At 68.1% G+C, this 56,136-nt stretch carries 52 protein-coding genes (1 of these 52 only partly in view); 32 read left to right on the forward strand and 20 right to left on the reverse strand.

All coding sequences use genetic code 11. The annotated features are described in order from the left end of the window. The 5 genes from H5407_RS14655 to H5407_RS14675 form a co-directional block, all read left to right on the forward strand. The coding region (locus H5407_RS14655; RefSeq protein ID WP_183105207.1) for a helicase HerA-like domain-containing protein at positions 1 to 245 on the forward strand (245 nt) is incomplete at its 5' end. A 128-nt stretch (positions 246 to 373) separates the two neighbouring features. Further along, complete coding sequence (locus H5407_RS14660; RefSeq protein ID WP_183105208.1) at positions 374 to 880, forward strand: DUF6622 family protein; 507 nt, start codon at positions 374 to 376, stop codon at positions 878 to 880. 24 nt (positions 881 to 904) lie between these two features. After that, entirely contained in the window at positions 905 to 2,041 is a 1,137-nt protein-coding gene (locus tag H5407_RS14665; protein WP_183105209.1) for a sensor histidine kinase, read from the forward strand. Next, positions 2,038 to 2,829: a LytTR family DNA-binding domain-containing protein gene (locus H5407_RS14670; RefSeq protein WP_183105210.1), complete on the forward strand. Its 792-nt coding sequence runs from the start codon at positions 2,038 to 2,040 to the stop codon at positions 2,827 to 2,829. Before H5407_RS14665 ends, H5407_RS14670 begins: the two co-directional genes overlap by 4 nt. A gap of 89 nt (positions 2,830 to 2,918) precedes the next feature. Further along, positions 2,919 to 4,724 (forward strand): glutamine--tRNA ligase/YqeY domain fusion protein, encoded by a 1,806-nt coding sequence (locus H5407_RS14675; protein WP_183105211.1) that lies wholly within the window; start codon positions 2,919 to 2,921, stop codon positions 4,722 to 4,724. 142 nt (positions 4,725 to 4,866) lie between these two features. On the opposite strand, the gene H5407_RS14680 is transcribed toward H5407_RS14675, so the two are convergent. The 7 genes from H5407_RS14680 to H5407_RS14710 form a co-directional block, all read right to left on the reverse strand. Beyond that, positions 4,867 to 5,097: a hypothetical protein gene (locus H5407_RS14680; protein WP_183105212.1), complete on the reverse strand. Its 231-nt coding sequence runs from the start codon at positions 5,095 to 5,097 to the stop codon at positions 4,867 to 4,869. A gap of 188 nt (positions 5,098 to 5,285) precedes the next feature. After that, positions 5,286 to 7,562 (reverse strand): alpha/beta fold hydrolase, encoded by a 2,277-nt coding sequence (locus H5407_RS14685; protein ID WP_183105213.1) that lies wholly within the window; start codon positions 7,560 to 7,562, stop codon positions 5,286 to 5,288. A 104-nt stretch (positions 7,563 to 7,666) separates the two neighbouring features. Further along, complete coding sequence (locus H5407_RS14690; RefSeq protein ID WP_255501255.1) at positions 7,667 to 8,617, reverse strand: tRNA-dihydrouridine synthase; 951 nt, start codon at positions 8,615 to 8,617, stop codon at positions 7,667 to 7,669. After that, positions 8,614 to 9,129, reverse strand: coding sequence for a YgjP-like metallopeptidase domain-containing protein (locus H5407_RS14695; protein WP_220800626.1), 516 nt, complete (start codon positions 9,127 to 9,129; stop codon positions 8,614 to 8,616). The genes H5407_RS14690 and H5407_RS14695 overlap by 4 nt, the downstream gene beginning before the upstream one ends. A 129-nt stretch (positions 9,130 to 9,258) precedes the next feature. Continuing rightward, on the reverse strand, positions 9,259 to 10,353 hold the full coding sequence (locus tag H5407_RS14700) for a hypothetical protein (protein ID WP_183105214.1): 1,095 nt from the start codon (positions 10,351 to 10,353) through the stop codon (positions 9,259 to 9,261). Positions 10,354 to 10,414: 61 nt separating this feature from the next. After that, positions 10,415 to 11,341: a response regulator gene (locus H5407_RS14705; protein ID WP_183105215.1), complete on the reverse strand. Its 927-nt coding sequence runs from the start codon at positions 11,339 to 11,341 to the stop codon at positions 10,415 to 10,417. Beyond that, entirely contained in the window at positions 11,334 to 11,861 is a 528-nt protein-coding gene (locus H5407_RS14710; RefSeq protein ID WP_183105216.1) for a hypothetical protein, read from the reverse strand. The genes H5407_RS14705 and H5407_RS14710 overlap by 8 nt, the downstream gene beginning before the upstream one ends. 104 nt (positions 11,862 to 11,965) lie before the next feature. Here H5407_RS14710 and H5407_RS14715 point away from each other — a divergent pair, with 104 nt between their 5' ends. Next, on the forward strand, positions 11,966 to 12,271 hold the full coding sequence (locus tag H5407_RS14715; protein ID WP_183105217.1) for a 2Fe-2S iron-sulfur cluster-binding protein: 306 nt from the start codon (positions 11,966 to 11,968) through the stop codon (positions 12,269 to 12,271). A 160-nt stretch (positions 12,272 to 12,431) separates the two neighbouring features. Then, on the forward strand, positions 12,432 to 13,022 hold the full coding sequence (locus tag H5407_RS14720) for a lysophospholipid acyltransferase family protein (protein WP_183105218.1): 591 nt from the start codon (positions 12,432 to 12,434) through the stop codon (positions 13,020 to 13,022). Positions 13,023 to 13,094: 72 nt separating this feature from the next. On the opposite strand, the gene minE is transcribed toward H5407_RS14720, so the two are convergent. Genes minE through minC form a run of 3 tightly spaced genes read right to left on the reverse strand, consistent with a single transcriptional unit; the run spans position 13,095 to position 15,019 of the window. Beyond that, entirely contained in the window at positions 13,095 to 13,355 is a 261-nt protein-coding gene (gene minE, locus H5407_RS14725) for a cell division topological specificity factor MinE (protein WP_183105219.1), read from the reverse strand. 13 nt (positions 13,356 to 13,368) lie between these two features. After that, positions 13,369 to 14,184 (reverse strand): septum site-determining protein MinD, encoded by an 816-nt coding sequence (gene minD / locus H5407_RS14730; protein WP_183105220.1) that lies wholly within the window; start codon positions 14,182 to 14,184, stop codon positions 13,369 to 13,371. A 55-nt stretch (positions 14,185 to 14,239) separates the two neighbouring features. Further along, positions 14,240 to 15,019, reverse strand: coding sequence for a septum site-determining protein MinC (gene minC / locus H5407_RS14735; RefSeq protein WP_310737653.1), 780 nt, complete (start codon positions 15,017 to 15,019; stop codon positions 14,240 to 14,242). Positions 15,020 to 16,198: 1,179 nt separating this feature from the next. Here minC and H5407_RS14740 point away from each other — a divergent pair. The 5 genes from H5407_RS14740 to H5407_RS14760 all read left to right on the forward strand — a co-directional run bounded on the left by H5407_RS14740 (position 16,199) and on the right by H5407_RS14760 (position 21,619). Further along, entirely contained in the window at positions 16,199 to 16,387 is a 189-nt protein-coding gene (locus H5407_RS14740; protein WP_183105222.1) for a hypothetical protein, read from the forward strand. Positions 16,388 to 16,472: 85 nt separating this feature from the next. Beyond that, positions 16,473 to 18,518, forward strand: a complete 2,046-nt coding sequence (gene metG, locus H5407_RS14745; RefSeq protein ID WP_183105223.1) for a methionine--tRNA ligase — start codon at positions 16,473 to 16,475, stop codon at positions 18,516 to 18,518. 213 nt (positions 18,519 to 18,731) lie between these two features. After that, a complete protein-coding gene (locus H5407_RS14750) occupies positions 18,732 to 20,441 on the forward strand; it encodes a SulP family inorganic anion transporter (protein WP_183105224.1) in 1,710 nt (569 codons plus the stop codon). Positions 20,442 to 20,514: 73 nt separating this feature from the next. Further along, the gene (locus H5407_RS14755; protein ID WP_183105225.1) at positions 20,515 to 20,718 is read left to right on the forward strand and encodes a DUF3460 family protein; all 204 of its coding nucleotides are present in this window, start codon (positions 20,515 to 20,517) and stop codon (positions 20,716 to 20,718) included. A 67-nt stretch (positions 20,719 to 20,785) separates the two neighbouring features. Then, entirely contained in the window at positions 20,786 to 21,619 is an 834-nt protein-coding gene (locus tag H5407_RS14760) for a ScpA family protein (protein WP_183105306.1), read from the forward strand. Positions 21,620 to 21,682: 63 nt separating this feature from the next. Here the strand turns inward: H5407_RS14760 and H5407_RS14765 are convergent, their stop codons facing one another. Next, positions 21,683 to 22,423, reverse strand: a complete 741-nt coding sequence (locus H5407_RS14765) for a response regulator transcription factor (RefSeq protein WP_183105226.1) — start codon at positions 22,421 to 22,423, stop codon at positions 21,683 to 21,685. 147 nt (positions 22,424 to 22,570) lie between these two features. Then, a complete protein-coding gene (locus H5407_RS14770; protein ID WP_183105227.1) occupies positions 22,571 to 23,212 on the reverse strand; it encodes a ParA family protein in 642 nt (213 codons plus the stop codon). A 105-nt stretch (positions 23,213 to 23,317) separates the two neighbouring features. Between H5407_RS14770 and H5407_RS14775 the strand changes: the two genes are divergently transcribed. The 3 genes from H5407_RS14775 to H5407_RS14785 are packed head-to-tail and all read left to right on the forward strand — an operon-like array spanning position 23,318 to position 26,245. Further along, positions 23,318 to 23,929: an NAD(P)H-dependent oxidoreductase gene (locus H5407_RS14775; protein WP_183105228.1), complete on the forward strand. Its 612-nt coding sequence runs from the start codon at positions 23,318 to 23,320 to the stop codon at positions 23,927 to 23,929. After that, entirely contained in the window at positions 23,926 to 25,770 is a 1,845-nt protein-coding gene (kefC, locus tag H5407_RS14780) for a glutathione-regulated potassium-efflux system protein KefC (protein ID WP_183105229.1), read from the forward strand. Before H5407_RS14775 ends, kefC begins: the two co-directional genes overlap by 4 nt. A gap of 43 nt (positions 25,771 to 25,813) precedes the next feature. Beyond that, positions 25,814 to 26,245: a DUF1841 family protein gene (locus tag H5407_RS14785; protein ID WP_183105230.1), complete on the forward strand. Its 432-nt coding sequence runs from the start codon at positions 25,814 to 25,816 to the stop codon at positions 26,243 to 26,245. A gap of 65 nt (positions 26,246 to 26,310) precedes the next feature. Here H5407_RS14785 and H5407_RS14790 read toward each other — a convergent pair whose 3' ends face one another. The 3 genes from H5407_RS14790 to flgA form a co-directional block, all read right to left on the reverse strand. Further along, positions 26,311 to 26,712 carry a hypothetical protein gene (locus H5407_RS14790; RefSeq protein ID WP_183105231.1) on the reverse strand — a complete coding sequence of 134 codons (402 nt, stop codon included), beginning with the start codon at positions 26,710 to 26,712 and terminating at the stop codon, positions 26,311 to 26,313. Between the two features lie 61 nt (positions 26,713 to 26,773). Then, positions 26,774 to 27,106 carry a flagellar biosynthesis anti-sigma factor FlgM gene (gene flgM / locus H5407_RS14795; RefSeq protein WP_183105232.1) on the reverse strand — a complete coding sequence of 111 codons (333 nt, stop codon included), beginning with the start codon at positions 27,104 to 27,106 and terminating at the stop codon, positions 26,774 to 26,776. Between the two features lie 145 nt (positions 27,107 to 27,251). Then, positions 27,252 to 27,944 carry a flagellar basal body P-ring formation chaperone FlgA gene (flgA, locus tag H5407_RS14800; protein WP_310737654.1) on the reverse strand — a complete coding sequence of 231 codons (693 nt, stop codon included), beginning with the start codon at positions 27,942 to 27,944 and terminating at the stop codon, positions 27,252 to 27,254. Positions 27,945 to 28,193: 249 nt separating this feature from the next. Here flgA and flgB point away from each other — a divergent pair, with 249 nt between their 5' ends. From flgB to H5407_RS14870, 14 genes are all read left to right on the forward strand, one after another. Further along, entirely contained in the window at positions 28,194 to 28,607 is a 414-nt protein-coding gene (gene flgB, locus H5407_RS14805; protein WP_183105234.1) for a flagellar basal body rod protein FlgB, read from the forward strand. Positions 28,608 to 28,642: 35 nt separating this feature from the next. Continuing rightward, positions 28,643 to 29,059, forward strand: coding sequence for a flagellar basal body rod protein FlgC (gene flgC / locus H5407_RS14810; protein ID WP_183105235.1), 417 nt, complete (start codon positions 28,643 to 28,645; stop codon positions 29,057 to 29,059). 17 nt (positions 29,060 to 29,076) lie between these two features. Next, positions 29,077 to 29,742 (forward strand): flagellar hook assembly protein FlgD, encoded by a 666-nt coding sequence (locus H5407_RS14815; RefSeq protein WP_183105236.1) that lies wholly within the window; start codon positions 29,077 to 29,079, stop codon positions 29,740 to 29,742. 32 nt (positions 29,743 to 29,774) lie between these two features. Beyond that, a complete protein-coding gene (flgE, locus tag H5407_RS14820) occupies positions 29,775 to 31,106 on the forward strand; it encodes a flagellar hook protein FlgE (RefSeq protein ID WP_183105237.1) in 1,332 nt (443 codons plus the stop codon). A gap of 28 nt (positions 31,107 to 31,134) precedes the next feature. Then, a complete protein-coding gene (gene flgF / locus H5407_RS14825; RefSeq protein ID WP_183105238.1) occupies positions 31,135 to 31,869 on the forward strand; it encodes a flagellar basal-body rod protein FlgF in 735 nt (244 codons plus the stop codon). A 33-nt stretch (positions 31,870 to 31,902) separates the two neighbouring features. Beyond that, a complete protein-coding gene (gene flgG / locus H5407_RS14830; RefSeq protein WP_183105239.1) occupies positions 31,903 to 32,685 on the forward strand; it encodes a flagellar basal-body rod protein FlgG in 783 nt (260 codons plus the stop codon). 42 nt (positions 32,686 to 32,727) lie between these two features. Next, a complete protein-coding gene (locus tag H5407_RS14835) occupies positions 32,728 to 33,408 on the forward strand; it encodes a flagellar basal body L-ring protein FlgH (RefSeq protein WP_183105240.1) in 681 nt (226 codons plus the stop codon). A 42-nt stretch (positions 33,409 to 33,450) separates the two neighbouring features. Beyond that, positions 33,451 to 34,557 carry a flagellar basal body P-ring protein FlgI gene (locus H5407_RS14840; RefSeq protein ID WP_183105241.1) on the forward strand — a complete coding sequence of 369 codons (1,107 nt, stop codon included), beginning with the start codon at positions 33,451 to 33,453 and terminating at the stop codon, positions 34,555 to 34,557. Between the two features lies 1 nt (position 34,558). Next, positions 34,559 to 35,419, forward strand: coding sequence for a flagellar assembly peptidoglycan hydrolase FlgJ (flgJ, locus tag H5407_RS14845; protein WP_183105242.1), 861 nt, complete (start codon positions 34,559 to 34,561; stop codon positions 35,417 to 35,419). A 42-nt stretch (positions 35,420 to 35,461) separates the two neighbouring features. Further along, positions 35,462 to 37,462, forward strand: a complete 2,001-nt coding sequence (gene flgK / locus H5407_RS14850; RefSeq protein WP_183105243.1) for a flagellar hook-associated protein FlgK — start codon at positions 35,462 to 35,464, stop codon at positions 37,460 to 37,462. A 36-nt stretch (positions 37,463 to 37,498) separates the two neighbouring features. Continuing rightward, positions 37,499 to 38,710 (forward strand): flagellar hook-associated protein FlgL, encoded by a 1,212-nt coding sequence (gene flgL, locus H5407_RS14855; RefSeq protein ID WP_183105244.1) that lies wholly within the window; start codon positions 37,499 to 37,501, stop codon positions 38,708 to 38,710. A gap of 19 nt (positions 38,711 to 38,729) precedes the next feature. Continuing rightward, positions 38,730 to 39,917 carry an EAL and HDOD domain-containing protein gene (locus H5407_RS14860; RefSeq protein WP_183105245.1) on the forward strand — a complete coding sequence of 396 codons (1,188 nt, stop codon included), beginning with the start codon at positions 38,730 to 38,732 and terminating at the stop codon, positions 39,915 to 39,917. A gap of 111 nt (positions 39,918 to 40,028) precedes the next feature. Continuing rightward, complete coding sequence (locus tag H5407_RS14865) at positions 40,029 to 43,733, forward strand: PAS domain S-box protein (protein ID WP_183105246.1); 3,705 nt, start codon at positions 40,029 to 40,031, stop codon at positions 43,731 to 43,733. Between the two features lie 225 nt (positions 43,734 to 43,958). Continuing rightward, entirely contained in the window at positions 43,959 to 44,588 is a 630-nt protein-coding gene (locus H5407_RS14870) for a response regulator (RefSeq protein ID WP_183105247.1), read from the forward strand. 27 nt (positions 44,589 to 44,615) lie between these two features. Here the strand turns inward: H5407_RS14870 and H5407_RS14875 are convergent, their stop codons facing one another. Continuing rightward, positions 44,616 to 45,950 carry an ATP-binding protein gene (locus tag H5407_RS14875; RefSeq protein WP_220800630.1) on the reverse strand — a complete coding sequence of 445 codons (1,335 nt, stop codon included), beginning with the start codon at positions 45,948 to 45,950 and terminating at the stop codon, positions 44,616 to 44,618. Between the two features lie 245 nt (positions 45,951 to 46,195). Here H5407_RS14875 and H5407_RS14880 point away from each other — a divergent pair, with 245 nt between their 5' ends. The 3 genes from H5407_RS14880 to H5407_RS14890 are packed head-to-tail and all read left to right on the forward strand — an operon-like array spanning position 46,196 to position 52,770. Next, positions 46,196 to 48,637, forward strand: a complete 2,442-nt coding sequence (locus H5407_RS14880; RefSeq protein WP_183105248.1) for a PAS domain-containing hybrid sensor histidine kinase/response regulator — start codon at positions 46,196 to 46,198, stop codon at positions 48,635 to 48,637. After that, positions 48,634 to 50,883: a bifunctional diguanylate cyclase/phosphodiesterase gene (locus tag H5407_RS14885; protein ID WP_183105249.1), complete on the forward strand. Its 2,250-nt coding sequence runs from the start codon at positions 48,634 to 48,636 to the stop codon at positions 50,881 to 50,883. Before H5407_RS14880 ends, H5407_RS14885 begins: the two co-directional genes overlap by 4 nt. A 15-nt stretch (positions 50,884 to 50,898) precedes the next feature. Further along, on the forward strand, positions 50,899 to 52,770 hold the full coding sequence (locus H5407_RS14890) for a diguanylate cyclase (protein WP_183105250.1): 1,872 nt from the start codon (positions 50,899 to 50,901) through the stop codon (positions 52,768 to 52,770). Between the two features lie 30 nt (positions 52,771 to 52,800). Here the strand turns inward: H5407_RS14890 and H5407_RS14895 are convergent, their stop codons facing one another. The 4 genes in view from H5407_RS14895 to flhF are tightly spaced (at most 44 nt apart) and all read right to left on the reverse strand, a layout consistent with a single transcriptional unit that may run on beyond the window. Further along, entirely contained in the window at positions 52,801 to 54,159 is a 1,359-nt protein-coding gene (locus H5407_RS14895; RefSeq protein WP_183105251.1) for a methyl-accepting chemotaxis protein, read from the reverse strand. 44 nt (positions 54,160 to 54,203) lie between these two features. After that, the gene (locus tag H5407_RS14900) at positions 54,204 to 54,917 is read right to left on the reverse strand and encodes an RNA polymerase sigma factor FliA (protein ID WP_183105252.1); all 714 of its coding nucleotides are present in this window, start codon (positions 54,915 to 54,917) and stop codon (positions 54,204 to 54,206) included. A gap of 17 nt (positions 54,918 to 54,934) precedes the next feature. Then, complete coding sequence (locus H5407_RS14905) at positions 54,935 to 55,744, reverse strand: flagellar biosynthesis protein (RefSeq protein WP_183105253.1); 810 nt, start codon at positions 55,742 to 55,744, stop codon at positions 54,935 to 54,937. Between the two features lie 37 nt (positions 55,745 to 55,781). After that, positions 55,782 to 56,136, reverse strand: the final stretch of a protein-coding gene (gene flhF, locus H5407_RS14910) for a flagellar biosynthesis protein FlhF (RefSeq protein ID WP_183105254.1). The gene runs 1,283 nt beyond the window's last position; only the last 355 of its 1,638 coding nucleotides appear in the window; its start codon lies beyond the right edge, outside the window — the gene reads right to left on this strand; it ends in the stop codon at positions 55,782 to 55,784.

The following is a 56,136-nucleotide window of genomic DNA, read 5'->3' on the forward strand; positions in this document are numbered from 1 at the left end:
AGGCCCAGCAACGCGGCCCGGCCACGCCGCCCCCCGCGCCCACGGCAGATGCGGGAGGCGGCCTGATGGACGGGCTCAAGGACGTGCTTTTCGGCAGCACCGGCCCGCGCGGGGGTCGCCACGAGGGCCTGGCCGAGGCGGCGGCCAAGTCCGCCCTGCGCAGCATGGGCAGCTCCCTGGGCCGCGAGATCGTGCGCGGCGTGCTGGGCAGCATCCTGGGCGGCGGTGGCAGCCGCAGGCGCTGAGCCCCCACGCATTTCACGACTGCTGACCGCATTTCGCGACGCCGCCCGGCGCCCCGTCGCGTCGCCGGGGACGCCGCCCGGCACCGCCGGCACAGTGCAGCCATCGACAACCCGCATTGGAGCCCCCGATGAGCAGCACCACCCTCCCCCTGATCCTCGGCCAGGTCCCGCTCTGGGTCTGGGGCCTGCTGCTCGCACTTGTCGCCCTGGGGCTGAGCCAGGCCCGCGATCGCTGGGTCAGCGCCGCAAGGCTGCGCCGCATGCCCCTGGCCTTCCTCGCCTTCTCGGCCTGGGGCACGGTGGGCGCCCTCGGCTGGCAGGCCTTCACCGTGCTGGGCTTCCTGGCCGGCCTGTGGGCCACACGCGAGTTGGTCCATGCCAGCGGCTGGCCCGGCGCAGCCCGTCATGACGCGGCGCGCAATGCCTTCCTCGTCCCCGGCAGCTGGACACCCCTGGCCGTGATGATGGGCATCTTCGCCATCAAGTTCCTGCTGGGCACGGCCCTGGCCATGAGCCCGCAGCTGGCGCAGCAGGCTGGCGTGGTGCTGGGCGTGAGCGCGCTCAATGGCGCCCTGGGCTCCTTGTTCCTGGCGCGGTCCCGCAACCTGATGGCCCGCAGCGCCCCGGCCGCCTGAGGCCCTGCTGCACAATCGCCCGCCATGACTCCGGCCTCCCGCCCTTTTCGCTCACTCTGGCCCCGTCGGCATGGGCTGCGCCAATGGCTGCATGGCGCCTTCGCGGCCTTTCTGTGGTGCCTGCTGATCGGCCTGGTGCTGGCAGGGGTGAGCGGCTGGCGCGACCTCTGGCACAACATGCTGTACTCCCTGTGCATAGGCATGAGCTGCTGGGCCCTCATCGACGCCAGCTTCCGCGGCCTGGCCTATGCAATGCGCAGGGGCCGCCCCTGCCCGCAGGACGGCGAACAGGAATGGCCCGGCCTGCCGTGGATCGCCCTGGCCGTCATCCTCGGCTCGGTGGGCGGGTTCACCATCGGTCAGCAACTGGGCGACCTGATCTCCGGCATGCGCACCCGCAGCCTGTGGTCCGCCCAGTGGAGCCACGCCGCCGCCATGCTCACGGTGACGGGCGTGGCCTCCCTGGTCGCCACGGCCTTCTTCTATACCCGCAACCGCATGGCCGCCGCCCAGGTGGAGGCCGAGCAGGCGCGCCGTGTGGCCGCAGAAACACAGCTCCTGCTGCTGCAGGCCCAGCTGGAGCCGCACATGCTGTTCAACACCCTGGCCAACCTGCGCGTGCTGATCGGCCTGGATGCCGCCCGCGCCCAGGCCATGCTGGACCAGCTCATCGCCTTCCTGCGCGCCACGCTGGAGGCTTCGCGGGTCGGCAGCCACGCGCTGCGCCATGAATTCGCGAGGCTGCAGGACTACCTCAGCCTCATGCGGGTGCGCATGGGCGATCGCCTGCAAGCCAGCTTCGAGCTGCCGGAAGAACTCGCCTCGCTGCAGCTGCCGGCCCTGCTGCTGCAGCCCCTGGTCGAGAACGCCATCAAGCATGGCCTGGAACCCAAGATCGAGGGCGGTACGCTCAGCGTCCAGGCCCGCATGCAAGGCGAAGACTGCCTGCTGGTCGTGGCCGACAGCGGCCGGGGCCAGTTCTCCTCGGCCGACACCGCGGGTACCGGCTTCGGCCTGCAGCAGGTCCGCGACCGCTTGCAGGCGCGCTATGGCGAAGCAGCCGGGCTCAGCCTGAGCTACCCGCTGGAAGGCGGCTGCCGCATCGAGATCCACATTCCCCGCCGCCTGATGACGGCCCCCTCACCTGCCGCCACCCCATGAGCCTCACCGCCCTGATCGCCGAAGACGAAGCCCTGCTCGCCGAGCACCTCAGGTCCGAGTTGCAGCTGCTGTGGCCGGAGCTGGAATTGCTGCCCATCGCGCCACACGGCCAGGCGGCGGTGGACCTGGCCCTGGCGCGCCGCCCCAGCCTGTGTTTTCTGGACATCCGAATGCCTGGCCTCAGCGGCCTCGAGGCCGCCGCGGCCCTGGCAGAGGACTGGCCCGAGGGCGAGCCCTTCCCCCTGCTGGTCTTCGTGACCGCCTATGACCAGTACGCCCTGCAGGCCTTCGAGCTTGCGGCCGTGGACTATGTGCTCAAGCCCGTGCAGCGCGAGCGCCTGGCCCAGACCGTGGGCCGCCTGCAGCAAGCCCTGTCCCCGCGCCAGGCCCCGCCCGCCCTGGACACCACGCTGGACCAGCTGCGCCAGCTGCTGGCTCCCGCCGCCTCGGCACCGGTCGCGCCCCGCCTGCGCCTGCTGCAGGTCAGCCAGGGGTCCAGCATCCAGATGGTGCCCATCGAGGAGGTGCTCTTCTTCGAGGCCGCAGACAAGTACGTGCGCGTGGTCACCGCCCGCAAGGAGCACCTGATGCGACTCTCGTTGCGCGAGTTGCTGCCGCAGCTGGACACCGAGCTCTTCTGGCAGGTGCACCGCGGCACCGTGGTACGGTCCACGGCCATTGACCGCGCCGTGCGCGATGAGCAGGGCAAGCTGACCCTGCATCTGCGCGATCACGCCGAGAAGCTGGGGGTCAGCCGGCTCTATGCGCACCTTTTCCGAGGGCTGTAAGCGCCGGATGCCCTCGCGGCACCGATAAAATCCGCCCCTTCCCATTCCAACGATGGGGCCGCGGCGTGCCGTGAGCTCCTGCAACGCCGATGTCCGAGCCCAAGAACGCCCCTGACGCCGAGGCCCTCAAGCCCAACAATTTCCTGCGAGCCATCATCGAGCGCGACCTGGAGCAGGGCTATGGCGCCGAGCGACACTTCGGCGTCGGCCCGGGTGATGCGCCCCACCACGCCGCCGGCCCCCTTGACCCGGCCCGCGTCCGCACACGCTTCCCTCCCGAGCCCAACGGCTACCTGCACATCGGCCATGCCAAGAGCATCTGCCTGAACTTCGGCCTGGCGCGCGACTACGGCGGCGAATGCCACCTACGCTTCGACGACACCAACCCCGAGAAGGAGGAGCAGGAGTACGTCGATGCCATCAAGGAAATGGTGGCCTGGCTGGGTTGGTCCTGGCAGGCCCCGGCCTCGCATGGCGAGCGCAGCAACCTCTACTACGCCAGCAACTACTTCGACTTCATGTACCGCGCTGCCGAGTACCTGGTCGAGCAGGGGCTGGCCTATGTGGACGAGCAGACACCCGAGGAGATGCGCGCCAACCGCGGCGACTTCGGCACGCCCGGCACCAACAGCCCCTTCCGCGACCGCACGCCGGCCGAGAACCTGGCCCGCCTGCGCGAGATGCGCGACGGCGTGCACCCGGACGGCGCCATGGTGCTGCGCGCCAAGATCGACATGGCCTCGCCCAACATCAATATGCGCGACCCGGCCCTGTACCGCATCCGCCGCGCCACCCACCACAACACGGGCGACAAGTGGTGCATCTACCCGATGTACACCTTCGCCCACCCCATCGAGGACGCGCTGGAGCGCATCACCCACTCCATCTGCACGCTGGAGTTTGAGGACCAGCGCCCCTTCTACGACTGGCTGCTGGAGCAACTGGCGCAAGGCGGCCTGCTGGCCCGTCCCCTGCCCCACCAGTACGAGTTCGGCCGCCTCAACCTCAGCTACGTGGTCACCAGCAAGCGCAAGCTGCGCCAGCTGGTCGAGGAAGGCCACGTGACGGGCTGGGACGACCCCCGCATGCCGACGCTGGTGGGCATGCGCCGCCGCGGCTACACGCCCGAGAGCATCCGCAGCATGGTCGAGTCCACCGGCGTGACCAAGCAGAACGCCTGGATCGACTACAGCGTGCTGGACGGCTGCCTGCGCGCCGACCTCGAAGGCAAGGCCGCCCGCGCCATGGCCGTGATCGACCCGGTTCGGCTCAAGCTCACCAACTTCGCCGAGATCTTCGGCAGCCTCGAGCACCGCGAGCCCTGCAGCGCTCCGGCCCACCCGCATCTGCCCGAACTGGGCCAGCGCGCCTTCAGCCTCGGTCCCGAGCTGTGGATCGAGCGCGAGGACTTCATGGAGGTGCCCAGCAAGGGCTACCACCGCCTCTATCCCGGCAACAAGGCGCGTCTCAAGGCTGGCTATGTGATCGAATGCACGGGCTGCGAGAAGAACGAAGCCGGTGAGATCACCGCCGTGCTCGCCACTCTGGTGCCCGACACCAAGAGCGGCACCCCGGGCGCCGACGCCGTCAAGGTCAAGGGCGTGATCACCTGGGTGGCCGTGCACGAGGCCGTGCAGGCCGAGCTGAGGCTCTACGACCGCCTCTTCACCGAGGCACAGCCCGATGCCGGCGGCCGTGACTTCCTGGAGGTCATCAACCCGGGCAGCAAGCGCGTGGTGACGGGCTATCTCGAGCCCTCGCTCGCTGCGGCCCTGGCCGATACCAAGGTGCAGTTCGAGCGCCACGGCTACTTCGTGGCCGACCGCATCGACCATCGCGCCGACAAGCCGGTGTTCAACAAGATCACCGGCCTGCGCGACGGCTGGGGCAAGTGAGGCCGCTGAGCGCCGCGGGATCAGCCCCCAAAGACAAGACCGCCCGAGGGCGGTCTTTTTCATGGCGCCTACGTGGGCACATGGCGCCCTGCGAGCCGGTGCTCAGGAACACCGACCCTCGGGCGGGGCTGCGGCGCCCGCCTCAACCCCGGCTCGTGACCACCGGTGCGGCATATTCATGCCCCACCACGGCCCGGGCGAAGAGGTAGTTCTCACGCGCCCGCTCGCTCAGCGCGTCAAGGCTCACCTCGCCCCGTGCATCGCAGGGAAAGGCCAGGGCCTTGCCTGCATGGAACAGGGATTGGAACCTCAGTTCAAACCGGCTCTCGAACGGCCCCGCAACGCGCGGGGCGGTGCTATCCAGGATGTTCATGATCTTCTCCAACGACGCCCTCATCTTTGCTTTGGGCTTGATCCAAGACTAGGCCCCAAACGCGGGGGCCACCATGTGCAAACGTCTCGATTCAACGTCGGATCCTCGAGATGGGTGGACTAGGAAATGCGCTGACATGACTAATTCACGACAGGCAATCCACATGCCCAAGCATCCCGGTCTCCGACTCAGGGACGCAGCTGCCGCTGGAAGAAGTCCAGCTGCGTGCGCGCCAGGTGATACCGGGCCTTGCGGCCGGCCACGCCGTGGGCATGGCCCGGGTAGATGACGGTCTCGAAGAGCTTGCCCTCGTTCTGCAGCGCCTGGATCATGCGCAGCGAGTTGTCGAAGAGCACGTTGTCGTCCGCAGTGCCGTGGATGATCATCAGCGGCCTAGCCAGCAGCCCCGCGCGCGCGACCAGTTGGGCCTGCTGGTAAGCCGGCGCCTTGCCGCCCTCGGGCAGGCCGAGGTAGCGCTCGGTGTAGGCCGTGTCGTAGAGCGTCCAGTCGGTGGGCGAGGCGCCGGCGATGGCGGCTGCAAAGGGTGTGTCGGCGTCCAGCAGGGCACGCAGGGCCAGGAACCCGCCATAGGACCAGCCCATGAAGCCGATGCGACGGGCGTCCACCGCAGGGTATTGCTGCGCCAGTTGGCGCACCGCGCCGAAGAGGTCGGCCACCTCCGTCTTGCCGAAGGCGTGGTCGTGGGCGCGGGTGAAGTCGCGGTCGCGGAAGGCCATGCCGCGGGTGTCCAGCATCAGCACGCCGAAGCCCTGCTGCTGGTAGAGCGCCAGGGTCGGCAGGTCGCCCTGCCAGCGCCAGTTCACCGTGGCCGTCCCCGGGCCTCCATAGGCTCGCACAACGACGGGGTAGTGGCCGCCCAGGCTGGGCCGCGTGGGCGGCAGGAAGATGGCATTGAGGGGCGTCTTGCCGTCGGCGGCCAGCAGCGCGGGGAATTGAGGCTGGAGCCTGGCGGCGAGATCCAACACCATCGGATCGGGCCGGGCCTGCTCGATGAGGCGGGGCACGGTCTTGCCATCCAGCAAAAGCAGCTCGGTGCGCGGGGCCTGCTGCCAGGAGGACTGCGTGATCAGCAGGCGGGTGCAGGCGGCGTCGCCGCGCGCATCACGCCAGCGGCGGGCCTCGCCAGGCTGGAGCAGGTGGACCCGGCCCTTGAAGTCGGCCTGGAAGAGTTCGCGGCCGCGGCCACGCTCTGTGGCGCCTGCAAAGACCAGATGCTGCTCACCCAGGCACACCAGTTGGGCCACGGGCTCAGGCTGCTGCGTAAGCGCCTGGACGGCACCGCTGGCACGATCGACCAGGTACAGCTGGCGGCGCCCGCTGCGCTCGCTGCTCCACAGCAGCGCGGGCTTGCCCGAACGCTTGAGGCCGGGCACCTCGCGCAGGTCATCGTGGACCTCGACCCAGGCCGCATCGCGCTCGTCCAGCACCACATGGGGCTCGGCCTTGCCGTTGAACTCCAGAAGCTGCAGGTGCTTCTGATCGCGCGTCAGCCACTGCAGCCAGGGGCTGCCGTCGGCGAACCAGCCGGCGCGGGCGATGTACTCCGCCTCGGCCGGCAGGCTCAGGCGCTGGGGTTCGGTCTTGCCAGACAGGTCCAGCACCAGGGCCTGGACCTTGGCATTGGGGCTGCCGGCGGCAGGGTAGCGCTGCTCCACCAGGCGCGTGCCGTCGCCGCCGATCTGGGCCCGGCGGCGCACCGGCACGCCGGACTCGTCCACCTCAAGGGCCAGCAGCCGTGTGCCATCCGGCGCCCACCAGAAGCCGCGATGGCGGTGCAGCTCCTCTTCGGCGATGAACTCGGCCAGACCGGTGGAGCGCGTCTCGCTGCCGGTACGCGTGAGACGGCGCGCGGAGCTGCCGTCCAGGCCCTGGATCCAGAGATCGTTCTGCTTGACGTAGGCCAGTTGCCGGCCCGCAGCATCGCATTGCGGATCGCGCTCAGGCTCCTGCTCGTCATGGGTTAGGCGGCGGACCTTGGGCGCGCCCTCGCCGAGCTCCACGCTGTAGAGGTCGCCTGCCAGCGGCAGGATCAACTGGCGGTCGTCCTTGCCGCACCACTGGTAGCCGGTAATGCCGGCACCGCGCTGGCGGCGGCGCTCCAGGGCCATGCGCTCGGCCTCGGTCAGCACGGCCTCGCGCTGGCCGATGAGGTCGCTCGCAGAAACGAGGCGGCGCGCATCGCCGCCTGCTACAGGGGTGCCCCACAGTTCGTTGACATCGGGGTTTGCCTCGGAAGGCCGCAGATAGGTCAGCCACTGCCCGCCCGGCGAGAGCACGCCGCCCAGTCCGGCGCGGCCCATCAGGGGCGGATCGCCGTGTATGCGTTCCAGGGTCAGCGCGGGATCCAGGGCTTCAGGCGCAGCCGCAGCCTGCGCTTGAGGCCAGGCTGCCAACAGCGGCAGCAGGGGCAGCAGGGAAAGGAGAAGGCGGTTTTTTTGATGCATGCGGGATGCTACGCGCTGCCTTCTGGCCACGGGCTCCGGGCTTGCACCGGGGGGAGCGGCTTGCGTGACAGGCCGCGTGCGAGCCGCGCCCACTTCAAGCCGAATCAGGCAGCCTGCGCAAAGTACGCCCGCTCCAGCTCGGCCGGCGCATTGATCGTGCGCACGCGCTGGTAGGCCTCACCCGCTTCAGGGTAGTGGCGGCGCAGGTAGTGCAGCCATTGCTTGAGCCGGCCCGCCTGGTGCTTGGGCTGCACATGCGCCTGCACCTCGCGCCAGAACTGCAGCATCAGCGGCTGCAGCGCGGGCCAGTCCAGGCCTTGCGCGCCGCCGCCCGTCAGGCCGCGAACAGCCAGCGCCAAGCCGGGATTGGCCACCATGCCGCGGCCCAGCATCAGCGCATCGCAGCCGGATTCCTGCAGGCAGCGCCGTGCGTCCTCGACGGTCCAGACCTCGCCATTGGCCACCACGCCCACCGAAGGGCCCAGCGCCTCGCGCACATGGGCGATGCGGTCCCAGTAGGCGGGCGGCTTGTAGCCATCGGCCTTGGTGCGGGCATGTATCACCAGCTCCTCAGCCCCCGACCCGGCCATGGCCAGCGCGCACTCCAGGGTACGCGACTGGTCCATGAAGCCCAGGCGCATCTTGGCCGACAGCGGCATGTCCGCCGGAATGGCACGCCGCACGGCGCCAACGATCTCAGCGATCAGCTCGGGCTCATCCAGCAGCACCGCGCCGCCGCGGTGGCGGTTGACGCACTTGGCGGGGCAGCCGAAGTTGAGGTCGATGCCGGCAGGATTCAGCTCGGCCAGCCTCGCGGCGTTCTCGGCCATGCAGATCGGGTCCGAGCCCAGCAGCTGCGCGCGCACCGGCACACCGGCCGGCGTGCGCCCGCCCTGCAGCAGCTCGGGCACGATGCGGGTGAACACGCGCCGGGGCAGCAGCATGTCGGTGATGCGGATGAACTCGCTGACGCAGCGGTCGATGCCGCCCACGCGGGTCAGCACGTCGCGCAGCATGTGGTCGAGCAGGCCCTCCATGGGTGCGAGCAGGATCATGGCGCCCCCTCGGCCAGGGCTGGCGCGGCCGGCAGCTCGCGCCAGGTCAGGTACAGGCGCAGGTCCAGCTCCAGCTGCCCGTAGCGCGGCTCCATGTGCTGGCACAGCTGGTAGAAGGCCTTGTTGTGCTCCAGCTCCTTGAGGTGGGCCAGCTCGTGCACCACGATCATCTTCAGGAAATCGGCGGGGGCCTCGCGAAAGAGGCTGGCGATGCGAATCTCGCGCCGGCTCTTGAGCTGGCTGCCCTGCACCCGCGTGCTGCGGGTGTGCGTCCCCAGGGCGTGCTGGATCACCTTGAGCTTGCTGTCGTAGCAGACCTTGTCCAGCGGTGCGGCATTGCGCAGGTGGCGCTGCTTGAGCGCCTGTGTGTACTCGAACAGGGCACGGTCGCTCTGCACCGTGTGCGGCTCGGCGTAGCGGGCGCTCAGGTAGTCGCCCAGGCGGCCGGCGTCGATCATCTGCCGGACCTGGTCCTGCAGGGTTGCCGGATAGCCGGCCAGGTACTTGAGCATGGTCAGGAACAGCGACGGGAGGCGCCCGGGCCGGACCCGGTAGCAGGAAGCAGATAGCAGGGAAACCCGCGATTGTCCCTCAGCCGCCGAGGCAAGAACTGACCCCGCGGCAAGGCCGGCGGAACGCGCTCAGCGCCCGCCCGCCGTCTTGCCCACAAACTCCATGGCGGCGGCGGCGGCCTCGGCCTCCAGGCGCGCCTCGTCGTTCTTCTGGGCTTCCTTGAGGTAGTGCTCCTCGATGAACTCCTTCTCGACCTGGTTGCGCTTGAGCGCGTCCTGCAGGTCGTCGATCTTGCCGCGCAACTGCTCCACCTCACGCTCCAGGCGTTCACGGATCTCGTCCACAGCCTGCGGATCGGCATGCTCGGGCGGATTGGCGGCCAACGCGGCCAGCTCTGCGCGCAGCTTCTGGATGGTGCGCTCGGCTTCCGCCAGTTGCTCGCGCAGCATTAGAGCCTCGCGCTCCAGCAGCTTCATCATCTCGGAGCCGTGGTTGTTCTGGGCGGCGCCCTTGGGTGCCAGCGCCAACTCCTCCAGCTCCTTCTGCAGCTTGGTGGTCATGCGCTCGGCCTTCTCGGCCCGGGTCTCGGCCAGGTACTGGCGGTCCTGAGCCTGCTGCAGCTGGGAGCGCACGGCGTCCAGCTGCTGGCGCAGAACCTGCAACTCCGGTCCGCCACCCGAGGCGCCCCCGCCGCCCCGGTGCCTTGTCGCGCTCAGCTGCTTGAGGGCATCGTCCAGACGCTCGCGGGTCAGACCCAGCTCCACCTGCATGCGACGGCGCTGGGCCACCAGCCGGTCCACCTCGTTGCGATGGCTGCGCCGCAGCTGCTCCATCAGCTCACTGCTCATCTCATGGGCGCTCTCGGGCCAGCGGACCTCGGGTTCGTCGCCCTCCTCTGCGTCATCCTGTCCGCCGTAGGCGTCGAGCAGACCTCGCACCAGCTTCATCAACTCGTCCAACTGGCTGAGCTCGGACGCGCCCAGCCCCCCACCGCCGCCGCCCACGCCTCCTCGCTCGGCGATGCGGATGAGCTCGTGCGCCGCGATCTTCATCTCGCGCCCCGCATCACGCGCCTCGCGCAGGGCATTGACGATGTGGATGTGGTTGCTCTGCTCGTAGCGCGTCATGCGCCAGTAGGTGCCGATGGTGATGACCATCACCGCGGCATTGGCCACGAAGACGGCCACCACCGCCAGGCTGTCGAGCGAAAACTCCAGCGCCATGATCAGAGGGACCTGTTCCTGTTGCGGCGCGAAGCAGCGCCCAAGACTCTTATCGGCAGCATCAGCAGCGAATGAATACCAATCTTCCCTCGCCGTAGCCCGGGACGGCGATGCGGTAGTCGCTGCGACCGCGGTTGCGCAGCAGCAGGCCCTGCAGCTTGTCGAAGGGCTTGGGCATGAGGTTGACGATGCGCAGCGTCGGCGCCCGTCCGCCCTCGGCCGGCGTCAGGATGGCCGCGGCCGAGCGCAGGAAGTGGTCGGCGAACTGCATCATCTCCGACGTGGGCTTGCCCACCTGCATGGCCTGGCGCACCAGCGGTGGCTGCATGCGCGCGCCGCCCCCGCCCAGGATGCAGCAGGCGTTGACGTCCAGGAGGCCCAGTGCGAAAGGTGTCTTCTCCCCGTCCAGCGCGTACATGGCCAGGTCATGCGGCAGCTTCAGGTCCTCCAGCGATTGATTCGGCGCCGGGACCAGGCGGAAGGGAATCTGCCCCAGTTGCTGCTTGATCAGCGCGTTCAATGCGCCTTCGGACGCCAGGGCCGGCGGCGGGGCGGGCGGGGGCGGCGGCGGGGGCGGCGCGCGCAGCTGCTCGACGCGCGCGGCCAGCGCCTTCTGCACCTCCTGCAACAGCTGCTCGTCCTTGAAGGGCTTGTTGATCACGAAGACCGCGCCGTTGCTGCGGGCCTGGTCGAGGTGGCGTTCAGCCGTCTCGGTGGTCACGAAGCCCACCTTGACCATGCCGCCACCCAGTTGGCGCAGGGTCTGCAGCATCTCGATGCCGCTGACCACGGGCATGTGCCAGTCCGAGATCACGAGGTCCGGTGGCTGGGCGGTGACCATGCGCAGGGCCTGCTCGCCATTGCTGGCGGTCTCGACCACCATGGGGCCCAGGCCGGCGTTCTGCAGCACGCGGGCGATGATGGCCTGGATGGCCCGGCTGTCATCCACGATCAGCACGCGCAGCGGTGTGGGATTGAGCTCAACCATGGCGCTGATCCTTGGCAGTCGGAAGCGCGGGCGATGTGCCGTCGGCATCACCGGCACTGTCGAAGTAGACCACGACGATATGCCGGACCCCCAGCGTGGCGGCCAGCGTCAGGCGCGGCACGCCGCGCCTGCACCGCGCCTCGAAGTCCCAGAGGCCGGCACGCCGGGGCAGGCCCAGCTCCAGTTGGAGGCGGTCATCGAGCGCCTTCACCAGACAGCTACCGAAGATGTTGCAGAGCTCGGCATGGGCATCGTCCAGTTCCTCCTGGCCCAGCTCATCCTGCGGCAGGCCGAACATGGAGGCGCCCAGTTGCTGAGCGTCCTCGTCGCTCAGGGCCAGCAGCACGCGACCAGCCTCCAGCCCGTCGGCCCCCAGCACCGGCAGCTGGAAGCAGGCGGCTTCCGGGTCGAGCTCGGGCATGCCATCCAGGCTCCGGAAGGCACAAGCCCCCCCCGCCAGCGAGAACCAGGCGCTGGCCAGGATCGACTCCAGTTCAGAATGGGAGCGCGCTGCGTCCATGTGAACTCCAGTGTGTGCCGCCCGCCCCGCGGACGCCAGCTGACGAGGCCTGTAGCCTGTCTCGCATTTCACGAAAGCTGCGGGCTCGCTGGCATCATGTGCCGATGTCACCACAGTGCTACCACATCCGCTTCCAACCGGGCACACCCGAGGACGGCTTCGCCTGCCCTGCCGACCTCACCGTGCTGCGCGCCAGCCTGCGCGAGGATGGCGGCCTGCTGAGCTCCTGCCGTGCCGGCACCTGCCGGGCCTGCATGAGGCGCCTGCTCTCGGGACAGGTCGAGTACCTCGTCGAATGGCCCGGGCTCAGCGCCGAGGAAAAGGCCGAGGGCTGGTTTCTGCCCTGCGTGGCCCGCCCCTGCTCCGATCTGTTGATCGAGGCCCTGCCCGAGGACGCCGCTCCCGGCTGAGCCGTCCACAGCGCCTGTGGACAAGTCCGTGCACGGCCTCTGCAGCAGTGCGGCAAGTGCTTGTTTCTTCACGGACTTTGTTTCCTTGCTCTAAAAACAGGCAGGAATGGGGGAGTGGCGCACGGGATAATTGACGGTTTGTCAGCCCAGGCCTGTCCGCATGCACCGCACGATCTTCACCACGCCCGTCGTCAACACTTTGCTGCGGGCCTTCTCGGTGGGTTTCCTGCGTCTGACGGGCTGGAAGCTGGACGGCGCCCTGCCGGCGGGCCAGGACAAATGCGTGCTGATCGCCGCCCCGCACACCAGCAACTGGGATCTGCCCTACACACTGATGGTGGCCTTCGCGCTGCGCCTGAACATTTACTGGATGGGCAAGGCCCAGATCTTCCGCTTCCCCTTCGGGCCAGTAATGCGCTGGCTGGGTGGCATTGCCGTGCAGCGCGAGAAGAGCAACAACCTGGTCGCGGCGTCCGCCGAGGCCATCAAGGCCGCCGATGGCCCGCTGCAGCTGGTGGTGCCGCCCGAGGGCACGCGCAGCAAGACGCGCTATTGGAAGACCGGCTTCTACTGGATCGCCGTCACCGCCGAGGTGCCCATCGTGATGGCCTACATGGACTACCCCCGCAAGCTCAGCGGCCTGGGGCCGGTCTTCGTCCCCACAGGCGACATCGAGGCCGACATGGTCAAGATCAAGGCCTTCTACGCGCCCTTCAAGGGCAAGAACGCCTCGCAGTTCGACCACGCCTGAGAGCCCGCGCGCCAAACGAAAAAAGGCCGGACTGCAGGACCGGCCTTTTGCTTAGGAGGTGCGCGTCGCGCTTCAGCGGCCCGGCTCGGGCAGCTCGATCTTGACCTCCAGCACCTCCAGATTGTCCTGCCGCTCCATGTGGACCTTGATGTCGTCCGGATTGATGGAGACGTATTTGGAGATCACCGCCACCAGCTCCTTCTGCAGCTGGGGCAGATAGTCGGGGCTGGCGCTGCGACCGTTGCGCTCATGCGCGAGGATCAGCTGCAGGCGCTCCTTGGCGACGCTGGCCGTGCTCTTCTTCTCACCAATGAAAAACGAGAGGAATCCCATCGTGGCCGCTCCTTCACTTGCCGCCGAACAGGCGCTTGAAGAAGCCCGGCTTGACCGCCTCGATGAAGCGCATGGGCTTGTCCTCGCCCAGGAAGCGGCCCACCACGTCAGCATAGGCCTCGGCCACGTCAGTGCCCTTCATATGGATGGCGGGCAGGCCCTGGTTGGAGGCCTGCAGCACGATCTCGCTCTCGGGGATCACACCGATCAGCGGGGTGCGCAGGATCTCGTGGATGTCTTCCAGCGAGAGCATCTGGCCGCCTTCGACGCGGTTGGGGTTGTAGCGCGTGATCAGCAGGTGCTCCTTGACGGGCTCCTTGCCTTCGATGGCGCGCTTGGTCTTGCTGTTGAGCATGCCCAGAATGCGGTCGGAGTCGCGCACCGAGGAGACCTCGGGATTGGTCACCACCAAGGCCTCGTCGGCGTAGTGCATGGCCATCAGGGCGCCCGTCTCGATGCCGGCCGGCGAGTCGCAGACGATGTAGTCGAACTCCATGGCCTTGAGCTCCTCCAGCACGCGCTCCACGCCTTCCTGGCTGAGGGCGTCCTTGTCGCGGGTCTGGGAGGCGGCCAGGATATAGAGCTTGTCCAGCTGCTTGTCCTTGATGAGGGCCTGGGTCAGCTTGATCTCGTCGTTGATGACGTTGATCAGGTCATAGACCACGCGACGCTCGCAGCCCATGATCAGGTCCAGGTTGCGCAGGCCCACGTCGAAGTCGATCACCGCGGTCTTGTAGCCACGCATCGCGAGGCCTGTTGCAAAGCTGGCACTGGTCGTGGTCTTGCCCACGCCCCCCTTGCCCGAGGTCACCACGACGATCTTGGTCATCGATTGCCTTCCTTCTTCAAAAATGCGTTGTTCGTTCGTCCGGACTTCGGGCGACTCAGAGTTTCAGGGCTTCCATCACCAGCTTCTCGCCCTCCAGCCGAACCTGGGCTGGCTTGCCCAGCACCTCGGCGGGCAGGGGGTTCTCCGTGGTGCGGTAGATGCCGGCAATGGCAATCAGTTCAGCCTCCAGACTGGCCGCAAAGATGCGGGCCTCGGCGTTGCCCCGGGCTCCGGCAATCGCCTTGCCACGCAGGGGAGCGTAGACATGGATATTGCCGTCGGCGATGACCTCGGCGCCATGGTTCACCAGGGCCATCACCACCAGATCGGCGCCCTTGGCGTAGACCTGCTGGCCGGAGCGCAAGGGCTTGTCGATGATGACGGTGCGGCTGGCCTCGGACGGCGCGGCTGGCACGGGCACCTCGCGCTCGACGATCACCTCGCGCACCACCTCCTTGACCACGGTCTCCACCCGGGGCGACTCGGCGCGCTGAGCGGGAACATCGGCCTCGGCAAGGCCAGCGGCCTGGGCGGCGGCCAACTGCTCTGCCGTGGCGCCGCTGACGGCCACCGCCTGCATGCGGAAGCGCCGCAGGAGGGCCATCAGCTCGGGGAAGTCCAGCTGAACGGCCGCGGACTCCAGGCTCAGCTGGCCGTCGTCAGCGGCCTGCGGGGCGGCCGGCAGTTGGCTGAGGTCCAGCACCACGGGATCCTGGTTGAAGACCTCGGGCGTGTCACCCAGGCGCTCCTGCAAGGCCTGGCCCAGCGCCTGCAGATCTGCGCTGCGCAGCACCAGGCTGAAGGCGGCGACAGAAGCGCTGCGAAGCTCGAACACCTCGGCCGGGACCGAATCCCTGCCTTGCGCGGCTCTACCCGGCCGGTCTGGCGACTGTTGTGCGGACTGCTGCGAAACGGTTCCCTGCCCCATGAATACGGCCATTGGCTGCAAATCGCGCGATTTTAGCCGCCAGTTCAGGGCCAAGCCTTGGCGTTCCCCCGCATGCCGCCGCGCACGCCCGCCCCTCGTCGGTCGGCCGGGGACTGCTCAATTCTTGGGCAACACAAGACATCCGCAATGCCATCAATGACTTAGCGCCGCTTTCTCCAGCGGACTCACAAATTTATCCACAGCCGCTGGGGATGCCCGTGCCTGTTCAGGCGGAGCCGGTCCTGCAGCCCGAGTCACGCCCCAGGGAGACTGCTTGCTTCGTGCTTGTCCCCCATTTGGAGCACGCGGCCGGGCTTGATCTGCACGCTGCACTGCTGCAGAGGGCTTGACTTATCCCCACCGGCACAGGAGGTCGTTCCAGAAAGAAACAATGCCCCGACACAGTGCCGACACGGGCTGACCCTGCATCAAAGCGCCTATAAGTTGTTGATTCATATAGAAGTCATCGAAGTGCAAAAATTTGAGGCAACCCAGCCCGGCAGTCGATGAATCAAGCATTTAGGGCTCACGAACCCAGCTTCTCCACAAACTTATCCACAGCATCGGTGGACAGCTTTCATTAGTTCTGTTTAATCAAGGACTTGGCCCTCATCCCTCCAAGATACTTGAGCTCAATGCGCCAAGTTGGATGACAAGGGTCATCGATGCCAGGCCCCATCAGACCCCTCCGTTCGGCTCAGGTCCTGCTGCCAAATTGACACAGGCATGGCGGGGCACTCGGGCTTATCCCCAATGGCGAGGCCACGGTCTTCTGCGCGCCGGCTCGGCGAAGATCGCCGCCCCATCGACGCAAGTCCCTGATTCACAAGACATTTTCAAGCCATCATTTCGACAGCTCACCTGGCGCGAGCCCTCCCCGCATCTTTCGTCATCGGCTTTCCCGCTCTTTTCCCACAAACTTGTCCACAGGCTGACGGCCTAATTTTCCTTGTGCTGGCAAGCGCTTGCGCACGCTAGCTGAAGCGGCTTGGCACATGGCCCGCCGGCCCTCATGGCCCTGCCGGGCAGCGAGGCGCTACATTCGAGTCTGACGGTGTCTTGCCGTCGCGACCAAAGGACCGGACCTTGGCCACTCCAAATTACTCCTACGAAAAACGCCAACGCGAGTTGGCAAAGAAGCGCAAGGCCGAAGAAAAAGCCGCCGAAAAGAGAGCCCGCAAGCAGCAGGGCCGTGGTGACGACGGCGCGCCTCCCGATGAAGCCGCCACGGCCGGGCCAACAGCGGCAGACCAGGCGTCTGCGCCGGAGGCCTGAGCCAGACGCCGGCATTCCGGCGTCCAGCCCCTAAAATCCCGCCTCTTGCGTGGCCCCGTTGCGCCACGCAGCTATCCTGCACGCCATGACTCGCAAGCTCTTCGTCACCACTGCCCTGCCCTACGCCAATGCGAACTTCCACATTGGCCACATCATGGAGTACACCCAGGCCGACATCTGGGTCCGCTTCCAGCGCATGATGGGCCAGGAGGTGCACTTCGTCTGTGCTGACGACGCCCACGGCGCGCCCATCATGATTGCCGCCGAGAAGGCGGGCAAGACACCGCAGGACTTCGTGGCCGGCATCGCCGCCGGCCGCAAGCAGTACCTGGATGGGTTCCACATCAGCTTTGACAACTGGCACTCCACCGACGGTGCCGAGAACCACGAGCTCTCCCAGGCCATCTACAAGGCCCTGCGCAGCAAGGACCTGATCGCGGTGAAAACCATCGAGCAGTTCTTCGACCCGCAAAAGGCCATGTTCCTGCCCGACCGCTTCATCAAGGGTGAGTGCCCCAAGTGCGGGGCCAAGGACCAGTACGGCGATTCCTGCGAGGTCTGCGGCGCGGTCTACACGCCCACCGAGCTCAAGAACCCCTTCTCCGTGCTGACCGGCGCCACGCCGGTGATGAAGAGCTCGGACCACTATTTCTTCAAGCTCTCCGACCCGCGCTGCGTGGAGTTCCTGGAGCAGTGGACCCAGACCCCCGGCCGACTGCAGACCGAGGTGCTCAACAAGATCCGCGAATGGTTCGCCAAGGACGAGAACGGCAACGGCGGCCTGGGCGACTGGGACATCAGCCGCGACGCGCCCTACTTCGGCATCGAGATCCCCGACGCACCGGGCAAGTATTTCTACGTCTGGCTGGACGCCCCCATCGGCTACCTGGCCTCGCTGAAGAACTACTTCGGCAAGCTGGGCCGCGACTTCGAGGCCTTCATGGCCGACGACTCGGTGGAGCAGATCCATTTCATCGGCAAGGACATCACCTACTTCCACACCCTTTTCTGGCCGGCGATGCTGCACTTCAGCGGCCGCAAGACGCCCAACCACGTGCATGTGCACGGCTTCCTGACCGTCAACGGCGGCGAGAAGATGAGCAAGAGCCGAGGCACTGGCCTCGATCCGCTCAAGTACCTGAGCCTGGGGATGAACGCCGAGTGGCTGCGCTACTACCTGGCCGCCAAGCTCAACAGCAAGGTCGAGGACCTGGACTTCAATCCCGAGGACTTCGTCGCCCGCGTCAACTCTGACCTGGTCGGCAAGTACATCAACATCGCCTCGCGCGCCGCCGGATTCCTGGCCAAACGCTTCGACGGCCGCCTCTCGGCCGATGTGGGCGTCGAGGGCCGCGCCCTGCTGGACGGGCTGCGCGCCCATGCTGGCACCATCGCCGAGCTCTACGAGACCCGCGAGTTCGGCAAGGCCCTGCGCGAGATCATGATGCTGGCCGACCGCGTCAACGAGTACGTGGACCAGAACAAGCCCTGGGAGCTGGCCAAGCAGGAGGGCCAGGACCAGGTGCTGCAGGACGTCTGCAGCGTATGCATCGAGGCCTTCCGACTGCTGTCCATCTACCTGAAGCCGGTGCTGCCGGCCCTGGTGGCCAAGGTCGAAGCTTTCCTGAAGGTCGAGCCCATGCAGTTCGCCGATGCGCAGCGTGCCCTGGGCGGCCATCAGATCGGCAGCTACGAGCACCTGATGCAGCGTGTCGATCCCAAGCTGCTGGAGGCCCTGTTCGAGCCCCCCGCTGCCCCCAAGGTCGTGCCCGGCGGTGAAGACCTGGCCCCCGAGATCAAGATCGACGACTTCAGCAAGGTCGATCTGCGCATCGCCAGGATCGTGAAGGCCGAGCTGGTCGAGGGCTCGGACAAGCTGCTGCGCCTCACGCTGGACGCCGGCGAGGGCCGCCTGCGCAATGTCTTCAGCGGCATCCGCAGCGCCTACAAGCCCGAGGACCTGGAAGGCAAGCTGACCGTCATGGTGGCCAACCTGGCCCCGCGCAAGATGAAGTTCGGCATCAGCGAGGGCATGGTGCTGGCCGCCAGCCATGCCGATGAAAAGGCAAACCCCGGCATCTTCGTGCTGGAGCCCTTCCCCGGCGCGCAGCCGGGCATGCGCGTGCGCTGAGCAGGCAGCATCTGTATGGGCAAGGGGCTGCTTCGGCAGCCCTTTTTGCTGGCCGCGCGCCGCGGCCCCACAATCGGGCGGTGGACCCGCAACGCATCCGCCTGCTGCTGTTGGCCGCGCCCAGCCGCCGCCGGCGCTTCATCGCGCGGCTGCATCACTGCGGACCACCCCAGGCCATGAACGAGAACCCCTCCCACCACTCCCGGAGCGTTCATGTCCCTGCCTCGATTCCATCCCTTTCGCCCACGCCTGCTCGAGAGCCTGCGTGGCTATGACCGCCAGCGTCTGGTCCGCGATGTCGGAGCCGGGCTCACCGTGGGCATTGTGGCCCTGCCGCTGGCCCTGGCCTTCGCCATCGCCTCGGGTGTCAAACCCGAACAGGGCCTGGTCACGGCTGTCGTCGCGGGCTTCCTGATCTCCCTGCTGGGCGGCTCCAGCGTGCAGATCGGCGGACCGGCCGGGGCCTTCATCGTCATCGTCTACGGCATCGTGCAGCGCTACGGCCTGCACAACCTGCTGATCGCCACCATGCTGGGCGGGCTGATGATGCTGGCGCTGGGCGCCCTGCGCCTGGGTGTGCTGGTGCGCTACATCCCCGTGTCCATCGTGATCGGCTTCACCAATGGCATTGCGGTGCTGGTCGCGCTCTCACAGCTCAAGGACTTCCTCGGGCTGCAGATCCCGCGCATGCCGGCCGACTTCCTCGCGCAGATCCAGGCGCTGTGGCAGCACCGCGGGGACTTCAATCCCTACGCGCCACTGGTGGGCGCCAGCTGCAGCCTGCTGGTCCTGCTCTGGCCGAAGAGCTACACCATGGCGACCCAGGCCCGCAGCCTGCGCGAGCGCCTGCACCGCCTGGCCGCCCATGTGCCGGGCACGCTGGTGGCACTGGTGCTCGCGACGCTGGCGACAAGCCTGCTGCAGCTGCCCCTGGACACCATCGGCAGCCGCTTCGGCGGCATTCCGCAGGCCCTGCCCCGGCCAGAGTGGCCGGGCTTCAGTTTCGAGGACGCCAAGCAACTGCTGATCCCGGCGCTGACCATCGCGCTGCTGGGCTCGATCGAGTCCCTGCTTTGCGCGCGCGTGGCCGACAAGCTCAGCGGCGAGCCGCGCCACGATCCCAACCAGGAACTGATGGCCCAGGGCATCGCCAATATGGTCGCCCCGATGTTCGGCGGCATCCCGGCCACCGGCACGATCGCCCGCACCGTGACCAATGTGAAAGCCGGCGCCAGCAGCCCGATCGCCGGCATGGTGCATGCGCTAAGCCTGCTGGTCGTGGTGCTGGTCGCTGCGCCACTGGCCGCGCAAGTGCCGCTGGCGGCGCTGGCCGGGCTGCTGCTGGTCATTGCCTGGAATATGGGGGAGTGGCATGAGTTCGCCCGGCTGCGCCGTTTCAAGCTGCCCTACCGCGCCACGCTGCTGGGCACCTTCCTGCTGACGGTGGTCTTCGACCTCACGGTGGCGGTGGAGGTGGGTCTGATGTTGGCCTGCGGCTTCTTCATCTATCGCATGAGCGAGCTGTTCAGCGTCTCGGAAGCACCGCCCGGCACGGCGCAGCCGCCGGGGGTGCATCTGCTGCGGGTCTATGGCTCGCTGTTCTTTGGTGCCGTGGCCAAGGTCGAAGCCCTGTCCGAGCGCCTGCCGCCGGAGGCTCGCGTGCTGGCCCTGGACATGCACCTGCTGGTCTCCATGGACAGCACCGGGCTGGATGCCCTGATCCAGCTGCACAGGGGCTTGGAGCGCCAGGGCCGGCGCCTGGTACTGCTGGGGCTCAATGCGCAGCCGGCCTCGCTGATCGAACGCGGAGGCCTGGCCGCACTGCTGGGCCCGCAGGGTCTGCTGGCCGACCTGGCGTCCCTCCAGGAATGTTTCCTCAAGCCCGTGCCAGACACCACGAAACCGCCGCCCCAGGACCGCTAAAATGGCGGATTCTCGGGGTGCGCATCGGCGGCCCCCATCCCACCGTCACCCCCCATCACAACCCACAAGCGCCATGCCTTTGTTCTGGAAGCCCTACAAGTCCGAAGTCACCCAGTTCATCGACGAGCTGAAGGCCAAGAAGCCGACGCTGGAGCAGGAACAGCGCGACGGCCGCGCCCTGCTGTGGGACAAGCCCGTGGACCGCGCCGCACAGGCCGACTACCGCTCGGCCCGCGTGGCCCAGCAGGCCTACGTCTACCAGACCAAATCGCACTGAGCCCGGCAGGCGCTGACGCACGGGCCTTCGCGTGAGCGGCCACCCCACGCCGACCGATCCCGTCGAGCTGCCTGAGCCGCTGACGGAAGCCGAGCCCAGCCCGGTGCTGGAGACGGTGGACGGCGTGGCCGTCGCCCGGCTCTACGGCGAACCGCTCTTCGCCCTGCCCCAGGACCTCTACATCCCGCCGGATGCGCTGGAGGTCTTCCTGGAGGCCTTCGAGGGCCCGCTGGACTTGCTGCTGTACCTGATCAGACGCCAGAACTTCAACATCCTGGACATCCCGCTGGCGGATGTCACCCGGCAGTACCTCAGCTACGTCGATCAGATCCGCAAGCAGAATCTGGAGCTGGCCAGCGAGTACCTGCTGATGGCGGCCATGCTCATCGAGATCAAGTCCCGCATGCTGCTGCCGCCCAAGAAGACGGACGACGGCGGAGAGCCCGAGGATCCTCGGGCCGAGCTGGTGCGGCGCCTGCTGGAGTACGAGCAGATGAAGCTGGCCGCCGCCCGGCTGGACGCCCTGCCCGTGATCGGCCGCGATTTTCTGCGCGCCCAGGTCCACATTGAGCAATCCCTGACGCCGCGCTTCCCGGACGTGGAGTTGGTCGATCTGCGCGAGGCCTGGCTCGGCCTGCTCAAGAAGGCCCAGCTCAAGCAGCATCACAAGATCAGCCGCGAGGAGCTCTCGGTGCGCGAGCACATGAGCATGGTGCTGCGCCGCCTGCAAGGCCGGCGCTTCGTCGAGTTCGAGCACCTCTTCGACACCAGCCGCGGCCCGCAGGTGCTGGTGGTGACCTTCATCGCCATGCTGGAGCTGGCCCGCGAACGCCTGCTGGAAATCACCCAGGCCGAGGCCTTCGCGCCCATCTACGTCCGTCTGGCCTACGAGCCGAGCTGAGCCGCCACCTGAACGACCAAGCCCGCCAGGAGGCGGGCTTTCTTCATGGCGCAGTGGTGGCGCTCAGTGCGCCGGCTGCCGGAAGGTGCTGAAGCTCTGCTCCGGCGTGCGCTGCACCATCTGGCTGACGGCCAGCACGGCTTGGGTGCGCGAGTTGACGCCCAGGGCCTTGAGCACGGCCGCCACATGGTCCTTGACCGTTTCCACCGACACGCCCAGCTCGCGGGCGATGATCTTGTTGGGCTTGCCTTGCAGCAGCAGGGCCAGCACATCGGTTTGGCGCGGGGTCAGGGAGAGGTTCTCCAGCCCAGTCTGCATCTGGTACTCGGAAGCCGTGGCAAGCTGGGAAATCTGCTGCAGGCGGGCCGCCTGACTGTTGACCTCGGGCGCGGCTGGGGCCGGGGCCTCGGTGCCCAGGCTCATCGGCGGCACATAGATGCCGCCCGACATCACCAGGCGAAGCGCCTGGGCCAGCACCTCGGTGCTGCTGCGCTTGGGCACGAAGCCCATGGCGCCCATGTCGATGGAGCGGATGACGTCACTGGCGCGGTCAGAGGCGGAGATCACCACCACCGGCAGGGCCGGGTAGACGGACCGGAATTCCTCCAGCACGTCGAAGCCGCTGGCGTCGCCCAGCTGCAGGTCCAGCAGGACCAGATCGAAATCTTCCTCGTCCTTGAGGCGCTGGCGCGCAGCGGCGGCGGTCTCCACCCCGACCATATCCACGCCATCATCCAGGCCCGAGATCACCGTCTGAAGGGCCGAGAGAATCAGGGGGTGGTCGTCAATGAGCAGCACCTTCATGCCGGTCTCCTCGCTAGTTCTGTGTCAACGTACCCCGCGTCTCGGGGCGTCGAATCATAGTGGCGGCCCTTGGGCGAGGGCATACCCCTTCCGGGTGGGCGATACGCAAACCAGGTTCGCCATTCGTATCATCAATATGGCTGACGCTCATGCACTGAGCCACTCACACAAACCTTGCCACTGCTGTAGGTCCTTCTCCACCTGCGCGGGCGAGATGTCCCAGAGGCTCAGGCCACGGGCGGCCAGCTGCACATAGTGCTGGGTGTCGCGCAACTCGCCCAGCCAGTCCAGACGGTCGTTCAGGGCCTCACCCAGGCTCAGGCGGAACTGCTGCAGCTGCTGCTGCGACAGCGTCCCCTGCCTCACCCGCATGCCCAGCAGCCCCAGCCTTGGCCGGTGGCGCTGCGCGTCGGCCAGCTCCGCCAGCCGCAGCACGAAGGCATGGCAGGCCTGCATGTCGAAGAGGCTGGGCTGCAAGGGCACGAGGATGCAATCAGCCAGGCCCTGCAGCCGCTCCAGCCGCTTGCCGTGCAGGCCCGCCGGCGTGTCCAGCACCACGTGGCTGACGCCCTTGGGCACGCGGGCCACCTGCTTGTCGTCGATGTCCAGCGGGCGGATGGGGGGCAGTTGCGGCGGCCGCTGCGCCAGCCACCGCCGGCTGGACTGCTGCACATCGGCATCGCCCAGAGCCACGGCATGGCCCTGCCAGGCCAGGAAGCCGGCGATATTGGTGGCGAGGGTGCTCTTGCCGACCCCGCCCTTGGGATTGGCAACCAGGATCACGGGCATGGCATCTCCCTTGACGGCGCTGACGCCATGTTAGCGGCGACTTTCCTGCGGCGGCAATGCAGGCAAGGACGGAGTCGCTGCCGGCAGACGCTGCTACCCTTGGCCATGGCTGAAATCCTCTGTCTTTGCGCCCATCCGGACCGCGCCCATTCCCGTGTCAGCGCCCGCCTGATGGACGCGCTGGCCTCCACGCCCTTCCCCCCTGGCAAGCTGGAGCTGCGAGACCTGTACCGCCTCTACCCCGACTACGCCATCGACATCGAGGCCGAGCAGCAGGCCCTGGCGCAAGCCCGGCTCGTCATCTGGCTGCATCCCATCCACTGGTACGGCATGCCGGCCCTGATGAAGCTATGGCTGGATGACGTCTTCAGCTATGGCTGGGCCTACGGGCCCGGCGGCCATGCCTTGCAGGGCAAGGACCTCTGGCTGCTGCTGTCCACCGGCGGCGCCGAGAACGCCTACAGCCCCCAGGGCCACCACCGCCATGCCTTCCAGGACTTCCTGCTGCCGTATGAGCAGACGGCCCGCCTGTGCGGCCTGCGCCTGCTGCCGCCCCAAGTGCTGCACGGCGCCCACCGGGCCGATGACGAGGCCATCGCCCAGCATGTGCGGGACGCCCTCCAGCACTTGCTGAACTACCCGCACTGGTGTGGCTCGCAGCGGGCTGAGCAGGAGGAACTGCCCGCTGGCGAGCGACCGGTGGAGGTGCAGGCATGAGCGCCCCTTCGCATGAGCTGCTGCATTTGCCCCTCGTGTTCCTGGGCGCCGCCGTGCTGGCCGTGCCCCTGGCTCGCTGGGCGCGGCTGGGCTCCATCCTGGGCTACCTGGTCGCGGGGGTGCTGATCGGGCCGCAGGTGCTGGGCCTGGTGTCGGCGCCGGAGACCATCCTGGAAGTGGCCGAGATCGGCGTGGTGCTCATGATGTTCCTGGTCGGCCTGGAGCTGGAGCCGCGGCGGCTGTGGCAGCTGCGTCGGCCCATCTTCGGCTGGGGCTCCGTGCAGCTGCTGGGCTCGACCGCTCTGCTGATGGGCCTGGCCCTGCTGTGCGGCCTGCCCTGGCGCCTGGCTCTGGTGGGCAGCCTGGGCCTGGCCATGTCCTCCACCGCGGTGGCCATGGCCGTGCTGGGCGAACGCAACCTGGGCGGCACGGCCGCGGGCCAGAGCATCCTCAGCGTGGCCCTGCTGCAGGACATCGCCGCCATCCCCATCCTGGCCCTGGTGCCCGCACTGGCCGGCGCGGATGGCAGCGGTTCGGAGGGCCACTGGCAGGCCGCCAAGGCCCTGGGCGCCATTGCCGTGCTCATCCTGGGCGGGCGCCTGGCCCTGCGGCCGGCCCTTCGCTGGATCGCCGGCAGCGCCACGCCCGAAATCTTCACCGCCGCCGCCCTGCTGCTGGTGCTGGCCACGGCGGCGCTGATGCAGGCCGTCGGCCTGTCCATGGCCCTGGGCGCCTTCCTGGCCGGTGTGCTGCTGGCCGAGAGCGAATACCGGCATGAGCTTGAGACCGACCTCGAGCCCTTCAAGGGCCTGCTGCTGGGCCTCTTCTTCATCGCGGTGGGCATGGGCTTGGACCTGCAGGTGCTGCTGCAGCAGCCGGTGCTGGTCACCGGGATGCTGCTCGCCCTGCTGGTGCTCAAGGGCGCCCTGCTGCTGATCATGGGCAGGGCCATGGGGCTGCCGCTGCTGGAACGGCCCGTCTTCGTGATCCTGCTGGCCCAGGGCGGCGAGTTCGGCTTTGTCGTCTTCCAGCTGGGCCAGCAGGCCGGACTGCTCAGCGACGCCCAAGCCTCGGCCCTGGTAGCCGCGGTGGCCCTGTCCCTGGCCTGCACCCCGGCCCTGCTGGGCGCCGCCGACCGCTGGCTGCAGCCACGCCTGAGCCGTCGTGGCGGGCCAGCCCTGGAGGAGCTGAACGAGCCGCAGCAGGCGCCGGTGATCATCGCGGGCTTCGGTCGCTACGGTCAGATCGTCGGCCGCCTGCTGTATGCCAACGGGCACGAGGCCACGGTGCTGGAGCATGACGCCCATACTGTCGAGGGCTTGCGGCGCTTCGACTGGCGTGTGTTCTATGGCGATGCCAGCCGCCTGGACCTGCTGCGCACGGCCGGCGCCGAGACCGCCGCCATCCTGGTCATCGCGGTGGACGACGTCGCGCAGAGCCTGGCCATCGCCGAGCTGGCACGCCAGCATTTCCCGCAGTTGCAGATCGTGGCCCGGGCGCGCAACGTCCAGCACTTCTACCGCCTGCAGGAGTTGGGGGTCCAGCACATCGAGCGCGAGACCTTCGAATCCGCCCTGCTCAGTGGCCGCAGCGTGCTGGAGCTGCTGGGCGTGGAGCCCGCCATGGCGCGCCGCCAGGCCTGGCGCTTCCGCCAGCACAACGCCGCCCAGCTGCGCCTGATGGCCCGGCATCGCAACGACGAGGACAAGCTCATCGCCATGGTCAAGCAGGGCCGCCAGCAGCTGGAGACCCTGATGGCTCAAGAGCGCGAGGCCAGGGCCCAGGTGCGACATCGCCAGGGCTGGAATCCCGGGGAGGCCGAGGAGGTGCGCCGGGATTGAGCCCGCCAATGCAGGGCAGCCGCCTTGCGGCGACAATGCCGGCATGTTTGCCCCGTCCCAGATCGAAGTCCGCCGGTTCTTCTGCAGCACCTACGCCAAGTGGCGGGACCGCCTGCCCCTGACGCCCATGGAGACCCTGGCGGCGCAGTGGATCGAACAGCATCCCGAGTACCACGCCGAGCTGGCCGACGAGGAGCAGGCTGTCCAGGCGGTCTATACCGTAGAGGAAGGGCGCACCAACCCCTTCCTGCATCTGTCCATGCACCTGAGCATCAGCGAGCAGCATTCCATCGACCAGCCTCGCGGCGTACGCCAGGCCCTGGACTTGCTGGCGGCACGCCGACAGTCCCTGCACGAGGCCCAGCATGTGGCCATGGACTGCCTGGGCACCATGATCTGGGAATCGCAGCGCAGCGGCCGGCCGCCGGACGGCCATGCCTATCTCGAGGCCCTGCGCCACAAGGCCACGCAGTAGACCCGCCGGGCAGCCTGGAAAGCAAAAAGCCACGCTCTGCGTGGCTTTTGCTTTCCAGAACCGGATCAGGCCTGGATGGATCCGCCCAGGCTGCTCTTGCGCTCGTTCTTGCCGCTGGCGCCGTAGACGCCACCCGGCTCGGGCGGGATCAGCACGTCAATCGCGCGATCCAGGGCCGCATTCGCACGGTTCAGGGATTCGCGCTGCGCCGCCACGCGGCCACCGGCCTGCACCAGGCGGTTGCGCAGCTGGGGCGGCACCTTGCCATTGCGGGCGGCCTCCATGAAGCTGTTCATGGCATGGGCCAGGGCTTGGTGCAGAGCCGCAGCATGGGTCTCGATGGCCTGGCTGTCACGGCGCACCAGCGCCTCGCCCAGCAGGTTCAGGCAGTTCTCGACTTCGATCAGCGGCCGCTCCAGATCCTGGCTCAGCGCTTCGGTGTTCTCGGTGGGCGGCAAGGTTTGCATGAGAGGACCCGCCTATGGGCAAGTTGGAGGGTGGGGGGACGCGGTGCGCGGACCCGGCCGTTCAGTGTGCGCCAACGCGGCCGACCATTTCCCGGGCGTTGGCAATCAGCTTGTCGGCGATGGCATCGGCATTGATGCTGAACTTGCCTTCGCTGATGGCCTGGGAAATGCGCTGCACCTTCTCGGCGTCGAAGCTGCCGTCATCAGGCACACCCTGCAACATAGTACTGGCTGTGGTGGACAGCGCGATCTTGGCACTGGCTTCCGGGGCATTTTTCACGCTGCCTGTCTCGGAAGCACCCTTGTTGCGGCCAGCTTCCGCCGTCGCCGGACGCTCGACGCTCTGGCCAAGGCCAGCGGCGGCGAGCTTGTCAGCGTTTTGACCGATTTTCATGATGTTCTCCAAGGACTGAGCTTGAAACCGCCCAGCCTGTTGGACGGTGTATCGGCCATGTCCAGGCGGACTTGAGCCATTTCCTCAACGATAACAGCTGGGCGCCCCGAAGACAGGGGGTCTGGGGGCCTGAAGGGTGCATCGTTCACAACAGGACCTCCACTTCGCGCTCCCCGACGGCCCGACCAGTCACGGTGCGGCCGTTCTCGAAGCGAACACGGACATCCTGGCCGTCCAGGCCCTGGCCCAGGGCCTGGCCTTCCCCGGCAATGGCGAATCCTGCACCGCGGGCGGTCACCTTGACCTGGGTGCCGGCGGCGAACCACTGGCGCTGCTTGAGGCTGCCCGAGCGCAGGGCTTCTCCCGCCTGGACCGGCCGGGCGAGGCTGCGGCCCAGCAGCGCGGCCATGTCGGTGAAAACGCCACCTTGATCGGCGGCAATGTCCACCTCGGCCAGGCGCAAATGCTCGGCGGACAGCGTGGTGCCGTTGTCCAAAGGGCCCGCGGCGACCAGGGCCGGCGCAAAGACGTGGACGGTCAGCGGCAGTGACACGTTCCAGCGGCTGGTGCCCTCGACGCAGCGCAGCCCAATGCGGGAGCGGCCCCACAGCTTCATGCCGGGCAGCAGATAGGGCTCAGCCCTCTGGCAGGGCGCCAGGCGCAGGCGCGGGTCGGCCTGCCCCAGCTCCACCATGACGCGGGCGGAGGCACCGAATTCCCTGTTCAGCTGGCTAGCGGCTTGTTCAGCTGTCTGCTGCAGGGCCTGACGCCAGGGCTCCAGCCCCTGGGACTGCGCTTGCGCCCAGGGCGCACAGCACAGGCCAGGCAGCAGCGCCACCAGCCATCTGGCGGTGCCGAGCAGGAGTCGAGGCCGATTGAACATGATGGGGAGGACTGTAGGCCGCGCCCGCCGCGCCTTTAGCTTGGAAATGAGCAGCAAAGCGCGTTCTTTTCCCGCTCATGTTTGGCGGACCGCCGTCCAACAATGCCCACATCCCGTGCCATGGCGTCGCAAAGGGGCTGGCAACAGGTCTGCCGCACAGGCCGCCAAACCCCTCGATACCCGGCCCCGGCAAGGAGTGCTTCCATGATCAACCGCCTCACCGATTCGCTGAACTTCCAGACCCAGGCCCTGGTGCTGCGGGCTGAGCGCCAGCAGCAGCTGGCCAGCAACATCGCCAATGCGGACACGCCCGGCTACCAGGCGCGCGACTTCGACTTCAGCCGCGCCCTGAAGGAAGCCACCGGCGAGATCGGCACCCCCGGCGCCCTGCAGACCACGCAGAGCCGCCACCTCACCCCCCTGGCTGGTGCGCTGAGCCCGTCCGGCCGCGAATTCGCCATGGCCGCCCAGACCAATCTGGACAGCAACACGGTGGACATGGACCGCGAGCGGGCCAGCTTCGCGGACAACTCGGTGAAGTACGAGGCCACCCTGCGCTTCATCAACAGCAGCGTGCGCACGCAGCTGGACGCGATGAAGTCGCACAACGCGGCCTGAGCCGGCTGAGCTGAGCCCCCAGGCAGGAGAACACCATGTCCATGTTCCAGATCTTCAACGTCTCCGGCAGCGCGGTCAGCGCGCAGAGCCAGCGCCTGAACGTGGTGGCCAGCAACCTGGCCAATGCCGACACCGTGGCCGGCCCGGACGGCCAGGCCTACAAGGCCCGCCAGGTGACCTTCCAGACCCAGCTGATGGGCGCCGGCCAGGACCCGGGTGCCGCCGGCGTGCGCGTCGCCCAGATCACCGAGGACCAGACCCAAGGCCGGCGCGTGCACGACCCCAAGCACCCGCAGGCTGACGCCGAGGGCTACGTGACCTACAGCAACGTCAACAGCGTGGAGGAGATGGTCAACATGATCTCTGCCTCGCGCTCCTACCAGAACAACATCGAGGTCATGACCACGGCGAAGAGCCTGCTGCTCAAGACCCTGCAGCTGGGTCAATCCTGAGCCCGAGGAGCCAAGCCATGGACTACAGCAACGTGATCAGCAACAGCAAGGTGACTGGCAGCAGCGCCAACACCACGCCCAGCGCCGCCAGGCAGGCCCAGGACACCCAGGACCGCTTCCTCAAGATGCTGGTCGCCCAGATGCAGAACCAGGACCCCATGAACCCCATGGACAACGCCCAGGTGACTTCGCAGATGGCACAGATCCAGACCGTCGCTGGCATCAGCAACCTCAACGACAACATCAAGGCCCTGGGCTCGCAGTTCGGTCAGATGCAAGCCCTGCAGAGCATCAACTTGGTCGGCCGCGAGGTGCTGGTGCCCGGCAACAAGCTCAGCTGGAACACGGAGACAGCCAAGGCCCAGGGCTCCTTCGAGATCAGCAGCCCTGCCGACGCCGTCAAGCTGGAGGTGCTGGCACCGTCAGGCGCCGTGGTCGATACCGTACAGCTGGGCGCCCAGGGCGCCGGCGTGCACGACTTCAACTGGAGCTCGGACAAGTTCGATGCGAAGTCCGGCGGCTACAGCTTCCGTATCACCGCCAGCAAGGGCGCCAGCGTCCTTGGCAGCACCAGCTATGCGCACGACAGGGTCATGGCCGTCAATACCGACGGCGGCAAACTGCAACTGCAGCTGCAGACCGTCGGCCTCGTCGATTACAGCAGCGTCAAACGGGTCGACTGACCCCTCGGGCACTTTCTTTCGAAGGACACATCATGGGCTTCCAGCAAGGTCTCTCCGGTCTCAATGCCGCCAGCAAGAACCTCGAGGTCATTGGCAACAACATCGCCAACGCCAACACCTTCGGCGGCAAGTCCTCACGGGCCGAATTCGCCGACGTCTATGCCAGCGCGCTCAACGGCGCGGGCCAGAACCCAGTGGGCATCGGCACCAGCCTGTCCGCGGTGTCACAACAGTTCACCCAGGGCAATATCAGCACCACCGAGAACCCGATGGACATGGCCATCAACGGCTCGGGCTTCTTCCAGCTCAGCGACGAAAAGAACCCGGTCATGTACTCGCGCAACGGCCAGTTCAAGGTCAGCCGCGACGGCTACATCGTCAACAACGCCGGGCTCAAGCTGCTGGGCTATCCGGCCGATGGCACCGGCGTGATCCAGCCGGGCCTGGCCCAGGCCCTGCAGCTGCCCACCGCTGGCATCACGCCGCAGGTCACCAGCGAGATGTCCATGGAGTTCAACCTGGACTCGCGGGCCAAGAGCACGGCTCCCGGCGGCATCGGCACGGGCATGCAGCTCAACGACCCGGCCACCTACAACAACGCCACCTCGATGACGGTCTACGACGCCAAGGGCCAGAGCGTGGCGCTGACCTTCTACTTCCAGAAAAGCGACCCCACCCCGGCGCCGCCCGATCCCAGCTCGACCACGACCTGGAACATCTATGCCACGGCCAACGGCAAGCCGCTGGAGGTCGATGCTCTGGGCGGCGCGACGCCGGTCGATGCCGACGGCAATCCCACCCTGCCCTACACCACCCTGGTCTTCTCGGCCTATGACGGCTCCAAGCCGGTGAGCCCGACCGACAAGATCAACATGGACATCCCCGTGTCCACCAACTCGGCCGGCGCCGTCACGCTGCCCATCAATGGCATCAAGCTGAACATCCTGAAGACCACCGAAGGCGGCTCCAGCTTCGCCGTCACCGACGTGAAGCAGAACGGCTACGCGCCGGGCCAGTTGGCGGGCATCCAGATCGACAAGTCCGGCATCATCATGGCCCGCTACTCCAACGGCCAATCCAAGCCGGCGGGCCAGGTCGAGCTCGCCACCTTCCGCAACACGCAGGGCCTGCAGCCGCTGGGCGGCAATGTCTGGGCGCGAACCTACGCCTCGGGTGACGCCGTGGTGGGCGTGGCCGGTGACGGCAACATGGGTGTGCTGCAGTCCGGCGCGCTGGAGGAGTCCAACGTGGACATGACCGCCGAGCTGGTCAACATGGTCACGGCCCAGCGTGTCTACCAGGCCAATGCCCAGACCATCAAGACGCTGGACCAGGTGCTGCAGACGCTGGTCAACCTCCGCTGATGCCCTCCATTTCTGAGCGAGGACTGCCATGGACCGCATGATCTACCTGTCGATGGCCGGCGCGAAGGCGGCCATGCAGCGCCAGGATGTGCTGGCCAACAACCTCGCCAACGTCTCCACCAACGGCTTCCGGGCCGAGCTGGCGGCCTTTCGCGCCGTGCCCGTGCGCGGCGATGGCGCCAGCACGCGGGCCTTTGCGCTGGAGACGACGATAGGCTACAACCCCGACCCCGGCGTGATCAGCGCCACGGGCCGCAACCTGGACGTGGCCATGCGCGGCGACGCCTGGCTGGCCGTGCAGGGGCTCGACGGCACCGAGGCCTACACGCGGGCCGGCTCGCTGGACGTCAGCAACGAAGGCCTGCTGGTGCTGCGCAATGGCCAGCAGGTGCTGGGCGATGGTGGCCCCATCAACGTGCCGCCCAACAGCGAGCTGAGCATCGGCAACGACGGCACCGTCACCGCCAAGGGACCGACCGGCCGCCCCACGGCCATCGGGCGACTCAAGCTGGTGACGCCCACCGCCGAGACGCCGCTGACCCGCGGCACCGACGGGCTCTTTCGCGCCGCCAACGGCGACTTGCCCGCCGACCAGGCCGCACGTCTGCAGGATGGCGCCCTCGAAGGTTCCAATGTGAGCGCCGTCGAGACCATGGTCAGCATGATTGCCGCCGCCCGACAGTTCGAGCAGCAGATGAAGCTGCTGCAAATCGCCCAGACCCAGGGACAGACCAGCGCCAAGCTGCTGTCCAGCAACAGCTGAGCCTGAGGGCAAGGCCTACAGAAGGACCCCGCCATGATTCGCTCGCTCTGGATCGCCAAGACCGGCATGGAAGCCCAGCAGACGCAGCTGGACAACATCTCGCACAACCTGGCCAACGTGGGCACCAACGGCTTCAAGCGCAGCCATGCGGTGTTCGAGGACCTGATCTACCAGAACCTGCGCCAGAGCGGCGCCAACACCACCGAGCAGACGCAACTGCCCACCGGCCTGCAGCTGGGCCTGGGCGTGCGCACCGTGGCGACCTCGCGCAACTTCAGCCAGGGCAGCCTGCAGCAGACCACCGGCAACTTCGACCTGGCGATCAAGGGCAGCGGCTTCTTCCAGATCCAGATGCCTGACGGCACCACGGCCTACACCCGCGATGGCAGCTTCCAGCTGGACGCCAACGGCCAGGTCGTGACCAACAACGGCTATACGGTGATGCCCGGCATCACCGTGCCGGCCAATGCCCAGAGCGTCACCATCGGCCAGGACGGCACGGTGAGCGTCATGGTGCCCGGTCAGACCCAGCCGCAGACGCTGGGCCAGGTCCAACTGGCCAATTTCGTCAATCCTGCCGGCCTGGAGCCAAAGGGCCAGAACCTCTTCACTGAGACCGCGGCCTCCGGCACGCCCAATGCTGGAGCCCCCAACGCCAACGGCATGGGCGCCATTCAGCAGGGCTTCGTGGAGACATCCAACGTCAACGTGGTCGAGGAACTGGTGCAGATGATCCAGACCCAGCGCGCCTACGAGCTGAACTCCAAGGCCGTGCAGACCTCCGACCAGATGCTGCAAAAGCTGTCGCAGATCTGATGGCGCCGCTGCGTTATTTGCCCGCTGACTGAGAGGTTCCCCATGCGCTCCCGCCTCGCTGCCCTGCCCGTCCTGAGCATCGTCACTCTGCTGGGCGGCTGCGCCAGCTCGATGAAGATGCCCCAGGTCGAGATGCAGAACACGCCCGTCGTGCAGATGCCCGCCGTGCCGCCGCAGGCGGCCCTCAACGGGGCCATCTACCAGGCCGCCAGCTACCGCCCGCTCTTCGAGGACCATCGAGCCCGCCTGGTGGGGGACACGCTGACCGTACAAATCGCCGAGAAAGTCAGCGCCAGCCAGTCCTCCACCAGTGAGTTGGCCAAGAGCGGCGACCTCAGCGGCAGCCTCACCGCCCTGCCCGGCGTCGCGAGCAACAGCTTCGGCCGAGCCTCCGTGGCGGGCAGCTCCTCCAACAAGGCGGCCGGCAAGGGCGCGAACCAGAACACCAACGAATTCACCGGCACGGTGACTGCCATCGTGACTGCAGTGCTGCCCAACGGGCATCTGCTGATCATCGCGGAGAAGCAGATCGGCGTGAACCAGAACGTCGATGTGCTGCGCTTCTCGGGCCAGGTGGATCCGCGCGCCATCCAGCAGGGCAATTCCATCCCCTCCACGGCCATCGCGAACGTGCGCATCGAGCAGCGCGGCCGCGGGGCGCCGGCTGAGGCCCACGGAATAGGCTGGCTGTCGCGCTTCTTTTTGAGTCTTTCGCCGGTCTAAAGTTTTCGCAAAATTGGTCGCAAGGCTACCCCTGCGACCATCATGTCCACCACCACCGTCTTGCGCCTCCTGCTCGCCGCCCTGCTGTTCGCGGCAGGCACTGCCGAAGCGGTGCGCCTCAAGGAAGTCGCCGCCGTCCAGGGCGTACGCTCCAATGCCCTCACCGGCTACGGCCTGATCGTGGGTCTGGACGGCACCGGCGACCAAACCACCCAAGCTCCCTTCACCGGGCAGAGCCTGCAGGCCATGCTGCAGCAGTTCGGCGTCATCCTGCCCCAGGGCGTGACCATGCAGCCGCGCAACATCGCCGCGGTGATGGTGACGGCCCAGCTTCCCCCCTTCGCCCAGCCCGGCCAGACCCTGGACATCGCCGTGTCCTCCATCGGCAATGCCAAGAGCCTGCGCGGCGGCACCCTGATTGCCACGCCCTTGCGCGGTGCCGATGGCCAGGTCTACGCCATGGCCCAGGGCAATCTGGTGGTGGGCGGCGCGGGTGCCTCTGCCGGAGGCGCCAAGGTGCAGATCAACCATCTCAGCGCCGGCCGCATCCCCGCCGGCGCCACCGTGGAGCGCTCGGTGCCCACGCCCCTGGCCCTGGGCGAGGCCATCCAGCTGGACCTGAACTCCGCCGATTTCGCCACCGCCCGGGCCGTGGCCCGCGCCATCAACAAGGCCAAGGGCACGGGCGTGGCCCAGGCCGTGGACGGCCGCGTGGTGCGCGTCAAAGCCCCCACCGACAGCGACGAGCGCGTGGCCTTCCTCGCCGACCTGGAGGAACTGCCCATCGAGATGGCAACCCCGGCGGCCCGCGTGGTGATCAATGCCCGCACCGGCTCGGTGGTGATGAATCAGGCCGTGAGCATCGGCAACTGCGCCGTGGCGCACGGCAACCTGTCCGTCACCATCACCAGCACCCCGCAGGTCAGCCAGCCCGGCGCGCTCAGCGGTGGGCAGACCGTGGTGACAGAAAAGACCGATATCGCGATCCGCCAGGAGCCTGGCCCCTTGATCCAACTGCCCGCAAGCGCCAAGCTCTCGGACGTGGTCAAGGCGCTCAGCGCGCTTGGTGCGACGCCGCAGGACCTGCTGGCCATCCTGCAGGCGATGAAGACCGCCGGCGCCCTGAACGCCGAGCTGGAGGTCATCTGACATGCGATTCAACCCCCCCACCCTCAGCGGCAACAGCCTGAGCACCGACACGCGCTCACTGGATGCCCTGCGCGCCTCGGCGGCGCGCGACCCCAAGAGCCAGATCCGCGAGACGGCCAGGCAGTTCGAGTCCCTCTTCATGCAGGAGGTGATGAAGAGCATGCGCGCAGCCACGCTGTCCTCGGGCATGCTGGACAACGCCGGCTCGCAGATGGGTACCGAGATGCTGGACCAGCAGTTCGCCACCAAGATGACGGGCCTGCCCGGCGGGCTCTCCGACGCCATCACACGGCAGCTGCAGCGCCAGATGGGCGTCAGCGGCGATGCCGACAAGACCGCGGTCACCCAGGCCCTGCCGCAGCTGGCCAGGAAGAACGTAGCCCCGCATGTGCAGGACTTCATCCTCAAGCACGACGGCGCCGCCAAGGAAGCACAGGCCAGCACCGGCATCCCGGCCTCCTTCATGATCGCGCAGGCCGCCCACGAGTCGGGCTGGGGCAAGCGCGAGATCATGAACAAGGACGGCAGCAGCTCGCACAACGTCTTCGGCATCAAGGCCACGCCAGGCTGGACCGGCAAGACCACCGAGGTGCAGACCACCGAGTACATCGACGGCCGCCTGCAGAAGGTCACCGCGAAGTTCCGCGCCTACGACAGCTACGCCGACGCCTTCAAGGACTACGCCAAGCTGCTGAGCAGCAACGACCGCTACAAGGACGTGGTGGCCAAGGCCGGCAAGGGCAATGCCGAGACCTTCGCCCAGGGCCTGCAAAAGGCCGGCTATGCCACCGACCCGGACTACGCCGTCAAGCTGGCGAGAACCATCAACACCACGGTGCGCGTGCAGCGCGCCATGGCCTGAGGCCCGGCGCCTGCGCACCGGACCTGAATCGAGGACAGAACCATGGGCAACTCCGCACTGATGTCACTGGGCATGCGGGCCATGTTCGCCAACCAGGCGGCGCTGCAGGTCATTGGCCAGAACATCTCGAATGCCAACACGCCGGGCTACTCGCGCCAGAGCCTGCAGCTCACCACGCCGGACGGCCAGTACACCGGTGCCGGCTACTTCGGCAAGGGCGTGGTGATCGAGACCGTCACCCGCTCCTACAACGCATTCCTGACCAATAACGCGGCCAGCACCAAGTCCACGGCCTTCATGGACCAGACCAGCCTGGAACAGCTGTCACAGCTGGAGAAGCTCTTCCCGCCGGGCACCCAGGGCCTGGGCTACGCGGCCAGCCAGTTCCTCAATGCCATGGTCGATGTGACCAGCCGGCCCAACGACCCCTCGGCACGCCAAGTGGTGCTGGGCCGCGCGCAGGAGTTGGCCGCGCGCTTCTCCAATGCCGGCGAGCAGCTGCAGCAGCTGCAGGCCGGCGTGGTGAGCGATCTGCGGGCCAACGTGGAAGTGATCAACCAGCTCTCCAAGCAGATCGCAGCCGCCAATGACCAGGTGGCCCGCTCCAGCGGCAACGGACACACGCCCAACGACCTCCTGGACAAGCGCGACCAGCTGATCTCGCAGCTGAGCCAGTACGTGCAGGTGACCACGCTGGCCCAGGACGACGGCACGCTGGGCGTCTTCATCGGCGGCGGCCAGCGCCTGGTGCTGGGCGCCGATGCCCAGCAGCTGCAAGTGACGGCCGATACCTACGACCCGGCCCGGGCCTCGCTGAGCATCATCGACGTCAGCGGCGCCCGCAAGCTGGACGAGTCCATCCTGACCGGCGGCTCACTCAGCGCCCTGCTGCGCTACCAGAACAAGGACATCCAGGACGCCCGCAACCTGATCGGCCAGATGGCCACCGCGCTGGCCACCCGCGTCAACGATCAGCAGGCCCTGGGCTGGACCCTCACCAACCCGCCCGGCAAAGGCAATCCCATCTTCTCGCTGGCGCCCCCACGAGCCCTGCCGGCCGAGACCAACGTGCGCAACCCCGACGGCACCTTCGCCAGCAAGGTGAACCTGACCATCAGCGACGCCAAGCTGCTGCAGGCCAGCTCCTACAAGCTGGAGCCCGATGCCACCTCGCCCGGCATGTACAAGCTGACGCGCCTGTCCGATGGCCTGGAGCGCTCCATCGCGGACGGCGACACGGTCGATGGCTTCATGGTGAAGATCGTCGGCGCGCCGCTGGCCAGCACCGACAGCATGCTGCTGGAGCCCGTGGCCCAGGCCTCGGTGGACATGCGCCGCGTGCTGGACCAGACCACAGGCATTGCCGCCGCCTCGCCTGTCAGCGCCACCACGGACGTCAACAACAAGGGCACGGTCAGCGTGGACGCCATGTACGCGGTCAACAACAAGCTGGACCTCAGCCTGACGCCGGCCCGTCTGGTCTTCGGCGATCCCAACCCGTCGGTGCCCAATGGCGTGGACTACACCATCACCCTGTCCGACGGCAGCACGCTGACGGGCACCTGGACGCCTGGCTCGCCCATCGGCAACGACCCCACGGCCTCGCCGCCCATCGACCTGGGCTTCGAGCTGCGCCTGGTGGGCGTGCCCAAGAAGGACGACGCGGTGGACATCACCACCACCAAGTTCCCCGCCAGCAACAACGGCAACGCCAAGGCCTTCCTGAACATCCAGAAGGAAGCCTTCGTGGGGCAGCGCCTGCTGCCCGACGGCAGCCTGGCCGCGGGCTCGACCATCAACGACGCCTATGCGGCCGCCATGTCCGAGATCGGGGCGCGCGTACAGGGCGCCCAGTACCTGAGCAAGGTGTCCGCGGCAGTGGCAGCCGACGCCGAGACCAGCCGCGCCAGCCAGGCCGGCGTCAATCTCGACGAGGAAGCCGCCCGCCTCATGCAGTACCAACAGGGCTATCAAGCCGCCGCCAAGGTACTGCAGACCGCCCAAACCATCTTTGCCGAGCTGCTCACACTGGCCCAGCGCTGAACCCCGGCCGTCGCAAGCCGCTGAAGGACTCCCGCCATGAGACTCGCCACCATCACCGTCTTTGATGCCGGCATCACCGAGCTGCAGGCCCGCCAGCAGCGCATGCAGGAAGCCCAGCAGAGGTTGACCTCCGGCAAGCGGGTCGAGATGGCCAGCGACGACCCGACTGGTGCCGCCCGGGCCGAGCGTGCGCTGTCCGCCATCGGCCGCGTCGATGCCAACCAGCGTGCGCTGGAGGCCAGTCGCAATGGCATGACGCTGGCGGAAGGCGCCCTGGGCGACGCCAACGAGATCTTGCAGCAGATCCGTGAGACCCTGGTCTCTGCCGGCAACGGCACTTACAGCGACTCGGAACGCAACGGCCTGGCCAACAAGATTGAAGGCCTGCGAGCCCAGCTGCTGTCCATCGCCAACCGCGCCGATGGCAGCGGCGGCTATCTCTTCTCCGGCCAGGGTGCCGGCAACCCGCCCTTCCTGGACACGGCCACCGGCGTGGTCTACAGCGGCTCCTCCGGCCAGATCCAGACCGGCAATCTCGACAACTTTCCCCTCACTGTCGATGGCCGTCAGACCTGGGAGCAGGCCCGCAGCGGCAATGGCAGCTTCGTGACCTCCGCCCTCCCCAACAGCATCACCGCCGGGCCCGCCAAGTCGTGGATCGACTCCGGCCGCGTCATCGACCCAGCCGCACTGACGGGAGACAGTTACAAGATTTCCATCAGTGGTACAGGACCTACAGCCACTTACACAGTGACCGACACGACAACCGGCGGTGTCGTGAAATCTGGCACCTATGTGCCGGGCAAGACCCTGGACTTCGACGGCATGTCCATGACACTGCAGGGCGTGGCCGCCGACGGCGACGAGTTCCAGATCCAGCCTGCCACCAACACGCTGAAGGTCTTTGATGTGCTCGACAAGGCGGTGGCCGACCTGCGCAAGACCAACCGTACGTCCACCGAGATCGTGCAAAGCAACGTCCTGGCATTGCGAGATCTGGACGCTTCCATGGGCAACCTGCAGAATGTGCGCAGCCAGGTCGGTGAACGCCTGAACAATCTGGATGGCACAGAAACCCGCCTGGCGGCGCTGAAGCAGTACAACGAAGCCGAGAAATCGGCCGCGGAAGACCTTGACATGACCCGGGCGATCTCCGATTTCCAGAACCAGCAGACGGGCTACGAAGCCGCCCTCAAGGCCTATGCAACCGTGCAGCGCATGTCCCTCTTCAACTATCTGAACAACTGAACCCAAGCGAAGCGCCTGCATGAGTGAACACCCCATCCTGGGCCAGTTGGCCCTGGGCTATGCGCCCGTCATCGACGCCCAGCGCACGGTCACCGCCACGCGTCTGAGCATCCTGCCCCTGCGCCCCGATGCCCCGCTGGATGGAGTCGCCCTGCTGGCCGCTCTGCAGCCGGCCTTTGGCGAACCGCCCAAGCCCCTGCAGCTCAACCTGATGAGCGAAGCCGGCCTGCAAGGCCTGGCCGCCCTGCCCCTGCCCCCGCAGACCCAGCTGGAATGGCCGGCCTTCATGAGCAGCAGCCCCCAGGCGGCCGAGGCCATCCAGGCCGCGCGCAAGAACGGCACCGGGCTACTGCTCAAGGGCCTCAGCGCCAACCCGATCGCGCCCGAGTTGCGCGGCGCCTTCGGCCGCGTTCAGCTGGACCTGGACGACGCCCGCCGCCTGGGCCTGGCCGCGCTGCAAGGCAAGAACGTGCTGGTCGGCAATGCCCGCGGGGCCAGCGAGATCGATGAAGCCTTCAAGCTGGGCGCATCCCTGGTCGCCGGCAGCCCCGCCATCGATGCCTACGAGGCGCCTCCGGGCGCCGGCAAGCAGGACATCCAGGCCGATCTGCAGGTCATCGTGGAGCTGATGTCCCGGCTGGACCAGGGCGACGATGTCGAGCGCCTGGAGCAAACCCTCAAACGTGATCCCAGCCTGGCCTTCAAGCTGCTGCGCTACATGAACTCGGCCGCCTTCGGCCTGCCTGTGGAAGTCAGCTCCTTCCGCCACGCCATCATGCTGCTGGGCTATGCCCGCCTGAAGCGCTGGCTGGCCCTGCTGCTGGCCACCGCCAGCAAGGACCACGCCATGCGTCCCATCATGTACGCGGCACTGCGCCGTGGCCTGCTGATGGAAGAACTGGCCAAAGGCATGAGCGAGTCCGAGCTGCGGGACGAGATGTTCATCTGCGGCCTGTTCTCCCTGCTGGACCATATGCTCAAGCAGCCCTTCGACAAGCTGCTGCAGTCCATCCCCGTGCCGGAACGCGTGCGCCAGGCGCTGGTCGATCAGACCGGTCCCTACAAGCCCTATCTCGACCTGGTCCATGCCGTCGAGAACGAATCCGCCTTCGACTTCCGCGCCAGCACGGACGCCTTGATGCTGGGCATCGAGGAGGTCAACCTGGCCGTCGTCCGCGCCCTGGGCAAGGCAGCGCAGCTGGAGTGATCCGGCCGCAAGGCCACCTCAGACCCAGGGACGGGCGCTTGTCCTACACTGCGCTCCGTGCCTTCCCAGCTCTCTCTGCTCGCCCAGGACCTGACCGCATTGCGCGGGCTCATGCATGAGCTCAGCGACCCTGTCGTCCTGCTCGGTCGGCGACTGGAGATCGTGGAGGCCAACCCCGCGGCCCAGGCCCTGGATCTGCAGCCGGGGGGCAGCTTGCAGGGCCTGCGAACCGCAGCGGGAACCAAGGTCCTAGACTGGCTCAAGCTGGCCACCCAGGCCCTCAGCGAGGGTCGGCGCGCGCCGGCAGCGCCGACCTGGTCCCTGAACGAACGCCACCGCGCCCAGCTCAAGCTCATCGGGCTGACACCTGAATCCCAGGACGCGGCCTGCTGGATGCTGCATGCCCGCGTCGAAGCCTCGCCCGAATCTCTGCGGCCCGCTCGGGCGGCCCGCACGGTGCTGGGCCGGCATCAGGGCACCGAGGCGGGGGGGCCGGCTCAAGTGCCGGCTCACGTGCCAGGTCATGTGCCGCCCCCCGCAGGCGCGGCCCAGGACCTGCTGCAGCTGTTCTGGCATTCGCCCTTCCCGGCCTTCGTCGAGGACGCCCAGCATCGGCTTCAGTCCGCCAACGAGGCTCTGCTGACCCTGCTGGGCAGGCCGCTGGAATCCCTGCAGGGCCGAGACTTCGCCCAATGGCTGGCGCCTGAGGAACGCGCGCAATGGCGCGAACGCCCGCACAGCCGCGCCCTGGCGCGCAGCCTTGTTCGGGCCGACAGCGCCGCACGCCCCCTGCGCCTGCGCGAGCCAGGAGGCCCCGAGCGCTGGGTGCGCCTGAGCAGCCATCGGCTCCACGATCCCCAGTCGCCCACGCTGACCCTGGTCCTGCTGCAAGACTGCAGCGCCGAGATGCTGGCCCGCGAGCAGACCGACCGCGTGCAGCTGGAAACGGCCCAGTGGCTGGACCTCAGCCCCCTGCCCATGGTGCTCTTCGATGCCCAGGGCCTGCTGCTGCGCCACAACAGCGCCTTCGCCGCCCTGTGCCCGAAGCTGCCCGCCACCCTTCGCGAGGCCGATCCCGGCCTGCAGGCCCTGCTGGGTTGGACTCCGCAAGGCCTGCACCCCGTGCTGCAAGACGGCCAGGGCCTGCTGCTGACCCAGGCCAGCCTGCTGGATCCGCAGGGCCGCACACGCTGGTGGCAGGCCAAGGCCCGCGCCCTGCCCGAGCTGGCGGGCCAGCGCCGAGTGATGGCCCTGCTGGAGGACCGCAGCCTGGAGCAGGAGCGCGACCTGGCCCATCAGCAGCTGGATGCACTGATGGACACCGCCGGCGTCGGGCTGGCCACCTTCCAGCAGGACGCAGGCTGGCTCCGGCCCCGCCCCGGCAAGGGTGGCGCGGCGCCATCCGGCCCCCTGGCCGGCCTGCAGGGTGTGGGGCGGGATATCGTCGAACCCGAGTCCCTGCCCGAGTTCGAGCGCCTGCAGCGGGCGCTCAAGACGGGCGAAAAGGCCGAGGTCCGCTACGCTGTGCGCCACCCCGAGCTGGGCCGACGCTGGCTGCTGACGCGGGTCGAGCCCGGCCAACTGGGCTCGGGCCAGCGCACCACCTCGGTCGTGACCCTGGACATGACTGCGCAGCAGCAGGCGCAGGCACGCAGCGAGCAACTGCTGCACGAGCTCACCACCACCATGGACGGCGCTGGCCTGGGTCTGGCCTATCTGCGCGGGCAGCGCCTGGTGCGCTGCAATCCCGGCTTCGCTCGCATGCTGGGGCACAGCACCCAGCCGGAGGCCGGCACCGGCATCGCCCGGCTGTTCGAGGCCCTGCCCGAGTTGGCCCGGCAGTTGCTGGAGGCCCTGCAGGCCCTGGATCCGCAGCAGCCCTTCGAGGCCGAGTTCCAGCAGGTCGGACCGAACCAGGCGCAGGCACGCTGGCTGTCGCTGAGCCTCAAGGCCGTGCCGGCGGGGCAGTCGATGGAACCCGAGGCCATCGCGGTGATCAGCGACATCAGCCGCCTCAAGAGCCAGCAGGCCCAACTGGAGACCCTGGTGCAGGACCGCGAGCTGATGTTCAGCCTGTCCGACGTGGGCATCGCCATCCTGCGCAACGGCCGCATTGAGCGCGCCAACGAGGCCCTGGCCCAGCTGACGGGCTACCGCATCGAGGAACTGGTGGGCCTGCCCCTGCAGGCGCTCTACGAATCGCAGCATGAATACGAGCACATCGGCCGCCTGACCCAGATGGCCCTGCAGGACAGCGGACTGTGGCGTGGCGAGCGCCGCGTGCGCCGGCGCGACGGCAGCCTGCTGTGGATGCAGGTCAGCAAGCGACTCATGCGCCAGGGTCTGGCCGACGAGGCCCTGATCGCCACCTACGTCAACGTGGACGACCGCTGGCGCGCGCAGCAGTCACTGCTGCTGCAGGCCGAGCGCGAGCGCGCGGTGCTGGACTCGGTGCTGGTAGGCATCGTCACCGTGGGCCGCGGCGGCATCGAATGGATGAACCGCTCGGCACGGCGCATGTTCGGCGGGGACCTGGTCGAGTTCCTGGGCCAGCCCATGAGCATCGTGGCCACTCCCGAGCCCGAGCACCCCTTCCGCCAGACGCATTACCTCGACGAGCTCACGGAAGGCCAGGCCGAGACCTTCGAATGCCGGCTGATGGCCCGCGACGGCCGCGAGTTCTGGGTGGTGGGCAATGCCGTGGTGACAGGTCTTGCCGAGCATGGCCGCCAGCTCACCTACGCCCTGCTGGACATCGAGCGCCGCCGCCAGGCCGAGGCCCAGACCCAGCAGGCCCAAGCCTCCCTGCGCCGCATCATCGAGGCCGCGCCCCTGGCCATCAGCCTGCTGGACGCCCGCAGCCTGCGCCTGGAGAAGATCAACCAGGTGGCGGCGCGCCTGGCCGGCCGCCCTGAGCAGGCCCTGCTGGGTGCGACGCCGGAGGAGCTCTTCGGCGCCGAGCAGGGCAGTGCCATCCGCCAGGACATGGAGGCGGCCCTGCAGACCGACGCCGTCACCCAGCGCGAGTACCCGCTTCGCATGGGCGGCGAGACCCGCATCTGGGACACCCGCTACCTGCACCTGAGCGACGTCAGCCGCCCCGACGGCGCCAGCGAGCCCGAGCAACTGCTGATGGTGGCCAGCGACGTCACCGAACAGCGCGCCGCCGAGGCCGCGCGCCTGGAGGCCGCCATCGCCCAGCGGGAACTGCTGGTGAAGGAAGTGCACCACCGCATCAAGAACAACCTCCAGGGCGTGGCCGGCCTCCTGCAGCAGATCGCCGCGCGCCGCCCCGAGATCAAGGGCGTGATCTCCGAGGCGGTGGGCCAGGTCCAGGCCATCGCCCAGGTCTACGGCCTGCAGGTGGGCGGCACCGGACCGCTGCGGCTCCCCAAGGTGGTGGAGGCCATCACAGGCTCGGTGCAGCGCATGTTCGGCCGGCCCATCCATTGCCACATCGAGGGCAGCATGGCGGCCGAGGCGGCGCGCTGGGCCCTGCCGGAGGCCGAGTCCATTCCCATTGCGCTGACGCTCAACGAGCTGCTCACCAACGCGATCAAGCACAGCGAGGACGCGCCCATCCACTGCCACCTGCGCTGCGAGGCTGACCGGGTCTCGATTCAGATCCTCAACCCTGGCCAGCTGCCGCCCGGCTTCAGCCTGGCCGGCGTGCCCGGCAGCGTGTCGGGCCTGGGCCTGGTGCGTGCCCTTCTGCCCCGCCGCAGCGCCAGCCTGAGCCTGGAACAGCAGGGCCTGCTGGTGTGCTGCACCATGGAGCTGCAGCCGCCCAGCATCACCTGGCTGGCCGCCGACTGAACCGGGCCCCGCGCTTGCCCATGACGGAGACGGTCGCCCTGCGCCCGGCCCTATGCCTGACTAGGGCAATCGTGAAGGCAGGCCAGGCGGCAATTCAGCGACAATGACTGCTTTTGGCCGCCTGGAGGGACCCGGAGCGGCACAGATCACGCAGCTCCTGCGCCGGGGCCGAAAGCGTGGCCAGGCCGGGCGAATCCGGCCACCTTGGGTGGGAGAACGCAGGCAGTGACGAGCAAAGGCAAGATTCTGGTGGTCGATGACGACAGGCTGGTCCTGGCGACGCTGACCCACGGCCTGGTCCAGGCCGGCTATGAGGTCATCGACGCCGACAACGGTGACGATGCCATCCTGCTGGCGCGCGAGCACCGCCCCGAACTGGCCTTGCTGGACATCCGCATGGAAGGCATGAGCGGCTTCGACGTCGCAGCCTATCTGCGCGAGGCCCTGCAGACGCCCTTCATGTTCCTCTCGGCCTTCGCTGACGAGGACACCGTGGCCAAGGTCAAGGAGCTGGGCGCCGTGGCCTACCTGGTCAAACCCCTGGACATCCACCAGATCGTGCCGGCGGTGGAAGCGGCCTTCGCCAATCTGCGGGCCCGCAGCGGCAGCGCCGCAGGTCCAGCCCATGCCATGCCCGAGGCGGCGCCGCGCGTCGAGGCAGCTGACGAGGTGATGGGGCAGACGGTGGCCATGGCCGTGGGTGTGCTGATGCACCGCTACTCCCTGTCTCGCCGCGATGCCTGGGCGCGCCTGCGCCGCATGGCGGCGCTGGAAGGCCGGTCGCTCCAGGACCAGGCTGCGCGCCTTCTTGAAGCGGTGGAGCTCCTGGCCCTGCCCGCGACCGACCAGGCCTGAGGATGCGGCCAGCGGCGCTGCCGTCGCTCAACCCGGCAGCGTGAAGTTGAAGCGGGCGCCCTGCCCCACGGCCGATTCGGCCCAGATATCGCCCCCATGGCGCCTGATGATTCGCTGCACCGAGGCCAGGCCAACGCCCGTGCCCGGAAAGTCACTGGCGCTGTGCAGGCGCTGGAAGGCAGCGAAGAGGCGGTCTGCGAAGCGCATGTCGAAGCCCGCGCCGTCATCGCTCACCATGAAGACCCGGCCCTGCGAGGTGTCCTTGCATTCGAAGGCGATGTGGGCCAGCTCGCACTTGCCGCTGTACTTCCAGGCATTGCCCAGCAGGTTCTCCAGCACCACGCGCAGCAGGGTAGGATCGCCCTGGGCCACCAGGCCCGGCTGGATGCGCACCTCGACCTTGCGCTGCGGCGCGTCTCGGCGCAGTTCCTCCACCACGAGCCCGGCCAGCACGCTGAGATCCACCGGCCTGCACTCCAGCGCCTGGACCGAGAGCCGGCTCAGGGCCAGCAAGGCATCGATCATCTGATTCATGCGCTGGGCCGCGCCCGAGATGCGGTCCAGGTGATCGTTGCCCACGCGATCCAGCAAGCGGCCGTAGTCCTCCCGCAGGATGCGGGCAAAGCCCTCGACCACGCGTAGCGGCGCCCGCAGGTCATGCGAGACGGTGTAGGCGAAGGCCGCCTGCTCGGCGCGCAGGGTGTCGCCGTCGGTCTGCTGCAGCGGGCTCAAGGCGGCCTGAGCGGGCGCGACCACCTCCGGCGCTGCCATGAAGCGTGCACTGCCCAGGAAGCCGCAGAAGCGCCCGCTGCCATCCAGCAGGGGCACGGCTTGCAGCGCCCAGCTGCCGGCCTGCGGCTTGGCACAGGCGGACGCTCCCGGCAGGCATAGCTGCTGGACGGGGCGCTGCGCAGCGAGCACTTCCTGGAGCTGCGCCGTCGGTGTCCCCTCCAGATGCAGGCGCTCGGCCAGGGACTGCGTCGCCGCCGGGCCCACCCAGCTCGAGCCGGGCTGGCCCCAGGGCGCCTGCCAGCGAATCAGGTGATGCTGGGCATCAGTCTGCCATTGCCAGTCGGACTGCACCTGGGCCTGCGCATGCAGCTGCTGGCGCAGCTCGCGCAGGGACTCGCCCAGCTGCTGGCGCGTGAGGCGCACACCCAGGTGCCAGCCCAGCGCCAGTGACACGCACAGCAGCAGCATGGCCAGCACGGCCAGCAGTCCGCTCCACAAGGCGCCCTGCGATTCCAAGCTGCCCAGCACCCACAGGCACAGCACGGCCATGGCAAGCCCCAGGCCGAGGAGGGCGCCCCCCCACCAGGGTCGACGACGACCACGCTGCGGGACTTGGCTGAGACTGCTCATGCAACTCATTGTAAAGATCCCTCTACCCAGTCCAGCGGCGTTTCACCGAGAATGCGGCAACGAGGGTCCAGGACCCGCCTTGGAGGCGGCGTCCACCGCAGCGAGAAGATCCATGCAGGAACGAGACACAGGCCGAGCCCGATGGGGCGAAGCAGCACATGCACCGACAGGCACCGCCCGCCACCGGGACGAGGGTCAGGTCTTGAGGGCCCGCGCCTGGCGTCCCACTGGCCCGCAGGGCGCCCATGACGCCTGATTCCTCCTTGGCAGGAGAGGCGTCACGCCAGCTTCTGCAGGCCCTCAACCCGGCTGATTCCCTGGCACTGCTGGACCTGCTGCCGCTGGGCCTCTTGCTGATGGACAGCCAGGATGGCCGGCTGATGCACCTCAATCGCGAGGCCGAGCGCCTGCTCTCGCTGCGCGGCGCCGCCGTGCTGGGCCAGCCCCTGGGCCAGGGCGTGGACCCGGCGCTGGCCCAGCTGTGTGCGCCCTCACGCTGGCAGACGCTGCGCGAAGGCCGCCGCGGCGCCCGCGAAGACCTGCGGGTGCAGACTCCCTTCGGCTCACGTTGGCTGCAGGTGCAGCGCATGCTGCTGCCCCTGGCCGGCCAGCGCCGCACGCTCGCCGTGCTGGTGCTGCAGGACGCCAACGCCCGCCGCCAGCTGGAGCGGGCGCTGCAGGAAAGCGACGCCCGCTTCCGCGAGGTGACCGATGCCGTCAGCGAGTGCCTCTTCGTCACCAATGCCGAGTGGGACCGCCTGCACTTCAGCTCGCCCCTGTTGCTGGACACCCTGGGGCTGAGCCCCATGGACCTGCGCCACGGCCCCCGCCTGTTCGAGGAACGCGTCCACCCTGAGGACCGCGCGCTCTACCAGCGCCGCCTCCTGGCCCAGGCCGCGGGCGAGTCCTCCGACATGGTGCTGCGCATCCAGCATCCCGCTCGCGGCCTGCGTTGGGTGCGGCTGCGCACCCGCGTGCAGGTGCATGCGGGCGGCGCCCCGCTGGTCTACGGCATCCTGGCCGACGTGACCGAGGAACAGCAACGCCACCGCGAGCTGCAGGCCGCGCGCGACAAGGCTGAGTCCGCCAGCCAGGCCAAGAGCCTGCTGATGGCGAACATGAGCCATGAGTTCCGCACACCTATGAACGGCATCCTGGGCATGACCCAGCTCCTGCTCAACACGCCGCTGGAGCCGCGCCAACAGCACTACGCGCGCCAGGTCCAGGCCAGCGCCGAGGACCTGCAGCACCTGCTGGACGACATGCTGGACCTCGCCCACCTGGAAGGCGAGACAGCCGAGCTGCGCGGCGGCGAGTGCCCCCTGCTCCCGCTGCTGGAGACCCTGGCCGCCCAGTACAGTCCCCAGGCCGAATCCCGCGGCCTGCGCCTCGCGCTGGACCTGCCGGAGGACTTGCCCGCTTCGGTGCCTGTGCCCGCAGGTGCGCTGCGTCGCCTGCTGGGCAAGCTGCTGGACAACGCGCTCAAGTTCACCGAGCAGGGGGAGGTCCGCCTCCAGGCCCTGCCCGTGCCCCCGGGCGGCGCGCAGGACAGCCTGGTCCTGCAAGTGGTGGACACCGGCATCGGCATCCCGGCCGAGAAGCTGCAGCGCCTGTTCATGCCCTTCACCCAGGGCAACGCCAGTCTGGCGCGCCGCTATGGAGGCGCTGGCCTGGGCCTGGCCGTGGCACAGCAGTTGGCCCAGCAGATGGGGGCCCACCTACAGGCATCCGCGCGGCCCGAGGGCGGCAGCGTCTTCAGCCTGACCCTGCCCCTGAAGGCGTCCAGCGGGGCGGCAAGCCTGGCACAGGCGCCGGCCGCGCAAGGCTCGCCCCCGGCCTGGCGCATCCTGGTCGTCGAGGACAATCCGGTGAACCAGGAGGTCATCCAGCAGATGCTGCTGCAGCTGGGTTGCACGGTGCAGCTCACCAATGGCGGCGAGGAAGGGCTGCGCGTCCTGGGCGAAACCGCCTTCGACCTGGTCATGATGGACATCCATATGCCAGGCATGGACGGCATCCAGGCCCTGCAGATCTTCCGCCGCGGCGGCGACGGGCGCTTCCGTTTCGTCAACCCTGGGCGTCTGCCGGTGATCGCTGTGACCGCAAACGCCCTGTCAGGCGACCGAGGCAAGCTGCTGGCCTATGGTTTCGACGACTACCTGCCCAAGCCCATCCGCAGCGGGGAGCTGCAGGCGGTGCTGCAGCGCCAGCTGGGCCAGGCGGCCCCGTCCGCCACCGAGACCGTCCCCGCGCCTGCCGAATCGGCCCACCTTCCTCCTGGAGAGACCATGCTGTCAGCCACACCGCCCACCTCGCCCGAGCGCAGCGCCGGCTGCCTGGACGAGGCCTCGCTGCAACGCCTGCGCGACCTGGACCCCAGCGGCAGCAACCAGCTGCTCCCCCGGGTGATCAATGCCTTCGTCAAGTCCCTGGACAAGCTGCTGCCCGACCTCCAGCGCGCCCGCGAGGCCGGCATGGACCTGGCAGCCATCCGCCATGTGGCCCATACCCTGAAGTCCTCCTCGGCCAGCCTCGGCGCCCTGCAGCTTTCGCGACACTGTGCCGATATCGAGACCATGGCCCGCAACGGACAGACCGAAGGCTTGGACAAGCTCATCGATGCCATGCATGATGAGGCGGGGCTGGTGCGCCATGCCCTCGAAGCCTTGTTGACGGGGCCCCAATGAACTCAGCAAATCCGACTGTGGACCAGGACCTACCCGAGCAGCCCCGCGTGCTGCTCGTGGACGACGACGAAGTCAATCTGCTGCTCACCGCCATCGCCCTGCGCGAGCGGGGCTTCGACATCACCGAGGCCAGCAGCGGCGAAGAGGCGCTACGCACGGTCTCGGGCTGGACGCCCGACATCATCGTGCTGGACGCCATGATGCCGGAGCTGGACGGCTTCGAGACCTGCAGCCGCTTGCGCGAGATGCCGGGCTTCGAGTCCACCCCCGTGCTGATGCTGACCGGCCTGGACGACGAGGCCTCCATCAACCGCGCCTACCAGGTCGGCGCCACCGACTTCTTCGTCAAGTCCACCCAGTGGAGTCTGCTGGCCGGGCGCCTGCGCTACCTGCTGCGCAGTTCGCGCACCCGCATCGAGCTGGAGCGCAGCAAGGCCCGCCTGGCCCGCGCGCAGGACCTGGCGCGCATGGGCAGCTTCGAATGGCACCGCGGCGCGGGCGGCTTCGTGCTGGCCACGGAAGCCCTGCGCGTGTTCGGCTACGGGCCCAACGAGCCGCTGGATTTCATCGGCGTGATGCGCATGGTGCCCCGGGACGAGCGCCAGCTCTTCATGCGCCTGCTGCGCGAGGTCATGGCCCACAACTCGGTGCTGGTGACCGATGTGCCGGTCACCCTGGTCGATGGCCGCCAGCGCGTGCTGCACATCGAGGCCGAGCCCGAGTTCAACGAACACGGCAATGCCAGCGGCTACACCGGCGTCGTCCAGGACGTCACCGACCGCCGCCTGGCAGAGGACAAGATCCGCCAGCTGGCCAACTTCGACGCCCTCACCGGCCTGCCCAACCGCCGCCAACTGATCTGGCGGGCCGAGCGCGCCATCGAGGCCGCGCGCCGCAGCGGCCACGAGGTGGGCCTGCTGCTGATCGACCTGGACCGCTTCAAGGTCATCAACGACACCCTGGGCCATGCCGCTGGCGACGAGCTGCTGATGGAAGTCGGCCGCCGGCTGCGTGCCTGCGTGCGCCACTCCGACCAGGTCATGGAAGGCCTGCTGGAATCCGTGGGCGGCCGCTCGCACCGCACGCTGGAGGCCGTGGGCCGCCTGGGCGGCGACGAATTCGTGGCGCTGCTGCCTGAGGTGACCGACGAGCGCGACGCCGAGCGCGTGGCGCAGCGCGTGCTGGAGGCCTTGCGCGAGCCCATCTTCATCGCGGGCCAGGAGTGTTTCGTCACGGCCAGCGTGGGCATTGCCATCTATCCACGCGACGGCACCACCACGGCTGACCTGCTGCGCAACTCCGACGTCGCCATGTACGCGGTCAAGAGCCAGGGCCGCAACGCCTCGGCGCTCTACACTCCGCAACTGGCCGGCCGCGGCCGCGAGAAGCTGGAGCTGGAGTCCGCCCTGCACAAGGCCATCGAGCGCAATGAGATCGTGCTGCACTACCAGCCCAAGATCGATGTGCGCGCCGCCCGCATGGTGGGCGCCGAGGCCCTCATGCGCTGGCAGCGCGGTGACAAGCTCGTGCCCCCGGGCGACTTCATTCCCCTGGCCGAAGAGACCGGCCTGATCGTTCCGCTGTCCGAGTGGGCGCTGCGCGAGGCGGCCCGCCAGGCCAAGGTCTGGCAGCTGAACTTCGGCTTCTCAGACGCCATCGCCGTTAACCTGCCCAACCGCCTCTTCGAGCGCTCGGACCTGGTCGAGCACATCCACCAGTGCGTCAGCGCCTATGGGGTGCCGCACCGCGCCATCCAGCTGGAGATCACTGAGACAGGCCTGATGAAGGACCTGCAGAACGTGATCCCCGCGCTGCACCGGCTCAACGAGGTGGGCGTCGAGATCTCCATCGACGACTTCGGCACCGGCTACTCCTCGCTCGCCTACCTGACCACCCTGCCGATCTCCGAGGTCAAGATCGACCGCAGCTTCGTGCGCGACCTGGGGATCACGCCGCAGAGTTCGGCCGTGGTCACCGCCATCATCGCGCTGGCACGGTCGCTGGGCCTGCGGGTGATCGCCGAAGGCGTGGAGACCTTGCGCCAGATGGAAGTGCTGCACCGCCTGGGCTGCAGCGTGATGCAGGGCTTCCTCTTCAGTCGCCCCCTGGCCGCGGACGACCTGGAGCGCTGGCTCGCCCAGACCGTACTGCCCCGCAAGGCGCCCTGGATCGTCCAGGCCAATGGCCTGGACGGCGACCCGGCCCTGAGCCGCCCCCTCAGCAGCCCGGCCGGCGGCCAGCGCTGAGCCTTCAGGAACACCATGGATGACCGTTCGCCCTCCTCACCCGCCAGCCGCCCCGGCACTGCCACGGCAGCCGGCCAGGCCCCGGCCCTGATCGCCAAGGCCGCCCTGCGCCGCTTGGCCATGGCCAAGCTGGAGCCCACGCCAGAGAACTACGCGCGAGCTTATCTCGTCGAGTCCGGTGGCGGCGAGGCGGTGGCACCGGCGCAGGCTGGCGGCAGTCCCGACACCCTCCCCGAGCGCGCCCAGCCCGTGGTCCAGCGCCTGCTGAGCCTCGGGCTCAGCGAGGTTCAGGCTCGCCAGGATGTCATGGCCATGCTGCGCGAGTCCCGCTGGGACGAGGCGCAGCGCGTGCTGGAACGCTTCCAGCAGAGTGCCGGCCCCGCCGTGCTGGCCGACGGCATGGCCGGAGTCACCGAACGCCTGGTGCGCGGACTGGAGCGCGGCGGGCGTCAATGGACCCTGGCGCGCAAGAAGGACGGCCTGCAGCGCGTGCTGGAGTCCAACCGCAGCGACCCCCACCGCCTGCTCAACCGCCTTCGCCAGCTGCTCACCAGTTGGGACAGCGACACCAGCGACGTCGGCGTCGATGTGCAGGAGGCAGCCGCCGAGGAGCCGGGTGGCACGCCCAGCCAGTTCTTCAGCGACGACGAATTGCAGCTTGACACCGGCGCCCTGGACCGCGAGGCCGGCCCCCAGGCCTGGCCCCTGGTCGGCGAGAGCCTGCATGAGACCGTGCAGCACGCCCTGCCTGCGATGGACGAGCGAGCGGAAGCCCTGAAGCACGACCTGGAGACGGCCCTGGCCAGCTTGCGCGAGCAGGGCGCGACGCCCCAGCGCGCCGAGTCCATGGAAGCCTTGTGCGTGCGCGCCCGCCGCATGCTGGATCACCGGCATCATCTCTTCGGCCAGATGGGCGAGCTCTGCCGCGCGCTGAGCGCGAGCCTGGTCGAGCTGGCCGAGGACGATTCCTGGGCCCGCGGCCAGTGCGAACTGATGACCCAGGCCCTGGACACCGGCCTCAGCTCCCGCGGTGTGCGCATGGTCAGCGAAATGCTGGAAGGCACGCGCGAACGGCAGAAAAGTCTGCAGGCCGAGCGCGCCCGGGCCCGTGATTCACTGAAGCTGCTGATCCACCGCATGCTGGAGGAGCTGGGCCAGTTGGGCCAGCACACCGATCGATTCCAGAGCAATGTCAGCCGCTACGCCGACGTGATCGAGAAGGCCGACACGCTCGAGAGCCTGGCCGGCGTCGTGCGCGAGATGGTCGAGGAAAGCCGCACGGTGCAGACCCTGGTCCACAGCACGCAGCAGCGCCTGAGCACCGAGCACGAGCGTGCCTCCGAGCTCTCCAGGCGCGTAGACGAGCTGGAAGTGGAGCTGCGCCGCCTCTCCAGCGAGGTACAAACCGATCAGCTCACCAAGATCGCCAACCGGCGCGGCCTGGAAGCCGCCTTCAACACCGAGCAGGCGAAGCTGGAGCGCGAGGGTACGGTGCTGGCCCTGGCCCTGCTGGACGTGGACAACTTCAAGAAGCTCAACGACAGCCTGGGCCATGCCGCGGGCGACGAGGCCCTGAAGTCCCTGGCGGCGCGGGTGACGCAGATGCTGCGCCCCGGCGACCTGGTTGCGCGCTACGGCGGCGAGGAATTCGTGCTGATGCTGCCCCGCACGCCCCTGGACGAGGCCCAGCAGGTGCTGACCCGCCTGCAGCGCTCGCTGTCCGCGGCGCTGTTCATGCACGAGGGCAAGGACGTCTTCGTGACCTTTTCGGCCGGCATCACGATCTACCGCGCGGGAGAGACCCTGGAGGCTGCGCTGGACCGCGCAGACGAAGGTCTTTACGAGGCCAAGCGCACGGGGAAGAACCGCGCCTGCATCGTGGAGTGAGCCAGGGCCCCAGAGGCCGCGGGCGCCGGCTCAGAAGCTGAAGGCCAGGCGCAGGCCGCCCCAGTGCCGGCCCTGCACCCAGATGGGCGCCGAGGCTTCCTTGAGCAGCACGAAGCGGCCGCCGCCCATGTCGCGGCGGTAGGTCTGCAGCAGAAAGGGCCGCTCGTTGCGCGCCGAGGCCAGGCCTGTGCGGTCATTGAAGATGCGGCGGTAGCGGCTGTTGGCCGTGTTCCAGACCACGTCGCCTGGCCGCTGGGGCTGGCAGTAAATGCGGTTGTGGGTGGCCACGTAGCCGTTGCGATCCACGGCGATGCAGTAGACGACCTTGTCCGAGAGCTTCAGCAAGCGCTCCTGCACTTGCGGGAACAGCTGGTCCGCCAGCTCACAGAAGCGTGCGAGGTGCTGCTGCGGATTGCTGCCGGCCACAGGCTGGTAGTGCTCGTCAAAGAGGTCCTGCAGGCTGATGCGGCCCTGCTTCACGGCCTGCTCCAGCAGCTGACCGATCTCCTGGGCGGCCCCCTGGGCGCCCTCGATGTAGAGCGCGTCGTCCACCCTCACGCCGGAGGAGGCAATGCGCTCGATCAGGTCCTCGGACAGGCGCAGGAAGCGGTCACTACAGGCAAAGGCCGACTCCAGGTGCCGCAGGGCCAGGGCCACGTCGCCTCCCAGCTCGGCGGCGCGCGCGGCAAGGGCGGCGGTGGTCTGCTGACTCTGGTCGGCGGCCTGCGCGATGCGCTGCACGTCGGCATGCACGGTGCCGAAGGCGGCATGGATGCTGCTCTGCTCCTGGGCCTGCCGCCCTTCGCTGCTGAGCTCGCGGCTGAAGCTGTCGATGCGCGCATCCAGGGCACCGACCGTGCCCATGATGGACTTGGAACTCTGTTCGACCTGGGCGGCCAGGTCCTTGACGGCATCGGCCACCACGCCGAAGCCCCGACCGGCCTCGCCGGCACGCTTGGCCTCGACCGAGGCATTGAAGGCCACCAGGCGAGTCTGCAGGGCGATGCGGGTGATCTCCGAGGCGGCGTCCGAGACCTGGCGCAGGGTCTGCACGATGCCACCCACTTCAGCGCCGATGTTCTGCAGGGCCTGGCGGGCCTGCGCCACCGCCTCGATGGATTGCGCAGTGGCGCGGGCAATGCCCTGCTGGGCCTGCTGGACCATCTGCAGCTCGTGCCCCAGGGCCTGCATGGCCTCGCGCTGCGCGACGACCACCTTCTGTGTGTCTTCAAGGGCGCCGCGCACTTCGGCGGCATCGCGGCCCAGGCTGGATACAGGCTGAGCCAGGGAGCGCACCAGCGCCTGCGCCTCGGCGGCCTTGCCGGTCGGCTCTTGGGCATGCAGGGATTGCACCGATTCCTTCGACCCGGACTGCCACCAGGACTTCATGCAGATTCCTCTCAAGGCCGGACCCGGCCGTCTGAGGAGAAGTTTTACCAGTCGCGCAGCTTCACACGCAAGCGGGCGATCGCCTGACTGTGCAGTTGACATACCCGGGATTCGGTCACTTTCAGCACAGCCGCGATTTCCTTGAGGTTCATGTCGTGCTCGTAATACATGCTCATCACGTACTGCTCACGCTCGGGCAGGTTCTTGATGGCGGCGACCAGGGCCTCGCGCATGCGATGGTCCTGCAGCTGAGCCATGGGGTTGTTGCTCTCATCGACCACATGGCGGTCGAGATAGTCATCACTCCCCTCGTCCCCGCTCATGTCCTCCAGGTAGACCAACTGCGTGCCGCGCACCTTGGACAGCATCTCCTGGTAGTCGCCCAGGCTCAGGCCCATCTCGGCGGCGATTTCGGACTCATGCGGTGCGCGCCCCAGTCGCTGCTCGAGCTTGTGGACAGCCGTCTCGATGGAGCGCTGCTGGCGGCGCGTGCCGCGGCTCATCCAGTCCCCACCGCGCAGCTCGTCCAGCATGGCGCCACGGATGCGCTGGGTAGCGAAGGTCTCGAACTGCACGCCCTGTGCGACGTCGAATCGCGAAAGCGCATCGGTAAGCCCGATCAGGCCCACCTGGATCAGGTCGTCCAGTTCCACATTGGCCGGCAGCTTGGCGATCATCTGGTGAGCCAGGCGACGGACCAGACCGCTGTACTGCTGGATCAGCGCAGAGTTGTCGAGGCGGCCTTTGGCGGTATACATCTTCAGCTCCTGCAACATCAGTTGGCGGCCACCGCCGGCCGCGCCGGACGGAGATTCACCAGGGGCCGCAGCGGGCGGGCCTGCTGGGCCGCATCCGGCGCCAGGCCCTGGGGCACGACCGCCAGGAGCTCGCGGGCCAGGTGTCGCACCTCGGGCGACAGCGGGGCCGTGGGCGGCGTGCGGGGATCCATGCAGGCCCAGTCACGCAGCACGGCCCCCAGGAAGCCATCGCCGCAGCTGCTGATTTGCTGGGCGATGCGCTCCGCCAGACGCAGCTGCGGGTGGCAGGCCATCAAGAGGCTGTAGACCATGATGCCGGCGCGCTGGCTGAGCCACTTCATGCCGGCATAGGCGTGGGTGACGCTGCTGGCATCGGTGTCGGCCAGCAGCACCGGGCGCAGCTCGCGGGAATTGAGCACGCGGGCCAGCTCGGCGGCCGGCGCGTGAAGAATCATCACATCGGCCTGCGGTGCGGCTTCGCTCAGGGCTTGCAGGAACTCGGCGGCAGAGCCGTTGGCGTTGATGTATCGCAGTGGCAGGCCGCGCGCTGCCAGGTAGCTCACCTGGCGAGACAGCCGCTCCACGCAGGCCGAGAGGTCCACCGCTGCCATCTCGGTGGCAGCCGGCGACAGCTCGCCAGCATCGACCACCAGCGTCTGCAGGCCCATCTCGGAAAAGGCGGCGCACAACCCTTCCAGCAGCACGCCGGAGTCCAGCACTGCGGGGTTGCTCACCACGGGGATGAAGCGCACGCGGGAGGCGGCAAAGAGCTTGCGCAGGCCGTCGGCCTGGTCTTGCGGGGTCTTGCTGAAGGGTGGCTCGCGCATGGGGTGGTCTCGATGGGGTCGATGACTCGGGGGCGGTTCAGTGAACGCCCGGGGCCGTGGACTGCACGGCGGCCAGCGCGGGGCCTCCGGCAAAGATCAGGTTCACATCGGCGCTGTCCATGCGCCAAGCGGCATGGGCCTGGCTGCGCAGCGCGCGCTGCACCAAGGCCGTAGCCGACAGGCGATGCCAATCTTCCGGCACCCGCTGCCCGTTGGCAACGCCAATAATGCGCAAACGATGGCGAATCATGGTGTCCAGCGCGGGCGCCAACTTCACGGCCTCGTCGATCTTGGACAGCACCACGCCCTGGCAGGTCTGGGCACGCCAGGCGCCGGCCACGTCTTCGATGGTCTCGCCCTGCTGGGCGGCGTTGACCACCAGGATGCGGCGG

It is taken from the genome of Mitsuaria sp. WAJ17 (genome assembly GCF_014174515.1).
GTDB lineage: Bacteria > Pseudomonadota > Gammaproteobacteria > Burkholderiales > Burkholderiaceae_C > Roseateles_B.

What these genes read in the sequence shown, in the direction of transcription:
- H5407_RS14790 (WP_183105231.1), bottom strand. Translation starts at nt 26,712, where the DNA reads ATGCAAACCTTGCCGCCCACCGAGAACACCGAAGCGCTGAGCCAGGAT.
- flgF (WP_183105238.1), top strand. Translation starts at nt 31,135, where the DNA reads ATGGACCGCATGATCTACCTGTCGATGGCCGGCGCGAAGGCGGCCATG.
- minE (WP_183105219.1), bottom strand. Translation starts at nt 13,355, where the DNA reads ATGGGATTCCTCTCGTTTTTCATTGGTGAGAAGAAGAGCACGGCCAGC.
- flgJ (WP_183105242.1), top strand. Translation starts at nt 34,559, where the DNA reads ATGCGATTCAACCCCCCCACCCTCAGCGGCAACAGCCTGAGCACCGAC.
- H5407_RS14785 (WP_183105230.1), top strand. Translation starts at nt 25,814, where the DNA reads ATGTTTGCCCCGTCCCAGATCGAAGTCCGCCGGTTCTTCTGCAGCACC.
- H5407_RS14860 (WP_183105245.1), top strand. Translation starts at nt 38,730, where the DNA reads ATGAGTGAACACCCCATCCTGGGCCAGTTGGCCCTGGGCTATGCGCCC.
- H5407_RS14680 (WP_183105212.1), bottom strand. Translation starts at nt 5,097, where the DNA reads ATGAACATCCTGGATAGCACCGCCCCGCGCGTTGCGGGGCCGTTCGAG.
- H5407_RS14715 (WP_183105217.1), top strand. Translation starts at nt 11,966, where the DNA reads ATGTCACCACAGTGCTACCACATCCGCTTCCAACCGGGCACACCCGAG.
- H5407_RS14815 (WP_183105236.1), top strand. Translation starts at nt 29,077, where the DNA reads ATGGACTACAGCAACGTGATCAGCAACAGCAAGGTGACTGGCAGCAGC.
- H5407_RS14905 (WP_183105253.1), bottom strand. Translation starts at nt 55,744, where the DNA reads ATGCGCGAGCCACCCTTCAGCAAGACCCCGCAAGACCAGGCCGACGGC.
- H5407_RS14875 (WP_220800630.1), bottom strand. Translation starts at nt 45,950, where the DNA reads ATGAGCAGTCTCAGCCAAGTCCCGCAGCGTGGTCGTCGTCGACCCTGG.
- flgC (WP_183105235.1), top strand. Translation starts at nt 28,643, where the DNA reads ATGTCCATGTTCCAGATCTTCAACGTCTCCGGCAGCGCGGTCAGCGCG.
- flgL (WP_183105244.1), top strand. Translation starts at nt 37,499, where the DNA reads ATGAGACTCGCCACCATCACCGTCTTTGATGCCGGCATCACCGAGCTG.
- H5407_RS14770 (WP_183105227.1), bottom strand. Translation starts at nt 23,212, where the DNA reads ATGCCCGTGATCCTGGTTGCCAATCCCAAGGGCGGGGTCGGCAAGAGC.
- H5407_RS14700 (WP_183105214.1), bottom strand. Translation starts at nt 10,353, where the DNA reads ATGGCGCTGGAGTTTTCGCTCGACAGCCTGGCGGTGGTGGCCGTCTTC.
- flgB (WP_183105234.1), top strand. Translation starts at nt 28,194, where the DNA reads ATGATCAACCGCCTCACCGATTCGCTGAACTTCCAGACCCAGGCCCTG.
- kefC (WP_183105229.1), top strand. Translation starts at nt 23,926, where the DNA reads ATGAGCGCCCCTTCGCATGAGCTGCTGCATTTGCCCCTCGTGTTCCTG.
- flgM (WP_183105232.1), bottom strand. Translation starts at nt 27,106, where the DNA reads ATGAAAATCGGTCAAAACGCTGACAAGCTCGCCGCCGCTGGCCTTGGC.
- flgG (WP_183105239.1), top strand. Translation starts at nt 31,903, where the DNA reads ATGATTCGCTCGCTCTGGATCGCCAAGACCGGCATGGAAGCCCAGCAG.
- H5407_RS14675 (WP_183105211.1), top strand. Translation starts at nt 2,919, where the DNA reads ATGTCCGAGCCCAAGAACGCCCCTGACGCCGAGGCCCTCAAGCCCAAC.
- H5407_RS14695 (WP_220800626.1), bottom strand. Translation starts at nt 9,129, where the DNA reads ATGCTCAAGTACCTGGCCGGCTATCCGGCAACCCTGCAGGACCAGGTC.
- minD (WP_183105220.1), bottom strand. Translation starts at nt 14,184, where the DNA reads ATGACCAAGATCGTCGTGGTGACCTCGGGCAAGGGGGGCGTGGGCAAG.
- H5407_RS14720 (WP_183105218.1), top strand. Translation starts at nt 12,432, where the DNA reads ATGCACCGCACGATCTTCACCACGCCCGTCGTCAACACTTTGCTGCGG.
- H5407_RS14835 (WP_183105240.1), top strand. Translation starts at nt 32,728, where the DNA reads ATGCGCTCCCGCCTCGCTGCCCTGCCCGTCCTGAGCATCGTCACTCTG.
- H5407_RS14685 (WP_183105213.1), bottom strand. Translation starts at nt 7,562, where the DNA reads ATGCATCAAAAAAACCGCCTTCTCCTTTCCCTGCTGCCCCTGCTGCCG.
- H5407_RS14840 (WP_183105241.1), top strand. Translation starts at nt 33,451, where the DNA reads ATGTCCACCACCACCGTCTTGCGCCTCCTGCTCGCCGCCCTGCTGTTC.
- H5407_RS14765 (WP_183105226.1), bottom strand. Translation starts at nt 22,423, where the DNA reads ATGAAGGTGCTGCTCATTGACGACCACCCCCTGATTCTCTCGGCCCTT.
- H5407_RS14890 (WP_183105250.1), top strand. Translation starts at nt 50,899, where the DNA reads ATGGATGACCGTTCGCCCTCCTCACCCGCCAGCCGCCCCGGCACTGCC.
- H5407_RS14895 (WP_183105251.1), bottom strand. Translation starts at nt 54,159, where the DNA reads ATGAAGTCCTGGTGGCAGTCCGGGTCGAAGGAATCGGTGCAATCCCTG.
- H5407_RS14710 (WP_183105216.1), bottom strand. Translation starts at nt 11,861, where the DNA reads ATGGACGCAGCGCGCTCCCATTCTGAACTGGAGTCGATCCTGGCCAGC.
- H5407_RS14750 (WP_183105224.1), top strand. Translation starts at nt 18,732, where the DNA reads ATGTCCCTGCCTCGATTCCATCCCTTTCGCCCACGCCTGCTCGAGAGC.
- H5407_RS14900 (WP_183105252.1), bottom strand. Translation starts at nt 54,917, where the DNA reads ATGTATACCGCCAAAGGCCGCCTCGACAACTCTGCGCTGATCCAGCAG.
- H5407_RS14755 (WP_183105225.1), top strand. Translation starts at nt 20,515, where the DNA reads ATGCCTTTGTTCTGGAAGCCCTACAAGTCCGAAGTCACCCAGTTCATC.
- H5407_RS14670 (WP_183105210.1), top strand. Translation starts at nt 2,038, where the DNA reads ATGAGCCTCACCGCCCTGATCGCCGAAGACGAAGCCCTGCTCGCCGAG.
- H5407_RS14660 (WP_183105208.1), top strand. Translation starts at nt 374, where the DNA reads ATGAGCAGCACCACCCTCCCCCTGATCCTCGGCCAGGTCCCGCTCTGG.
- flgE (WP_183105237.1), top strand. Translation starts at nt 29,775, where the DNA reads ATGGGCTTCCAGCAAGGTCTCTCCGGTCTCAATGCCGCCAGCAAGAAC.
- H5407_RS14880 (WP_183105248.1), top strand. Translation starts at nt 46,196, where the DNA reads ATGACGCCTGATTCCTCCTTGGCAGGAGAGGCGTCACGCCAGCTTCTG.
- H5407_RS14775 (WP_183105228.1), top strand. Translation starts at nt 23,318, where the DNA reads ATGGCTGAAATCCTCTGTCTTTGCGCCCATCCGGACCGCGCCCATTCC.
- H5407_RS14690 (WP_255501255.1), bottom strand. Translation starts at nt 8,617, where the DNA reads ATGATCCTGCTCGCACCCATGGAGGGCCTGCTCGACCACATGCTGCGC.
- flgK (WP_183105243.1), top strand. Translation starts at nt 35,462, where the DNA reads ATGGGCAACTCCGCACTGATGTCACTGGGCATGCGGGCCATGTTCGCC.
- H5407_RS14865 (WP_183105246.1), top strand. Translation starts at nt 40,029, where the DNA reads ATGCATGAGCTCAGCGACCCTGTCGTCCTGCTCGGTCGGCGACTGGAG.
- H5407_RS14705 (WP_183105215.1), bottom strand. Translation starts at nt 11,341, where the DNA reads ATGGTTGAGCTCAATCCCACACCGCTGCGCGTGCTGATCGTGGATGAC.
- H5407_RS14665 (WP_183105209.1), top strand. Translation starts at nt 905, where the DNA reads ATGACTCCGGCCTCCCGCCCTTTTCGCTCACTCTGGCCCCGTCGGCAT.
- H5407_RS14885 (WP_183105249.1), top strand. Translation starts at nt 48,634, where the DNA reads ATGAACTCAGCAAATCCGACTGTGGACCAGGACCTACCCGAGCAGCCC.
- metG (WP_183105223.1), top strand. Translation starts at nt 16,473, where the DNA reads ATGACTCGCAAGCTCTTCGTCACCACTGCCCTGCCCTACGCCAATGCG.